This is a genomic window from Streptomyces sp. B93 (genome assembly GCF_018070565.1).
GTDB lineage: Bacteria > Actinomycetota > Actinomycetes > Streptomycetales > Streptomycetaceae > Streptomyces.
In genome coordinates this window covers 397,938-455,347 of sequence record NZ_JAGPXL010000001.1, presented here as the reverse complement: position 1 = coordinate 455,347, position 57,410 = coordinate 397,938, and the positions used below count along the sequence as shown (strand labels likewise).

At 71.7% G+C, this 57,410-nt stretch carries 48 protein-coding genes (2 of these 48 cut by a window edge); 20 read left to right on the top strand and 28 right to left on the bottom strand.

All coding sequences use genetic code 11. The annotated features are described in order from the left end of the window. On the bottom strand, positions 1-121 hold the 5' portion of the coding sequence (locus KBY47_RS02105; RefSeq protein ID WP_210919099.1) for a VOC family protein. It extends 326 nt beyond the left edge of the window; only the first 121 of its 447 coding nucleotides appear in the window; its start codon is at positions 119-121; its stop codon lies off the left edge, out of view. A 29-nt stretch (positions 122-150) separates the two neighbouring features. Next, positions 151-657, bottom strand: a complete 507-nt coding sequence (locus KBY47_RS02100; protein ID WP_210919098.1) for a pyridoxamine 5'-phosphate oxidase family protein — start codon at positions 655-657, stop codon at positions 151-153. Positions 658-847: 190 nt separating this feature from the next. On the opposite strand from KBY47_RS02100, the gene KBY47_RS02095 reads away from it, so the two are divergent. Further along, positions 848-3,844 carry a bifunctional [glutamine synthetase] adenylyltransferase/[glutamine synthetase]-adenylyl-L-tyrosine phosphorylase gene (locus tag KBY47_RS02095; protein WP_210919097.1) on the top strand — a complete coding sequence of 999 codons (2,997 nt, stop codon included), beginning with the start codon at positions 848-850 and terminating at the stop codon, positions 3,842-3,844. Between the two features lie 13 nt (positions 3,845-3,857). On the opposite strand, the gene KBY47_RS02090 is transcribed toward KBY47_RS02095, so the two are convergent. After that, positions 3,858-4,853 (bottom strand): phosphatase PAP2 family protein, encoded by a 996-nt coding sequence (locus KBY47_RS02090; RefSeq protein ID WP_210919096.1) that lies wholly within the window; start codon positions 4,851-4,853, stop codon positions 3,858-3,860. Positions 4,854-4,984: 131 nt separating this feature from the next. Further along, the gene (locus KBY47_RS02085; RefSeq protein WP_210919095.1) at positions 4,985-6,019 is read right to left on the bottom strand and encodes a LacI family DNA-binding transcriptional regulator; all 1,035 of its coding nucleotides are present in this window, start codon (positions 6,017-6,019) and stop codon (positions 4,985-4,987) included. Positions 6,020-6,420: 401 nt separating this feature from the next. Between KBY47_RS02085 and KBY47_RS02080 the strand changes: the two genes are divergently transcribed. From KBY47_RS02080 to KBY47_RS02050, 7 genes are all read left to right on the top strand, one after another. Beyond that, positions 6,421-7,692, top strand: a complete 1,272-nt coding sequence (locus KBY47_RS02080; RefSeq protein ID WP_210919094.1) for an extracellular solute-binding protein — start codon at positions 6,421-6,423, stop codon at positions 7,690-7,692. Between the two features lie 138 nt (positions 7,693-7,830). Further along, on the top strand, positions 7,831-8,835 hold the full coding sequence (locus KBY47_RS02075; RefSeq protein ID WP_210919093.1) for a carbohydrate ABC transporter permease: 1,005 nt from the start codon (positions 7,831-7,833) through the stop codon (positions 8,833-8,835). Positions 8,836-8,848: 13 nt separating this feature from the next. Next, positions 8,849-9,754 (top strand): sugar ABC transporter permease, encoded by a 906-nt coding sequence (locus KBY47_RS02070; protein WP_210919092.1) that lies wholly within the window; start codon positions 8,849-8,851, stop codon positions 9,752-9,754. A gap of 164 nt (positions 9,755-9,918) precedes the next feature. Next, positions 9,919-11,589: a glycoside hydrolase family 13 protein gene (locus tag KBY47_RS02065; RefSeq protein WP_210919091.1), complete on the top strand. Its 1,671-nt coding sequence runs from the start codon at positions 9,919-9,921 to the stop codon at positions 11,587-11,589. A 143-nt stretch (positions 11,590-11,732) separates the two neighbouring features. Further along, a complete protein-coding gene (locus KBY47_RS02060; protein ID WP_210919090.1) occupies positions 11,733-13,112 on the top strand; it encodes an alpha-amylase family protein in 1,380 nt (459 codons plus the stop codon). Positions 13,113-13,289: 177 nt separating this feature from the next. Further along, positions 13,290-18,686, top strand: a complete 5,397-nt coding sequence (gene pulA, locus KBY47_RS02055; RefSeq protein WP_210919089.1) for a pullulanase-type alpha-1,6-glucosidase — start codon at positions 13,290-13,292, stop codon at positions 18,684-18,686. Between the two features lie 67 nt (positions 18,687-18,753). Continuing rightward, positions 18,754-19,113 (top strand): 5-carboxymethyl-2-hydroxymuconate Delta-isomerase, encoded by a 360-nt coding sequence (locus KBY47_RS02050; RefSeq protein WP_210919088.1) that lies wholly within the window; start codon positions 18,754-18,756, stop codon positions 19,111-19,113. Here the strand turns inward: KBY47_RS02050 and KBY47_RS02045 are convergent. The 4 genes from KBY47_RS02045 to KBY47_RS02030 all read right to left on the bottom strand — a co-directional run bounded on the left by KBY47_RS02045 (position 19,110) and on the right by KBY47_RS02030 (position 23,477). Continuing rightward, complete coding sequence (locus tag KBY47_RS02045; RefSeq protein WP_210919087.1) at positions 19,110-19,799, bottom strand: TetR/AcrR family transcriptional regulator; 690 nt, start codon at positions 19,797-19,799, stop codon at positions 19,110-19,112. The genes KBY47_RS02050 and KBY47_RS02045 overlap by 4 nt on opposite strands. A gap of 68 nt (positions 19,800-19,867) precedes the next feature. Then, positions 19,868-20,890 (bottom strand): PDR/VanB family oxidoreductase, encoded by a 1,023-nt coding sequence (locus KBY47_RS02040; protein ID WP_210919086.1) that lies wholly within the window; start codon positions 20,888-20,890, stop codon positions 19,868-19,870. Between the two features lie 118 nt (positions 20,891-21,008). Then, positions 21,009-22,922: a hypothetical protein gene (locus KBY47_RS02035; protein WP_210919085.1), complete on the bottom strand. Its 1,914-nt coding sequence runs from the start codon at positions 22,920-22,922 to the stop codon at positions 21,009-21,011. Positions 22,923-22,952: 30 nt separating this feature from the next. Further along, positions 22,953-23,477, bottom strand: a complete 525-nt coding sequence (locus KBY47_RS02030; RefSeq protein ID WP_210919084.1) for a tetratricopeptide repeat protein — start codon at positions 23,475-23,477, stop codon at positions 22,953-22,955. 105 nt (positions 23,478-23,582) lie between these two features. Here KBY47_RS02030 and KBY47_RS02025 point away from each other — a divergent pair, with 105 nt between their 5' ends. Continuing rightward, positions 23,583-24,056: a hypothetical protein gene (locus KBY47_RS02025; RefSeq protein WP_210919083.1), complete on the top strand. Its 474-nt coding sequence runs from the start codon at positions 23,583-23,585 to the stop codon at positions 24,054-24,056. Positions 24,057-24,126: 70 nt separating this feature from the next. Here KBY47_RS02025 and KBY47_RS02020 read toward each other — a convergent pair whose 3' ends face one another. Further along, a complete protein-coding gene (locus KBY47_RS02020; RefSeq protein ID WP_210919082.1) occupies positions 24,127-25,662 on the bottom strand; it encodes a DUF1996 domain-containing protein in 1,536 nt (511 codons plus the stop codon). 245 nt (positions 25,663-25,907) lie between these two features. On the opposite strand from KBY47_RS02020, the gene KBY47_RS02015 reads away from it, so the two are divergent. The 5 genes from KBY47_RS02015 (at position 25,908) to KBY47_RS01995 (ending at position 30,060) form a co-directional block, all read left to right on the top strand. Next, on the top strand, positions 25,908-26,270 hold the full coding sequence (locus tag KBY47_RS02015; protein WP_210919081.1) for an arsenate reductase family protein: 363 nt from the start codon (positions 25,908-25,910) through the stop codon (positions 26,268-26,270). Positions 26,271-26,368: 98 nt separating this feature from the next. Next, complete coding sequence (locus KBY47_RS02010) at positions 26,369-27,040, top strand: hypothetical protein (protein ID WP_210919080.1); 672 nt, start codon at positions 26,369-26,371, stop codon at positions 27,038-27,040. Positions 27,041-27,429: 389 nt separating this feature from the next. Then, positions 27,430-28,458 (top strand): glutamine synthetase, encoded by a 1,029-nt coding sequence (gene glnII / locus KBY47_RS02005; RefSeq protein ID WP_210919079.1) that lies wholly within the window; start codon positions 27,430-27,432, stop codon positions 28,456-28,458. 121 nt (positions 28,459-28,579) lie between these two features. Beyond that, positions 28,580-29,575, top strand: a complete 996-nt coding sequence (locus KBY47_RS02000) for an NAD-dependent epimerase/dehydratase family protein (protein WP_210919078.1) — start codon at positions 28,580-28,582, stop codon at positions 29,573-29,575. A gap of 170 nt (positions 29,576-29,745) precedes the next feature. Continuing rightward, a complete protein-coding gene (locus KBY47_RS01995; RefSeq protein WP_210919077.1) occupies positions 29,746-30,060 on the top strand; it encodes a hypothetical protein in 315 nt (104 codons plus the stop codon). A gap of 56 nt (positions 30,061-30,116) precedes the next feature. On the opposite strand, the gene KBY47_RS01990 is transcribed toward KBY47_RS01995, so the two are convergent. From KBY47_RS01990 to glnA, 4 genes are all read right to left on the bottom strand, one after another. After that, entirely contained in the window at positions 30,117-30,707 is a 591-nt protein-coding gene (locus tag KBY47_RS01990; RefSeq protein ID WP_210919076.1) for a hypothetical protein, read from the bottom strand. Position 30,708: 1 nt separating this feature from the next. Further along, complete coding sequence (gene htpX, locus KBY47_RS01985; RefSeq protein WP_210919075.1) at positions 30,709-31,617, bottom strand: zinc metalloprotease HtpX; 909 nt, start codon at positions 31,615-31,617, stop codon at positions 30,709-30,711. A gap of 91 nt (positions 31,618-31,708) precedes the next feature. Next, positions 31,709-31,993 carry a hypothetical protein gene (locus KBY47_RS01980; protein WP_210919074.1) on the bottom strand — a complete coding sequence of 95 codons (285 nt, stop codon included), beginning with the start codon at positions 31,991-31,993 and terminating at the stop codon, positions 31,709-31,711. 134 nt (positions 31,994-32,127) lie between these two features. Further along, a complete protein-coding gene (gene glnA, locus KBY47_RS01975; RefSeq protein WP_210919073.1) occupies positions 32,128-33,537 on the bottom strand; it encodes a type I glutamate--ammonia ligase in 1,410 nt (469 codons plus the stop codon). A gap of 207 nt (positions 33,538-33,744) precedes the next feature. Between glnA and KBY47_RS01970 the strand changes: the two genes are divergently transcribed. Next, positions 33,745-34,212 carry an RDD family protein gene (locus KBY47_RS01970; protein ID WP_210919072.1) on the top strand — a complete coding sequence of 156 codons (468 nt, stop codon included), beginning with the start codon at positions 33,745-33,747 and terminating at the stop codon, positions 34,210-34,212. Between the two features lie 104 nt (positions 34,213-34,316). Here the strand turns inward: KBY47_RS01970 and KBY47_RS01965 are convergent, their stop codons facing one another. The 4 genes from KBY47_RS01965 to lipB all read right to left on the bottom strand — a co-directional run bounded on the left by KBY47_RS01965 (position 34,317) and on the right by lipB (position 37,413). Beyond that, positions 34,317-35,018: a DUF4191 domain-containing protein gene (locus tag KBY47_RS01965; RefSeq protein ID WP_210919071.1), complete on the bottom strand. Its 702-nt coding sequence runs from the start codon at positions 35,016-35,018 to the stop codon at positions 34,317-34,319. Between the two features lie 76 nt (positions 35,019-35,094). Next, the gene (locus tag KBY47_RS01960) at positions 35,095-35,298 is read right to left on the bottom strand and encodes a hypothetical protein (protein WP_210919070.1); all 204 of its coding nucleotides are present in this window, start codon (positions 35,296-35,298) and stop codon (positions 35,095-35,097) included. A gap of 274 nt (positions 35,299-35,572) precedes the next feature. Further along, positions 35,573-36,538: a lipoyl synthase gene (gene lipA, locus KBY47_RS01955; protein WP_210919069.1), complete on the bottom strand. Its 966-nt coding sequence runs from the start codon at positions 36,536-36,538 to the stop codon at positions 35,573-35,575. Positions 36,539-36,612: 74 nt separating this feature from the next. Further along, positions 36,613-37,413, bottom strand: coding sequence for a lipoyl(octanoyl) transferase LipB (gene lipB / locus KBY47_RS01950; protein ID WP_210919068.1), 801 nt, complete (start codon positions 37,411-37,413; stop codon positions 36,613-36,615). A gap of 231 nt (positions 37,414-37,644) precedes the next feature. Between lipB and KBY47_RS01945 the strand changes: the two genes are divergently transcribed. Continuing rightward, complete coding sequence (locus tag KBY47_RS01945; protein WP_210919067.1) at positions 37,645-39,171, top strand: regulator; 1,527 nt, start codon at positions 37,645-37,647, stop codon at positions 39,169-39,171. Between the two features lie 33 nt (positions 39,172-39,204). On the opposite strand, the gene KBY47_RS01940 is transcribed toward KBY47_RS01945, so the two are convergent. From KBY47_RS01940 to KBY47_RS01930, 3 genes are all read right to left on the bottom strand, one after another. Further along, a complete protein-coding gene (locus tag KBY47_RS01940; protein WP_210919066.1) occupies positions 39,205-40,686 on the bottom strand; it encodes an NAD(P)/FAD-dependent oxidoreductase in 1,482 nt (493 codons plus the stop codon). A 418-nt stretch (positions 40,687-41,104) separates the two neighbouring features. Continuing rightward, positions 41,105-42,046, bottom strand: a complete 942-nt coding sequence (locus KBY47_RS01935) for a TIGR01777 family oxidoreductase (RefSeq protein WP_282108335.1) — start codon at positions 42,044-42,046, stop codon at positions 41,105-41,107. A gap of 62 nt (positions 42,047-42,108) precedes the next feature. Then, positions 42,109-43,293 carry a MarP family serine protease gene (locus KBY47_RS01930; RefSeq protein WP_210919065.1) on the bottom strand — a complete coding sequence of 395 codons (1,185 nt, stop codon included), beginning with the start codon at positions 43,291-43,293 and terminating at the stop codon, positions 42,109-42,111. A 174-nt stretch (positions 43,294-43,467) separates the two neighbouring features. Here KBY47_RS01930 and KBY47_RS01925 point away from each other — a divergent pair, with 174 nt between their 5' ends. Continuing rightward, positions 43,468-44,361, top strand: coding sequence for a peptidoglycan recognition protein (locus KBY47_RS01925; protein WP_210919064.1), 894 nt, complete (start codon positions 43,468-43,470; stop codon positions 44,359-44,361). Then, positions 44,358-44,564 (top strand): hypothetical protein, encoded by a 207-nt coding sequence (locus KBY47_RS01920; protein ID WP_210919162.1) that lies wholly within the window; start codon positions 44,358-44,360, stop codon positions 44,562-44,564. The genes KBY47_RS01925 and KBY47_RS01920 overlap by 4 nt, the downstream gene beginning before the upstream one ends. Here the strand turns inward: KBY47_RS01920 and KBY47_RS01915 are convergent. Together KBY47_RS01915 and KBY47_RS01910 are read right to left on the bottom strand one after the other, a co-directional pair. Then, positions 44,554-45,072, bottom strand: coding sequence for a DUF4240 domain-containing protein (locus KBY47_RS01915; protein ID WP_210919063.1), 519 nt, complete (start codon positions 45,070-45,072; stop codon positions 44,554-44,556). The two genes, KBY47_RS01920 and KBY47_RS01915, sit on opposite strands and share 11 nt — an antisense overlap. 73 nt (positions 45,073-45,145) lie before the next feature. Further along, complete coding sequence (locus KBY47_RS01910) at positions 45,146-46,141, bottom strand: YafY family protein (protein ID WP_210919062.1); 996 nt, start codon at positions 46,139-46,141, stop codon at positions 45,146-45,148. Positions 46,142-46,252: 111 nt separating this feature from the next. On the opposite strand from KBY47_RS01910, the gene KBY47_RS01905 reads away from it, so the two are divergent. After that, a complete protein-coding gene (locus tag KBY47_RS01905; RefSeq protein WP_210919061.1) occupies positions 46,253-47,830 on the top strand; it encodes a sodium-dependent transporter in 1,578 nt (525 codons plus the stop codon). Continuing rightward, a complete protein-coding gene (locus tag KBY47_RS01900) occupies positions 47,830-47,970 on the top strand; it encodes a methionine/alanine import family NSS transporter small subunit (protein WP_210919060.1) in 141 nt (46 codons plus the stop codon). Before KBY47_RS01905 ends, KBY47_RS01900 begins: the two co-directional genes overlap by 1 nt. Before the next feature lie 47 nt (positions 47,971-48,017). Here KBY47_RS01900 and aceE read toward each other — a convergent pair whose 3' ends face one another. The 6 genes from aceE to KBY47_RS01870 all read right to left on the bottom strand — a co-directional run. Beyond that, entirely contained in the window at positions 48,018-50,720 is a 2,703-nt protein-coding gene (gene aceE, locus KBY47_RS01895) for a pyruvate dehydrogenase (acetyl-transferring), homodimeric type (RefSeq protein WP_210919059.1), read from the bottom strand. A gap of 289 nt (positions 50,721-51,009) precedes the next feature. Further along, a complete protein-coding gene (locus KBY47_RS01890) occupies positions 51,010-52,038 on the bottom strand; it encodes an ABC transporter permease (protein WP_210919058.1) in 1,029 nt (342 codons plus the stop codon). A 48-nt stretch (positions 52,039-52,086) separates the two neighbouring features. Beyond that, positions 52,087-52,716, bottom strand: a complete 630-nt coding sequence (locus tag KBY47_RS01885; protein WP_210919057.1) for a GntR family transcriptional regulator — start codon at positions 52,714-52,716, stop codon at positions 52,087-52,089. A gap of 196 nt (positions 52,717-52,912) precedes the next feature. Then, positions 52,913-54,754 (bottom strand): 2-oxoglutarate dehydrogenase, E2 component, dihydrolipoamide succinyltransferase, encoded by a 1,842-nt coding sequence (gene sucB / locus KBY47_RS01880; protein ID WP_210919056.1) that lies wholly within the window; start codon positions 54,752-54,754, stop codon positions 52,913-52,915. Between the two features lie 61 nt (positions 54,755-54,815). After that, positions 54,816-56,204 (bottom strand): dihydrolipoyl dehydrogenase, encoded by a 1,389-nt coding sequence (gene lpdA / locus KBY47_RS01875; RefSeq protein ID WP_210919055.1) that lies wholly within the window; start codon positions 56,202-56,204, stop codon positions 54,816-54,818. Between the two features lie 311 nt (positions 56,205-56,515). Continuing rightward, a protein-coding gene (locus tag KBY47_RS01870) for a leucyl aminopeptidase (RefSeq protein ID WP_210919054.1) crosses the window boundary here: on the bottom strand, positions 56,516-57,410 show its 3' portion. It continues 629 nt past the right edge of the window; 895 of the gene's 1,524 nt are visible here — the last part of the coding sequence; its start codon lies off the right edge, out of view; the stop codon is at positions 56,516-56,518.

The following is a 57,410-nucleotide window of genomic DNA, read 5'->3' as shown; positions in this document are numbered from 1 at the left end:
GCAGGCCCGGCATGACCTCCTGGTCGATGTCGACGTGGAAGCCGACCCTGTCGCGGTAGAAGTCGCGGGAGCGGTCGATGTCGGTCACCGGCAGCGGGATCACTTCCAGGGTCATGTCCATGGCTGACTCCTTCGTCGGGCGGCGCCGCGTCACTCGAAGCGCCACCTCGTCTGGCTGAACGGCTCCCCCTTACCGAAGCCGAAAACGGTGTCCGGCGCCACCGAGAAGACGAAAGCGTCCCCGGGTCCGTGGTGGAAGCAGCCGTTCCGCACCTCGAAGTGCCAGAAACCGCCGTACTTCGCCTCCCAGGCCGCGGCCAGCTGGCGCAGTCGGCCGTCGTCGGTGACCCGGGCCGCGACGCCCTCCACCACCAGGTCGTACCCCTTGTTCCAGATGTTGGTGCCGGTCGTCAGCGCGACATGGGGGTTGTCGGCCAGGTTGCGCGCCTTGCGTTCCTGGGGGCCGGTGCAGAAGTGCAGCGCGCCGTCCTGCCACACCGCGGGCAGCGGGGTGACGTGCGGGCGGCCGTCCGGACGTACCGTCGAGATCCAGAACAGCTCCGACGCCGCGAGCAGCGCCTCGGTCTCGGCCCAGTCGGGCGGTACGGCGCCCTCGCTGCTGTACCGGGGGTCCAGCTCGGCTCGGGGAGTGCGCATGACGATTTCCTTCCGGTTCGGCGGGATCCCCGTACCTCTGCCGGTCGCTCCGGTTCGGCGGGATGCCCGTACCTCCGGAGTACCGACCTGGTCCACCCCTCGAACTCATCGGTGCCTCCCCAGGACGGTCCGGTTAGGCTCAGGCGCGTACGACCTTGATCCGACGAGGGTCCGACGCGGGAGGCCGACCATGACGGCGCCGGGGCGCAGGAGCAGTACCTTCACTCGGCTGCTGCGGCACGGCTTCACCGACCCGTCGGCCGCCGAGCGCCTGCTCGACAGCGTGGAGCTGGCGGCCGTACGGGATGATCCGGTGCTGCTCGACGCGCTCGGCGCCACCGCCGACCCCGACCTGGCGCTGCACGGGCTGGTGCGGCTGCTGGAGGCGCAGCCCTCGCCCACCGCCCGGCGGGAGCTGCTGGACACGCTGATAGCGGCCAAGCCGCTGCGGGACCGGCTGCTCGGGGTGCTCGGCGCCTCCGCCGCCCTCGCGGACCACCTCGCCCGGCACGCGGGGGACTGGCACGCGCTGGTCATGTACGAGCCACGGGATCTGCACCCGGGGGTCGAGGAGTTCGAACGGGGGCTCCGCGACGCCGCCGATCCGGTGTCGCTGCGCGTCGCCTACCGGCGCTGTCTGCTGTCGATCGCCGCCCGGGACGTGTGCGGGACGACCGATGTCGCCCAGGCGGCGGCCGAGCTGGCCGACCTCGCCACCGCCACGCTGCGCGCCGCGCTCGCCATCGCCCGCGCCGCCGCCCCCGACGACGCCGCGCTGTGCCGTCTCGCGGTGATCGCGATGGGCAAGTGCGGCGGCCACGAGCTGAACTACGTCTCCGACGTCGACGTCGTCTTCGTGGGGGAGGCCGTCGACGGGGCCGACGAGGGTAAGGCGCTGCGTGCCGCCACCCGGCTGGCCTCGCACATGATGCGGATCTGCTCGGAGACCACCGTCGAGGGGACGATCTGGCCCGTCGACGCCAATCTGCGCCCCGAGGGCCGCAACGGGCCACTGGTGCGCACCCTCGCCTCCCACCTCGCCTACTACCAGCGCTGGGCCAAGACCTGGGAGTTCCAGGCGCTGCTGAAGGCCCGCCCGGTCGCCGGCGACCTGGAGCTGGGGGAGGAGTACGTCGCCGCCGTCGAGCCCCTGGTGTGGAAGGCGGCCGAGCGGGAGAACTTCGTCCCCGACGTGCAGAAGATGCGGCGCAGGGTGGTGGAGAACATCCCCGCCGCCGAGGTCGAGCGCGAGCTGAAGCTCGGGCCGGGTGGTCTGCGCGACGTCGAGTTCGCCGTGCAGCTGCTCCAGCTGGTGCACGGGCGCACCGACGCCACCCTGCGCAGCGGCACCACGCTGAGCGCGCTGGAGGCCCTCGCCGCGGGCGGCTACGTCGGGCGGGCGGACGCCGCGCAACTGGAGGAGGCGTACCGCTTCCTGCGGTCCATGGAGCACCGCATCCAGCTGTACCGGCTGCGCCGCACCCACCTGGTGCCCGAGGCGGAGGAGGACCAGCGGCGCCTCGGCCGCTCGCTGGGCCTGCGGACGGAGCCGGTCAGCGCGCTGAACCGGGAGTGGAAGCGGCACGCGGCCGTCGTACGACGGCTGCACGAGAAGCTGTTCTACCGGCCGCTGCTCGACGCCGTCGCCCAGCTCGCCCCGGGCGAGGCCCGGTTGAGCGCGGAGGCGGCGAGGGAGCGGCTGGTCGCGCTCGGGTACGCGGACCCGGCGGCGGCGCTCAGGCACCTGGAGGCGCTGGCCTCCGGGGTCACCCGCAAGGCGGCGATCCAGCGGACCCTGCTGCCGGTGCTGCTGGGCTGGTTCGCGGACTCCGCCGACCCGGACGCGGGACTGCTGAACTTCCGCAAGGTCTCCGACGCGCTCGGCAAGACGCCGTGGTACCTGCGGCTGCTGCGGGACGAGGGCGCGGCGGCGCAGAACCTGGCCCGGGTGCTGTCCGCCGGACGCCTCGCCCCGGACCTGCTGATGCGGGCGCCCGAGGCGGTGGCGCTGCTCGGCGACGGCGACGGCGGCAGGCTCGCGCCCCGTGAGCGCGCCCAGCTGGAGCCGGAGATCCTCGCCGCCGTGGGCCGCGCCCCGGGCGGCGAGCAGGCGGTCACCGCGGTGCGCGGGGTGCGCCGCCGGGAGCTGTTCCGTACGGCGGCCGCCGACATCGTCGGTTCCTACGGCACCGAGGAGCAGCCCGCCGAGGCCGACCAGGGCGCCCTGGTGGACCTGGTCGGCGGCGCGGTGTCCGATCTGACGGCGGCGACGCTGGCGGGGACTTTGCGGGCGGTCGTACGCGACGGCTGGGGGGACACGCTGCCCACCAGGTTCGCGGTGATCGGCATGGGCCGCTTCGGCGGCCATGAGCTGGGCTACGGCTCCGACGCCGACGTCCTCTTCGTGCACGAGCCGCGGGAGGGCGCAGACGAGGGCGAGGCGACGAAGGCCGCGAACCGGGTGGTCGCCGAGATGCGCCGCCTGCTCCAGATCCCCAGCGCCGACCCGCCGCTGCTCATCGACGCCGACCTGCGCCCGGAGGGCAAGTCCGGCCCGCTGGTGCGGACGCTGAAGTCGTACGAGGCGTACTACCGCCGCTGGTCCCTGGGCTGGGAGTCGCAGGCGCTGCTGCGGGCCGAACCGGTCGCCGGGGACGCGGACCTGGGTCGGCGGTTCCTGGAGCTGATCGACCCGCTGCGGTATCCGGCGGGCGGGCTCGGCGAGGACGCGGTGCGTGAGATCCGGCGGCTGAAGGCGCGGATGGAGTCGGAGCGGCTGCCGCGCGGTGTCGACCCCAAGCTGCACGCCAAGCTGGGTCCGGGCGGGCTGTCCGACGTGGAGTGGACCGTGCAGCTGATCCAGATGCGGCACGGGGCCGAGGTGCCGGGACTGCGCACCACCCGCACCCGGCAGGCCCTCGCCGCCGCCCGCGAGGCCGGGCTCCTCGGCGACGCGGACGCCGCGGTCCTCGACGAGGCCTGGGTGCTGGCGACCCGGGTGCGCAACGCGGTGATGCTGGTGCGCGGGCGGGCCGGGGACACGTTCCCGTCCGACGCACGGGAGCTGGCCGCCGTGGGACGGTACCTGGGGTACGGACCCGGCCGGGCGGGCGACATGCTGGACGCCTACCGGCGGACGGCGCGGCTGGCGCGCGGGGTGGTGGAGGAACTGTTCTACGGGGGGTGAGGCCCCCCTGCTTTCACCCCGCGTCGCGGGTGTGCGTGGCGGTGGTGGCCTCCTGAAGGGGGCGGTCGTCGGCTTCCTGCGCCGGCTGGCCGGACGCTTCTCCCGCTGCCCGGTCGGCCTCGTCGTGGTCCCCCCGCGCCGCCGCGGGCAGGCGGCGCCGGAGGTCGAAGGCGCCGCGGCGGCGGGTCCCCGGGACCTCACGGGGCAGGGTGTGCGGCAGGCTGCCGTACCAGAGGCGGGCGACGGTGTAGCCGAAGGCGAGGCAGAGGACGCCGCCGACCGCGTCGAGCCAGAAGTGGTTGGCCGTGGCGACGATGACCACCAGGGTGGCCGCGGGGTAGAGCAGGCCGAGGACGCGGACCCAGTCCACCCTGGCCAGGGCGAAGATCGTCAGCCCGCACCACAGCGACCAGCCGATGTGCATCGACGGCATCGCGGCGTACTGGTTGGACATGTTCTTCAGGTCGCCGGAGGCCATCGAGCCCCAGGTCTGGTGGACCATGACCGTGTCGACGAAGTCGCCGCCGGTCATCAGCCGCGGGGGCGCGAGCGGATACAGGTAGTAACCGACGAGGGCGACGAGGGTCGTCGCGAAGAGCACCAGGCGGGTCGCCGCGTAGCGGCCCGGATGGCTGCGGTAGAGCCAGATGAGGACGCCGAGCGTGACCACGAAGTGCAGTGTGGCGTAGTAGTAGTTCATGCCGACGATCAGCCAAGTCACCGAGTTGACGGCCTGGTTGACGGACTGCTCGAAGGCGAGGCCGAGTTGCCGCTCGACCTCCCAGATCCAGTCGGCGTTGCGCAGCGCCTCGGCCCGCTGCTCGGGCACCGCGTTGCGGATCAGTGAGTACGTCCAGTAACTCACCGCGATCAGCAGGATCTCGAACCACAGTTGGGGGCGGCGCGGGGCGCGCAGACGGTCCAGCAGGGACTGCCCCGATTTGTCCGTGACGGGGTGAGGAACGGCCGTCGCACGGCCTTCCGGTGTCGCCACGGTCCTGTCACCCATGAGCACAGAGTCTGCCAGAAAAGACCTACTGCCCCGATCATCCCTCGGTCGGGTTCCGGACGCACGTTCTACACCAGCCGGAGTCGTACGACTGCTCCCCGTGCACTAGGGGTTGCCCCCCAGTCTCCGCCCTAGGGACGATTACGGTCACCAGGGGCCGAAGCGGTCGAACCCCGCACCACCAGCTCCGGCATGAACACGAACTCGCTGTGCGGCGCGGGCGTCCCGCCGATCTCCTCCAGCAGCGTGCGCACCGCCGCCTGCCCCATCGCGGGGACCGGCTTGCGGACGGTCGTCAGGGGCGGGTCGGTGAAGGCGATCAGCGGGGAGTCGTCGAAGCCGACCACCGAGATGTCCTTGGGGACGTCCAGGCCCCGCTGCCGGGCCGCGCGTATCGCGCCGAGCGCCATCATGTCGCTGGCGCAGACCACCGCCGTGCAGTCGCGGTCCATCAGGGCGTTGGCGGCGGCCTGGCCGCCCTCCAGGGTGTAGAGCGAGTGCTGGACCAGCTCCGTCTCGATCGTCGCGGCGTCCAGGCCGAGCTGGTCCTGCACGGTGCGCACGAAGCCCTCGATCTTGCGCTGCACCGGCACGAACCGCTTCGGACCGAGCGCGAGCCCGATCCGGGTGTGGCCGAGCGAGGCGAGGTGCGTGACCGCCAGGGTCATCGCCGCGCGGTCGTCGGGGGAGATGAACGGCGCCTGCACCTTCGGCGAGAAGCCGTCCACGAGCACGAAGGGCACGCCCTGGGCGCGCAGCTGCTCGTAGCGCTGCATGTCGGCGGTGGTGTCGGCGTGCAGCCCGGAGACGTAGATGATGCCCGCGACCCCGCGGTCCACGAGCATCTCCGTCAGCTCGTCCTCGGTGGAGCCGCCCGGGGTCTGGGTGGCGAGGACGGGGGTGTAGCCCTGACGCGTCAGTGCCTGTCCGATGACCTGCGCCAGGGCCGGGAATATGGGGTTCTCCAGCTCCGGGGTGATCAGGCCGACCAGACCCGCGCTGCGCTGCCGCAGTCGTACCGGGCGTTCGTAGCCCAGGACGTCGAGGGCGGCCAGCACGGACTGGCGGGTGGTGGCGGCGACGCCCGGCTTCCCGTTGAGGACGCGGCTGACGGTCGCTTCGCTCACCCCCGCCTGCGCAGCGATATCGGCAAGCCGTGTGGTCACAGGGTTGGACTGTACCGGGCGAGTCTCCCCTTGCACACCAACCGGACGCCGGGTGCGAGCCGTTGCACGGCCCCCTGCGGGTTGCTGCCTCATCGCGGCCCCTCGGAAATTGGATGGCAAGAGCTTGCAGAGTCTTGCACAAGTCCACTGCGCCCTGCGCACTCCCAGTAAAAACCGGTCTCGGGGCGGGCTCGAAGCGGTCTCGCGATGGTCGAGGAGAGGTCACGGACGGGTAACTTGCGAGATCTCTTGCACTTTTTTTCTGCAAGGTCTTTCGCAAGCATTGCATCGCTGTTACGTTCACGTCGCCCGGCGGCGGCAAAGGCGCAGTCGGCAAGTAGCGGGACAGGCGGGCGGGACCGCCGACCGCACCCCACGGGCTTAACCCTCAAGGAGAACTCATGCGGCGTGGCATAGCGGCCACCGCGCTGGTGGCGTCCTTCGCCCTCGCGGCGACGGCCTGCGGCGGGGACAGCGACAGCGGCGACAAGGCCGACGGTCCGGTCACCATCACCTGGTGGGACACCTCCAACGCCACCAATGAGGCGCCGACGTACCAGGCCTTGGTCAAGGAGTTCGAGGCCGCCAACAAGGACATCAAGGTCAAGTACGTCAACGTGCCCTTCGACCAGGCGCAGAACAAGTTCGACACGGCGGCCGGCTCCAAGGGCGCCCCGGACGTGCTGCGCTCCGAGGTCGGCTGGACCCCGGCGTTCGCCAAGAAGGGCTTCTTCCTTCCGCTGGACGGCACCGAGGCCCTCGCCGAGCAGGACCAGTTCCAGTCCAGCCTGATCGAGCAGGCCCAGTACGAGGGCAAGACGTACGGCGTCCCCTTCACCACGGACACCCTCGCCCTGGTCTACAACAAGGAACTCTTCGAGAAGGCGGGCGTCGAGGCGCCCAAGACCTGGGACGACCTGAAGAAGGCCGCCGCCACCATCAAGGACAAGACCGGCGTCGACGGCTACTGGGGCTCCACCCAGGCCTACTACGCCCAGTCCTTCCTCTACGGCGAGGGCACCGACACCGTCGACGCCGACGCCAAGAAGATCACCGTCGCCTCGCCCGAGGCCAAGAAGGCCTACGAGACCTGGCTCGGCCTCTTCGACGGCAAGGGCCTGCACAAGGCCGACACCACCGCGGACGCCTACGCGCACATCCAGGACGCGTTCGTCAACGGCAAGGTCGCGGCGATCATCCAGGGCCCCTGGGAGATCACCAACTTCTACAAGGGCTCCGCGTTCAAGGACAAGGAGAACCTGGGCATCGCGACCGTCCCGGCCGGTTCCTCCGGCACGGCGGGCGCCCCGACCGGCGGTCACAACCTGTCCGTCTACGCGGGCTCGGACCAGGCGCACCAGGAGGCCGCGCTGAAGTTCGTGAACTTCATGACCTCCGCGAAGGCGCAGGAGACCATCGCGCTGAAGAACAACACGCTGCCCACGCGTGACGACGCCTACACCGACGAGGTCAAGGCCGACCCGGGCATCGCGGGCTACCAGGGTGTCCTGGCCGCCGCCCAGCCGCGCCCGGCGCTGCCCGAGTACAGCTCGCTGTGGGGTCCGCTCGACGACGAGCTGCCGCAGATCGCGTCCGGCAAGGAGTCGCTGGACAAGGGCCTCGGCGACGCGGAGACCGCGATCGCCAAGCTGGTCCCGGACTTCAGCAAGTAAGCCCACGTGGCCGCCGGGTCCCCCGCCCCTGGGGGAGGGGGACCCGGCGGCCACCGGCCTGTGCCCACGGCAAGAGGACCACACCGGCCCCGGACGACGCCCGGCCCCACCCCCCGGACCCTGTAGAAAGTGCGAACCATGACAGTCGCCATCGACCGCGCGACCGGCAAGCGCCGCGGTGACCGCGCGCCGCGGCCCGGGCTGGGCCGGCGCCTGAAGCAGAGCTACCGGAAGTACTGGTACGCCTACGCGATGATCACCCCGGTGATCGTGGTGCTGGGCGTCCTCGTGCTGTACCCGCTGGCGTACGGCTTCTATCTGACCCTCACCGACGCCGACAGCCTCAACACCGCCCGCACCATCGGCGCGAACGAGATCGAGGCCACCTACAAGTTCATCGGCTTCGACAACTACGCCGAGATCCTGTGGGGCGAGACCGCCTACGACCGCTTCTGGTCGCACTTCATCTGGACGATCGTGTGGACGGCGGCCTGCGTCGCCCTGCACTACTCCATCGGTCTCGGGCTCGCCCTGCTGCTCAACCAGAAGCTGCGCGGCCGCACCTTCTACCGGCTGATCCTGGTCCTGCCGTGGGCCGTGCCGACCTTCGTCACCGTCTTCGGCTGGCGGTTCATGCTCGCCGACTCCGGCATCATCAACTCCGCCCTGGAGTTCCTGCACCTGCCGACGCCGCTCTGGCTGGAGGACACCTTCTGGCAGCGGTTCGCCGCGATCATGGTCAACACCTGGTGCGGTGTGCCGTTCATGATGGTCTCCCTGCTGGGCGGCCTCCAGTCCATCGACTCCTCCCTGTACGAGGCCGCCGAGATGGACGGCGCCAGCGCCTGGCAGCGGTTCCGCTACGTCACCCTGCCCGGCCTCAGGTCCGTCAGCTCCACCGTCGTACTCCTCGGGGTGATCTGGACCTTCAACCAGTTCGCCATCATCTTCCTGCTGTTCGGCAACACCGCCCCCGACGCCCAGATCCTGGTCACCTGGGCCTACCAGCTGGGCTTCGGACAGCAGCCGCGCGAGTTCGCCGAGTCCGCGGCCTACGGCATCCTGCTGCTGGCCATCCTGATCGTCTTCACCTCCTTCTACCGCCGCTGGCTGAACCGCAACGACCAGCAGCTCGCGATCTGAGGCAGGAGTCCCCATGAGCACCTCAACCGTCAGTACCCCCGCTCCGGTGGACCAGGACCCCGCGACGCCGCCCCGCGGGGTGCGCCGCCGCGGCGAGACCAGCCTCGGCGGCAAGCTGGCCAGCCACGGCATCCTCACCGTCGCCAGCCTGATCGCGCTGTTCCCGATCGCCTGGCTGGTCTTCCTCTCCCTCGGCCCGGACAAGGACGACTACCTGCACCCCGGGGACATCTGGGGGAAGATGACGTTCGACAACTACGCCTTCGTCCTCCAGGACACGAACTTCTTCCACTGGCTGAAGAGTTCGCTGATCGTCTCGCTGGGCACCACGGTGATCGGCGTGCTGATCGCCGCCACCACCGGCTACGCGGTCTCCCGCATGCGCTTCCCCGGCTACAAGAAGTTCATGTGGGTGCTGCTGGTCACCCAGATGTTCCCGATCGCCGTGCTGATCGTGCCGATGTACCAGATCCTGTCGGAGCTCCAGCTCATCGACACCTACCTCGGTCTGATCCTGGTCTACTGCTCGACGGCCGTGCCGTACTGCGCCTGGCTGATGAAGGGCTACTTCGACACCATCCCCTTCGAGATCGACGAGGCGGGCCGGGTCGACGGACTGTCGCCGTTCGGCACCTTCGTGCGGCTGATCCTGCCGCTCGCCAAGCCGGGCCTGGCGGTCGCCGGTTTCTACAGCTTCATCACCGCCTTCGGTGAGGTCGCCTTCGCCACGACGTTCCTGCTGGACGACACGAAGTACACCTTCGCGGTCGGCCTCCAGAGCTTCATCAGCGAGCACGACGCGCAGCGCAACCTGATGGCCGCCACCGCGGTGCTGGTCGCCATACCCGTCTCCGCGTTCTTCTACCTCGTGCAGAAGAACCTGGTGACCGGCCTCACCGCGGGCGGCACTAAGGGCTGACGCCCGAGCCGGTGAGAAGACTCCCGCGCGCCTGATCCGCGCGGGTGGCGGTCGCGGTGCCACATCCGACCCCGCAGCACCGCGGCCGCCTCGTCCACCACCGGCACCCGCACCCACGCTCACCGAGCCAGATGACCACACCTCCGTTACGTATCAAGGACGACATGAGCCAGCAGCACTCCGCAGCCCCGGCCCCGACCGCAAGTGCCGTCGCCACCGTCGGCCGCCGCCGCGACTGGTGGCGGGACGCGGTGATCTACCAGGTCTATCCGCGCAGCTTCGCCGACAGCAACGGCGACGGCATGGGCGACCTGGAGGGCGTCCGCACCCGCCTCCCGTACCTGCGCGACCTCGGCGTGGACGCCGTGTGGCTCAGCCCCTTCTACGCCTCCCCGCAGGCCGACGCCGGGTACGACGTCGCCGACTACCGGGCCGTCGACCCGATGTTCGGCACCCTCCTGGACGCCGACGCGCTGATCCGCGACGCCCACCAGCTGGGCCTGAGGATCATCGTCGACCTGGTGCCCAACCACTCCTCCGACCAGCACGAGTGGTTCAAGCGCGCCGTCGCCGAGGGCCCCGGCTCGCCGCTGCGGGACCGGTACCACTTCCGCCCCGGCAAGGGCGTCAACGGCGAACTGCCGCCCAACGACTGGGAGTCCATCTTCGGCGGGCCCGCCTGGACCCGCCTCCCGGACGGCGAGTGGTACCTGCACCTGTTCGCCCCCGAGCAGCCCGACTTCAACTGGGAGCACCCGGCCGTCGGCGACGAGTTCCGGTCCATCCTGCGCTTCTGGCTGGACATGGGCGTGGACGGCTTCCGCATCGACGTGGCCCACGGCATGGTGAAGGCGGAAGGGCTGCCCGACCTTGGATCGCACGAGCAGTTGAAGCTGCTGGGCAACGATGTCATGCCGTTCTTCGACCAGGACGGTGTGCACGAGATCTACCGGCAGTGGCGGCTCATCCTCGACGAGTACTCCGGGGAGCGGATCTTTGTCGCCGAGGCGTGGACGCCGACCGTCGAGCGGACCGCGAACTACGTCCGCCCCGACGAACTGCACCAGGCCTTCAACTTCCAGTACCTCTCCGCCGCCTGGGACGCCGACGAGCTGCGCGCCGTCGTGGACCGCACGCTGGAGTCGATGCGCCCGGTCGGCGCCCCGGCCACCTGGGTGCTGTCCAACCACGACGTCACCCGGCACGCCACCCGCTTCGCCAACCCGCCCGGCCTCGGCACCCAGATCCGCCTCGCCGGCGACCGGGAGCTGGGCCTGCGCCGGGCCCGCGCGGCCACCCTGCTGATGCTGGCCCTCCCTGGCTCGGCCTACATCTACCAGGGCGAGGAGCTGGGCCTGCCGGACGTCGTCGACCTGCCCGACGAGGTCCGGCAGGACCCGGCCTACTTCCGCGGCGCGGGCCAGGACGGCTTCCGCGACGGCTGCCGGGTGCCGATCCCGTGGACCCGTACGGGATCGTCGTACGGCTTCGGTGACGGGGGCAGCTGGCTGCCGCAGCCCGAGGGCTGGGGCGAGCTGAGCGTGGCGGCGCAGACCGGTGTGCCCGGCTCCACCCTGGAGCTGTACCGCACCGCGCTCGCCGTCCGCCGGGAGCGGCCCGACCTCGGTCCGGGCGACTCGGTGGAGTGGCTGAAGGCGCCCGAGGGCGTGCTGGCCTTCCGGCGCGGGGAGTTCGTGTGCGTGGCCAACACCACCGGGGAGTCGGTGACGGCCCCGGTGCGCGGCCGGGTACTGCTCGCCAGCGGTGAGGTGTCCGAGGCGGACGGCGAGGTCAAGGTGCCCGCCGACACCACCGTGTGGTGGGCCACCGACTGACGCCCACGAGGTGCGCCGCAAGATTTTCAATTGAATTCGGTACCGCCCGCTGCCCTTTGGGGCGGCGGGCGTTTAACATCTGCGTCACGCAACCCTTGCTGAATGTTTCAGCAAGAACCTTCAACGTCGAAGGAACTCCCCACATGGCACGCAGAATCCTCGCGGGCGCGCTGGCGGCGGCGACCGCCACCACCGCCCTTGTCATGAACTCGCCTAGTGCACAGGCCTCCCCGCCCGGCACCAAGGACGTCACCGCCGTCCTCTTCGAGTGGAAGTACGCCTCGGTCGCCACCGAGTGCACCAACCGCCTGGGCCCCGCCGGATACGGCTACGTCCAGGTCTCCCCGCCCGCCGAGCACATACAGGGCTCGCAGTGGTGGACCTCGTACCAGCCCGTCAGCTACCGGATCGCCGGGCGCCTCGGCGACACCAACGCCTTCCGCGACATGGTCAACACCTGTCACTCGGCGGGGGTGAAGGTCGTCGTCGACGCCGTCATCAACCACATGTCCGCGGGCAGCGGCACCGGAACCGGCGGCTCGTCGTACACCAAGTACGACTACCCCGGCCTGTACTCCTCCTACGACTTCGACAACTGCACCTCGCAGGTCAACAACTACCAGGACCGCTGGAACGTCCAGAACTGCGAACTCGTCGGCCTCGCCGACCTGGACACCGGCGAGGAGTACGTCCGCTCGGCCATCGCCGGGTACCTCAACACCCTCCTGTCCTACGGCGTCGACGGCTTCCGCATCGACGCCGCCAAGCACATGCCCGCCGCCGACCTCGCCAACATCAAGTCCCGGCTGAGCAACCCGAACGCGTACTGGAAGCAGGAGGCCATCTACGGCGCCGGGGAGGCCGTCCAGCCCTCCGAGTACACCGGCACCGGCGACGTCCAGGAGTTCCGCTACGCCTTCGACCTCAAGCGGGTCTTCAACAACGAGAACCTCGCCTACCTGAAGAACTACGGCGAGGGCTGGGGCTACCTGAACAGCTCCGTCGCGGGCGTCTTCGTCGACAACCACGACACCGAGCGCAACGGCTCCACGCTCAGCTACAAGGACAACGCCACCTACACCCTCGCCAACGTCTTCATGCTGGCCTGGCCCTACGGCGCCCCCGACATCAACTCCGGTTACGAGTTCACCGACCACGACGCCGGACCGCCCAACGGCGGCACCGTCAACGCCTGTTGGCAGGACGGCTGGAAGTGCCAGCACGCCTGGCCGGAGATCCAGCGCATGGTCGCCTTCCGCAACGCCACCCGAGGTCAGGCCGTCACCAACTGGTGGGACAACGGGAACGACGCCATCGCCTTCGGCCGCGGCAGCAAGGGCTTCGTCGCCATCAACCACGAGCCGGGCAGCCTGAGCCGCACGTACCAGACCTCACTCCCCGCGGGCACGTACTGCAACGTCCAGAACAACACCACCGTGACCGTGAACGGCTCCGGCCAGCTCACGGCCACCCTCGGCGGCAACACGGCGCTCGCGGTCTACGCGGGCAAGTCCAGCTGCTGACACCGCCGTAGCGGCCGTCTCCGGGCAAGGGTCGTGAAATTCCTTACCGTTGCTTTCACGACCCTTGCTGCAAGTGTTGCGGCGGCGATACGGTCACGCGGGCGCCCGGCGACGCAGCCGTCGGCGTGGCGCAGGGGTCGGACCCGAATGAGCCGTAATCGCAAGGAGTTCACGCCTGTGATACCGAGATGGCCGGTGCCCCCGAGGCGCCGCACCGCGCATGCCGGACGGATCGCGGCCGTCACCGCCGCCGCGCTCGCCGCGGCCCTGGTCCAGCCCCTGGCCGCACAGGCCGCCGCCCCGCCCCCGCCGCCCTCCGACGCCGCGCTGGCGAAGACGGCCGCCCGCAACGACCTCACCCGCGAGCAGTTCTACTTCGTCCTGCCGGACCGCTTCGCCAACGGCGACACCCGCAACGACAGGGGCGGCCTCACCGGCAACCGGCTCACCACCGGCTACGACCCCACCGACAAGGGCTTCTACCAGGGCGGCGACCTCAAGGGCCTCACCCAGCGCCTCGACTACATCAAGGGCCTCGGCACCACCGCCCTCTGGCTCGCCCCCCTCTTCAAGAACCAGCCCGTGCAGGGCACCGGAGCCGACGCCTCGGCGGGCTACCACGGCTACTGGATCACCGACTTCACCCAGGTCGACCCGCACTTCGGCACCAACAAGGACCTTCAGACCCTCATCTCCAAGGCGCACGCCAAGGGCATCAAGGTCTTCTTCGACGTCATCACCAACCACACGGCCGACGTCGTCGACTACGAGGAGAAGTCCTACGACTACCTCTCCAAGGGTGCGTTCCCGTACCTGACCAAGGACGGCAAGCCCTTCGACGACGCCGACTACGCGGACGGCACCCGAAAGTTCCCGGCCGTCGACACCGAGTCCTTCCCGCGCACCCCGGTCGTCCCGGCCGCGAAGAAGAACGCCAAGGTGCCGTCCTGGCTCAACGACCCGACGATGTACCACAACCGGGGCGACTCCACCTGGGCCGGGGAGTCCGCCACCTACGGCGACTTCGTCGGCCTGGACGACCTGTGGACCGAGCGCCCCGAGGTCGTCGAGGGCATGGAGAAGATCTACCAGCGGTGGGTCAGGGACTTCGACATCGACGGCTTCCGGATCGACACCGTGAAGCACGTCAACATGGAGTTCTGGACCCAGTGGGCCACCGCGCTGGACGCCTACGCGGCGAAGAAGGGCCGCGACGACTTCTTCATGTTCGGTGAGGTGTACTCGGCGGACACCTCCGTCACCTCCCCGTACGTCACCGAGGGCCGCCTGGACTCCACCCTCGACTTCCCCTTCCAGGACGCCGCCCGCGCCTACGCCTCCCAGGGCGGCAGCGCCCAGCGCCTCGCGTCCGTGTTCGGCGACGACTACAAGTACACGTCCGGCACGGCCAACGCGTACGAGCAGGTCACCTTCCTCGGCAACCACGACATGGGCCGCATCGGGACCTTCCTCAAGCAGGACGACCCGGACGCCACCGACGCCGAACTGGTCAAGCGCGCGGGGCTCGCCAACGAGCTGATGTTCCTCAACCGGGGCAACCCGGTGATCTACTACGGCGACGAGCAGGGCTTCACCGGCGCGGGCGGCGACAAGGACGCCCGCCAGACCATGTTCGCGTCGAAGACCGCCGACTACCTCGACGACGACCAGCTCGGCACCGACCGCACCCACGCCGAGGACGCGTACGACACGAGCGCACCGCTCTACCGGCAGATCAGCGCCCTCGCGGGGCTCCGCAAGGCGCACCCGGCCCTCGCGGACGGCGTCCAGACCGAGCGCTACGCGGCCGACGGGGCGGGGATCTACGCCGTCTCCCGGACCGACGCGAAGACCGGCACCGAGTACCTCGTCGCCTTCAACAACGCCGACGACGCGAAGACCGCCACCTTCGCCACCGGCTCCGCGAACATGACCTTCCGCGGCCTCTACGGCACCGACGCCACCGTCAGGTCCGGCGCCGACAAGAAGGTCACGGTCACCGTCCCGGCGGGCTCGGCCATCGTGTTGAAGGCGGCGGGCGCCCTCGCCAAGCCCGCCTCCAAGCCGACCATCACCCTGAAGGCCCCGGAAGCGGGCGCCACCGGCACGGTCGAGGTCACCGCCGACGTCGACGGCGGCCGGCTCAACCGGGTCGTCTTCGCCGCGCAGACCGGCAACGGCAGGTGGCAGACCCTCGGCTCCGCCGACCACGCCCCCTACAAGGTCACCCACACCATCGGCAAGGACGTCGCCCCCGGCACCGCCCTGCGCTACAAGGCCGTCGTGATCGACTCGGCGGGCCGCACCGCCGGCGCCACGGCCGCCTCCACCACCGGCACACCGCCCGCCCCCGAGGTCCCCACCGCGTCCTCCCGCGACCACGCGATCGTCCACTACAAGCGCGCCGACGGGGACTACGACGACTGGGGCCTGTACGCGTGGGGCGACCTCGCCGACGGCGAGGCCACGGACTGGCCGAACAGCCACCCCTTCACCGGCCGGGACGCCTACGGCGCCTTCGCCTACGTCAAGCTGAAGCCCGGCGCCTCCGACGTCGGCTTCCTGGTCATCGACAAGGACGGTGACAAGGACGTCGCCGCCGACCGCTCCATCGACGTCACGAAGACCGGTGAGGTCTGGATCGAGCAGGGCAAGGAGACGGTGCTCACCGAGCGCCCCGACTACCCGGCGCAGGACACCGGCAAGGCCGTACTGCACTACCACCGCGCCGACGGCAACTACGACGGCTGGGGCCTGCACGTCTGGTCCGGCGCCGCGAACCCCACCGACTGGTCGAAGCCGCTGATGCCGGTGGAGACCGACGCGTACGGCGCGGTCTTCGAGGTGCCGCTCACCGACGGCGCCACCAGCCTCAGCTACATCATCCACAAGGGCGACGAGAAGGACCTCCCCTCCGACCAGGCCCTGGACCTCAAGGCCAACGGGCACGAGGTGTGGCTGCTGGGCGGCGAGGAGAAGTACCTGCTGCCGCAGCCCGCGGGCTCCGCCGCCGCTCTCGACCTGACCACGTCCAAGGCCGTCTGGCTGGACCGGAACACCCTCGCCTGGAACGGTTCGGAGGCCGCCGCCTCCACCCAGCTGCGGTACTCCCGCACCGGCTCCATCAAGGCCGAGGACGGCCGCCTGACCAGCTCCGACGAGCGCTGGCTGCGGCTGACGAAGACCACGCTGACCGAGGCGCAGAAGGCGAGGTTCCCGCACCTGGAGGACGCCACCGCCTGGTCCGTCGACCCGCGCGACCGCGACCGGGTCCGCGCGGCCCTGCGCGGGCAGGTCGTCGTCTCCCAGGTCGCCGCCAACGGCGCGGTGCTCGCGGCGACGGGCGTGCAGATCGGTGGCGTGCTCGACGACCTGTACGACGCCACCGGGGCCGACCTCGGGCCGACGTTCCCCAAGGGCCGCCCGACGCTGGCGGTCTGGGCGCCGACGGCGCAGGACGTCGCCCTGGAGATCGGCGGGAAGACCGTCGCGATGAAGCGGAACGACACCACCGGCGTCTGGTCCGTCACCGGCCCGCGGACCTGGAAGAACCAGCCGTACCGGTACGTCGTCAAGGTGTGGGCGCCCAGCGTCCGCGAGGTCGTCACCAACAAGGTCACCGACCCCTACTCGGTCGCCCTCACCACCGACTCCGAGCGCAGCCTCGTCGTCGACCTCGGCGACAAGGCGCTGGCCCCCAAGGGCTGGTCGGGCCTGGCCAAGCCGAAGGCGGTGCCGCTGAAGGACGCGCAGATCCAGGAACTGCACATCCGGGACTTCTCCGTGGCGGACACCACCGCCGACCACCGCGGCACCTACCTCGCCTTCACCGACAAGGACAGCGACGGCAGCAGGCACCTGCGCGAACTCGCCGAGGCGGGCACCTCGTACGTGCACCTGCTCCCGGCGTTCGACATCGCCACCATCCCCGAGGACAAGCGCGACCAGACCACCGTCGACTGCGACCTCGCCGCCCTGCCCGCCGACTCCGAGCGGCAGCAGGAGTGCGTGGCCGGGGCCGCCGCGAAGGACGCCTACAACTGGGGCTACGACCCCTACCACTACACGGTCCCCGAGGGCTCCTACGCCACCGACCCGGACGGCACGGCCCGCACGCTTGAGTTCCGCAAGATGGTCAAGGCCCTCAACGACGACGGCCTGAGGGTCGTCATGGACGTCGTCTACAACCACACCGCGGCCAGCGGGCAGGCGAAGACCTCCGTCCTGGACCGGATCGTGCCCGGCTACTACCAGCGGCTGCTCGCCGACGGTTCGGTGGCCAACAGCACCTGCTGCGCGAACACCGCCACCGAGAACGCCATGATGGGCAAGCTCGTCGTGGACTCGATCGTCACCTGGGCCAAGGAGTACAAGGTCGACGGCTTCCGCTTCGACCTGATGGGCCACCACCCGAAGGCCAACATCCTCGCCGTCCGCGAGGCCCTCGACGCGCTGACCGTCGAGAAGGACGGCGTCGACGGGAAGAAGATCATCCTCTACGGCGAGGGCTGGAACTTCGGCGAGGTCGCCGACGACGCCCGCTTCGAGCAGGCCACCCAGCGGAACATGGCCGGAACCGGCATCGCCACCTTCTCCGACCGCGCCCGTGACGCCGTGCGCGGCGGCGGCCCCTTCGACGAGGACCCCGGTGTCCAGGGCTTCGCCTCCGGCCTCTACACCGAGCCCAACCCGGCCGCGGACAACGGCACCGAGGCCCAGCAGAGGGCCCGCCTCCTGCACTACCAGGACCTGATCAAGGTCGGCCTGTCCGGCAACCTCGCCGACTACACCTTCACCGACACCAGCGGAGAGGAGGTCAAGGGCTCCCAGGTCGACTACAACGGCTCGCCCGCCGGATACGCGGCGGCGCCCGGCGACGCCCTCGCCTACGCCGACGCGCACGACAACGAGACCCTGTTCGACGCCCTCGCCTTCAAGCTGCCCGCCTCGGTGAGCGCCGCCGACCGGGCCAGGATGCAGGTCCTCGCCATGGCCACGGCCACCCTCTCGCAGGGCCCGGCCCTGTCCCAGGCGGGCACCGACCTGCTGCGCTCTAAGTCCCTGGACCGCAACTCCTACGACAGCGGCGACTGGTTCAACGCCATCCACTGGAACTGCGCCGACGGCAACGGCTTCGGCCGGGGCCTGCCGATGGCCGCCGACAACCGGTCCAAGTGGCCGTACGCCAAGCCGCTGCTGACAACCGTCGGCGTCGGCTGTCCGCAGATCGACGGCGCCTCGGCCGCCTACCGGGACCTGCTCAAGATCCGTACGACGGAGAAGGACTTCTCCCTCGACACGGCCGCGCAGGTGCAGTCCCGGCTGTCGTTCCCGCTGTCCGGCACCGAGGAGACACCCGGCGTGATCACCATGCGCCTCGGTGACCTGGTCGTCGTCTTCAACGCCACCCCGGACACCCAGGAGCAGCGGGCCGGCTCCCTGGCCGACGCGGGCTACCGCCTGCACCCGGTCCAGGCCTCCGGCACGGACGCCCTGGTCAAGGAGGCGGTGTACGAGGCCGGGACCGGCACGTTCACCGTGCCGGGCCGGACGGTGGCGGTGTTCACGCGCTGAGGAGGGGGCGGTGATCCGCGGTTAGGCTGAGCCTGCCCGCACAGGTGTCGGAACAGGAGTTCACCCCATGCCGCAGATCACCGTCGAACGCTCACCGCGCCTCGACCACGTCGACTGGGAGCAGTTCGCGCTCGCGCTGCACCCGGTCGTCGTGGAGGTCGCGGCGGCGCGGACCGAGGCGTGCAAGACGCGGGTCCTGCGCACCGAGGACGAGGCGGTCGGGGCCGGGGCGGAGGGGCACGCGATCGTGAACGTCTCGCTCGCGCTGCTGCCCGGCCGCACGGAGGAGACCAAGGCCAGGCTCACCGAGGCCGTGGTCGACCTGCTCCGCAAGCACATCGAGCCCGTCGACGGGCTCACCCTGCACCTCTCCGCCGAGGTGCGCGAGCTGGACGCGTCCTACCAGAAGGCGGTCGTAGCCGGTTAGGACGCCAGCGCGATCAGCCGGGCGGCGAGGTCACCGAACGGGCCCTCGCCCGGCTCGTCCTTCAGGACGCGGCGCAGGATCGCCGTCATCTCCTCGTCGTGCGCGGCGCTCACGGCGGCCAGCGCGGCGAAGTCGTGCACCAGCTGGGTCTCCAGCTCGGCGCGCGGGATGCGGCGGCCGTCCAGCCAGATCAGCGCCGTCGACTCGGCGAGGGAGATCCAGGAGCGGATCACGAGTTCGAGTCGCGCGGGCGGTTCCTCGACCCCGAGGTGGGCGAGGATCTGCTCGTAGGCGGCCTGCCGTACGGAGTCGATGAGCGCGTTGGTGGTGGAGGAGCCGACCGCGGGGCCGCCGCGCATCAGCGCCGAGAAGCCCGGCCCGTGGTCGTCGACGAAGTCGAAGTAGCGGCGCATCACCCGCAGCAGCCGCGCCCCCAGCGGTCCTTCGTGCGGCTCCCTGAAGCGGCTGGCCAGGTCGTCCGAGGCGCGCTGCAAAGCGGCCTCGTACAGGCTGAGTTTGCCGGGGAAGTAGTGGTAGACCAGCGGGCGCGAGATGCCCGCGGCGGAGGCTATCTCGTCGATGGAGACCTCGTCGGGGGAGCGGCGGCTGAACAGTTCGAGGGCGACGCCGATCAACTGCTGCCGCCGCTCCTCGACTGCCAATCTGCGGCGAACCCCGGTAGTCATGGACACACCTTACCGATCGGATCCGGCCGCGAACGGACCGGTCCGACCGTAGATGCCGACCGGTTTCCTCACATGTCCAACACAAGACGATCACTTCTGGCGCGGGAGACGCAGATCAGCATCGAGTCCGCCCGCTCCCCGTCCGTCAGCAGTTCGTCGCGGTGGTCCACCTCGCCCTCCAGCACCCGCTGTTGGCAGGTGCCGCACCAGCCCTGCTCACAGGAGGAGGCGGTATCCGGCAGCTCGGTACGCACGGCGGTCAGCACACTGGTGTCGGGGGGCACGGTCACCGTCCGGCCGCTGCGCCGCAGTTCCACCTCGAACGCGCCGCCGCCCACGGCCCGTGGCGTGAAACGCTCGGTCCGCACCGACGGCACCCGTTCCTCGACGGCCGCCATCAGCCCCTCCGGACCGCAGCAGTAGACGGCGGCACCCTCGGGAAGACGGGCGAGGAAGGCGTCCAGATCCGGCCGCCCGTCCTCGTCCTCGGCGACGACGGTGACCCGGCCGCCGCCGTCGGAGGAGCCGAGCTTCTCGATCTCCTCCAGGAACGGCATCGAGGCGCGGCTCCGGCCCCCGTACAGCAGCCGCCAGTCGGTCCCCTCGGGCAGCGCCCGCAGCATCGGCAGGACCGGCGTGATCCCGATGCCCCCGGCGACGAAGACATACGAGGCGGCCTCGGTCAGCGGGAAGCGGTTGCGCGGTCCGCGCACCTCGATCTCCATGCCCTCGCGCACCTGCTCGTGCACCTCGCGCGAGCCGCCCCGCCCGTCCGGCACCAGCCGGGTGGCGACGGTGTACGACGAGGTGTCCTCGGGGTCACCGCACAGGGAGTACTGCCGCACCAGGCCCGACGGCAGGACGAGTTCGAGATGGGCGCCGGGCTCCCAGCGGGGCAGGTCATGGCCTTCCAGACGGAGCTGGACGACGCCTTCGGCGATCTCCTCGTGCGCGGTCACCAGCAACCGCGACGGGCGCGGCCGGGGCGCGGGGGCGGTCGCGCCCCGTGGGCGCCGGGCCCGCGCCGCCCGGCGCACGAGCAGTACGGCGGCCGTGACGGCCACGGCGGTCCCCAGCTTCGGTATCCGCATCAGACGCTCCCCTGGTCACCCGAGCGTGCCACTCTCGGCAGCCTTGTTAGACGAAACGTCAATATACTGACGAGTAGGCCCCTGGGGAACCCTCGTACCGCGACCGCGCGCCGTGTGCTCAGCCCAGCCCGGACACCGTCCGCCCGTCCGACAGCGACCCCTCCAGCTCGGCCCGCGCGCCCTCCTTCGCCCGCACGGTCAGCTGACTGCCCCGCGCGGACGCCTCCAGGCCGCCCGTCGTCCGCACCGACACGGTCTCACGGTCACCGGCCGCCAGCAGGTACCACTCACCCGCCGTCGACTTCCACAGCACCCCGGCCAGCACATGCGGGTCGCGCACCCCGCACGCCGGGCTCTCCGACGCCTTCGCCGCCACCGCCCCGTACGGCCCGCCCGGCGTCCGGAACTGCGCCAGCACCCGCGTCCCGTCACCGCGCCAGGTGTCCGCACGCGTGCACACCCACGCCCCCGAACCGCTCCCGTCGGGCAGCGGCTGCTCGGCGAACTGCCAGGCGTTCACCGACCGCACCCCCAGCCCCCGCACCGCCCCCAGCGAGCAGGCGTACGGCGCCCAGGTGCGCAACTCCTCCGAGCCCGCCGCGTCATGCGTACCGCCCGGGTGCCCGGTCGTCAGCCGCGCGGGCACCAGCTCACCGAGGTCGGTGGCGACCCGGGTGGTGGAGCCGTCGGACAGCTCCAGCACGTTCCACGAGGTGCACGCGCCGGTCCGGGCCGCCGGGCTGGCCAGCGGCGAGGTGACACCGCCGGCCAGCGTCAGGCCCATCGGGTCGGAACCCGGCTTCAGCAGGTCGCGCTCGGCCGCCCCGGTCACCCAGGGCGCCGTCAGATAACGGACGTTGCCGTCGGTGCGCTGGAGGACCACCGCGCCCGCCTCGGCCCGCCCCGCGCCGTCCACCCGGGCGAGGTCCAGGGCGGCACCGGCCGTGCCGTCCTTCGGCTCGGCGTAGCGCACCACCCGCAGACCGTCGTAGAGGATCACCACCCGGGCGGCGTCGACCTCGCCCGCGTACAGCAGGTGGGGCGGTCCGGAGGGGCCGCCGGACGGGGTGCCGGGGGTGGCGGAGACCTGGACCGTCTCACCGGGCCGGGCCCAGACGGCGAGCGCGCGGCGCAGCAGGGCCCGGTCGCCGGTGAGCGCGCCGCGGGCGGGCCACACGGAGAAGTCGTTGCGGGCGGAGGTGCGCCACGCGGTGGGCGCGATCCGGGTCAGCCGGGCGGGGTCGAGGGCGGCCTGCGCGGCCGGGTTGCGGGCGTACGGCGGGGCGGCGGCGCCGTCCGGGGCCCAGCCGTCACCGGGCAGCCCGAGCAGTGCCCCGCACACGGCGACGGCCGCCGCCGCGGCGAGCGCCGCCTTCAGGTGCTGGCGGCGCCGCATCAGATCGGTGGGCCGGGCCTGGAGCGAACAGGCGTCGAACTCGGGGGACTCCAGCAGCGCGTACCGCGCGGGAACCTCGTCGGCCTCGCCCAGCGCGGCCTCGACGTCGTCGACGCCCGCCTCGGCCAGCACCTCGCGTACGTCGCCGTCCGGCAGCTTCTCCAGACCGCGCAGGACGTACGCGGCCCGGGCGGGGGAGGACAGCCCCGACAACTGCTGGTCCAGAGCGAGTTCGTCGGCGCCGCCGGAACGCGGGAAGAGGCGCAGCCCCCACACCTGGGGGAGCGGCATCGGCAGCTGCGCCCGCCTGGGCCACGCCCGGAACGTCAGCGGCACCCCCGCCTCCAGCGCCGTACGCAGCACCCGCTGCCGCACGAAGGCGTACCCGGGGTCGCCGTCCCGGCCGCTGGACTGGGCCGGGATCACGGGGGCGGAGGTCCGGCCGCGGGGCAGGGCGCGCTGGACCAGCGCGTGCGCGGTGAGCACCCGCCGGTTGCGGCCCAGCCGGGGCGGCAGGACGAGGTAGGCCAGCCGGACCAGCCGCGGATAGTGCTCGACGAGCGCGGCCTCGGCCTGCTCGACGTCGACGACCGGGTCGGCGGGGGCGGTGCGCGGGGCGACATCCTGTGACTGCACGCCCAGCGCAACGAACGAGGGCGCGGTTGGTCACACGGGCGGCTGCTCGGGCTCGATCAGCAGCCGGGCGTAGTTCGCCATCGACCGCCGGTAGCGCGGCAGGTGCGGCGCCAGCGCCCCCAGCACCAGGGCCAGGCCCTCCCGGTCCCGGCCCAAGCTTGACAGGCACAGTGCCAGGGTGGCGCGTACGGCGTCGTCCAACTCGTCGGAGGGGGCGTCCAGTTCGGGGGTGAGTAGCTCGACGCCCGCCTCGGGGTGCCCGGTGTTCCGCAGCGAGCTGGACAGCTGGATCTTCGCCCGGCGGCCCCGGTAGCCGTCCAGGCCGCGCGCCAGCGCCTCCCGGTAGAGCGGCACGGCCCGGTCGGAGTGCCCGGTCGAGTCCCAGGCGCAGGCCTGTTCGAAGGGGCCGAGCGGACTGCCGGCGGGCAGTTCGGCGACGAGCGCGTCGATCACGGCGCGGAACCCGGCGGGGTCCCACGCCCCGGGATCGTCGTCGAAGGCGGTCCACGCGGCGCTCACGCGGTCTTCCCACGGCTGGGACGAGTCGGCATGCATCGGGCCACCCTCGCACACCCGTGCCCGGCATTGAGCAGGCGGCGTACGGCGTCCGTATCGAAGTGCGGCACACGTGTGCGCTCCCGCAGTGACCTGGAGGAACAGATGAGGCTGACCCGACCGATGCTCGCCGTGGGCGGGGCCGCGCTGGCGCTGGCGCTGACGGGCTGCGGCGCCGACGGCGACCGGGACGCCGTGCCGGAGACGGCGACCGGCAGCCTGGAGCGTCTGGCCGCCGAGGTGAAGTGCGAGCCGGACATCCAGATCGACGCCGACGAGCTGCGCCAGGCGCTGTGCGAGCAGGCCGGGGGCGAGGCGAAGGGCGCGAAGGCCGAGAAGTCCGCGAAGGCCGAGGAGGCCGAGAAGTACGTGCTGCTCACCTTCGCCACCGACCGCGGCCAGCGGGAGTGGATCAACGAGGCCAAGGACTACGGCGGCTACTACCTCGTCGGCCGCAAGTGGCTCGCCGTCGGCCACGAGGACGTGGTGACCTCGCTGCGCTCCACGCTGGGCGGGGAGATCGAGGTCGGCGCCGACCACTCCGGCGGCGGGAGCCACCACACGGGTCACGACGGCTGAGCCGCCGGGCGCACGGGAAGGGGGCGGCGGGATCTCCCGCCGCCCCCTTCCCCTGTTCACTGGCGGGGCGTCACTGGCAGTCCTGCCCGGTGTTGATGCACTCGACCACCTGGTTCATCAGCTCGTCGTCCATGACGTTGATGAAGTCGTTGTGGTCGGTGATCGGCTTGTGCAGCTGCTCCGGGAAGCCGTCCACCGCGAACGGGGCCTGGATCTGCCCGTTCTCGATGACCGGGGCCGGGACGTCGTACACCAGCCGGACCTGGAGCTGCGGGATCGCCACGAAGCCGTTGGCGCAGGTGCCGTCCTCCTGGACGAACGCCACATGGTCGCGGTGGTTGGCGCTGTCGATGTTCTGGCCGTCCCAGCAGCTCTGGAAGTTGGCCGTGCGCACCACCTGGCTGCCCTGCGGGCAGATCGGGTACTTGTCGCGCAGCTGGCGGTCCTCGAAGCCGGTGCAGCTCCATGCGGCGTTGGCGTTCGCGTCGCCGTTGGTGAACGCGTTGGCGGCGCCGGTGATGATGCGCAGGAACTTCGGCATCGCGACGACGTCGCCCTGCTTGTTGCCGACGAAGCGGATCTCGGCCTGGCTGGCCTTCACCACCCGGCCGACGTTGCCTTCGAGGCCACCGCCGAGTTCATTGGCGTCGAACTCCTGGGTGCCGTCCTGGACGCGGATCACCGGCCAGTAGTACGTGGACTTGTCTGCCTGGTTCTGGCAGGAGGTGTCGGCGTTGGCCAGGTCCTCGTCGCTGGCGAAGGCGTCGTTGCCCTGGTTGCCCACGTAGTCGTGGAGGTGGTGGGCGCCGTTGTCGACACCGGGGGCGACGATCAGGTTGTCGGTGTTGAACTTGTTGTTCTCGTTCACACCGCAGACCGTGGTGAACGAGCCCTGCGACCCGCTGTCGCCGTTGGCCGCGAAGCCGTTGCCGTTCGACGGCGGGGTGTTGGGCTCGACGGTGGTGATGTCCACGAAGTCGTCGGCGAACGGTCCGGCGGCACCGTTGCCGTTGTCGCCGACCTGGCCGCCGTCGCCGCCGCCGTTGCCGGCGTCACCGCCGCCGTCGCCCTGGCCGGGATCCACGCTCGGTTCCTGGCTCGCGGGCGGCGTGCCGCCGTCGCCGTTGTTGACCTCGTCGCCGCCCATGCCCTTGCACTCGGCGAGCTTGCCCAGCCACCTCGGCGTGGTGCCGCCCGCGCGCCGGACGTTGATGCCGATCCGGTCGATGGTGGCGACGCGCTTGGACTTCAGCGGGTTGAGGATGGCGTTCTGGACGAAGGCCGGGTCCCCTTCCTGGGCCTGACGTGTCGACGCGAGCCGGGCGTACGCCTCGGTGATCTGCTTGTCGAGGTTCGCCAGCTCCCTGGCGACCCCGTTGCGTGCCCGGCGGGGCACCTTCCGCAGCTTTTCACCGACGTCCGGACAGGAGATCGTGGCGATCTGCGCGCCCGTCGTCTTGACCCGGTTCTCCGCCTTGTTCGACTCGTGCGCCGAGGCGTAGAAGTTCGCCCAGACCAGCCCGCCCCCACCGAGCGCTAGGGCCGCCGATGCGGCTATGGCCTTGGTGGCCAGCGGCGTACGGCGTTTTCTTGTGTTGCGTCCCATGGAACTCCTCTGACTTCCTTGCGGGGCATCCCTTGCGGGGCAGCGAGGCGCCCGACAGGAGTGAAGCGGCGCCCTGACATACGGAGGCGGTTCCACCGGTGTTCAGCCGTCGCGGAAATTGACCGGAGATTCTTGTGTCCCGTGCGTTTCAACTGCCTTTCGGGCACCGGGAGTTGTTGATCCGCTGCGGTCGGTGGCCGCGCCCCCCGCGGGTCGGCGGGCGCGCGGGACGTACCGTGAGGGGCATGGAGATCTGGATCAACCCTGCCTGTTCCAAGTGCCGTGCCGCCGTCGGTCTGCTGGACGCGGAGGGGGCCGAGTACACCGTCCGCCGCTATCTGGAGGACGTGCCGGGCGAGGACGAGATCAGGGACGTGCTCGCCCGCCTCGGCCTCGAACCCTGGGACATCACCCGCACCCAGGAGGCCGTCGCCAGGGAGCTGGGCGTCAAGGAGTGGCCGCGGGACGCGGGCGCGCGGGACCGGTGGATCTCCGCGCTCGCGGAGCACCCGAAGCTGATCCAGCGGCCGATCATCACGGCCGGCGACGGCACGGCGGTGGTGGCCAGGACCGACGAGGCCGTACGGGACGCGCTCTCCCGGGGGTGACGCAGGTCACTCGGATCTCCTCCCGTGACCACTGAGTAACCTCGTTCGAGATCTCGTACATAGCGGCGTACGCTCCCCGACCTCTTCAGGAGGCGCGCATGTCGCGTAGGAGAAAGCTCAGTACGAAGAAGAAGATCGCGCTGCTGGTGAGCGCCGCGTCGGTGGCGGGAGGCGGTGCGTTCGTCATGGCCAGCACCTCCAACGCCGCCCAGACCGCCGCCGACTCCACCGTCTGTCAGGGGCTGGCCACCGCCCTCGGCAACAACCAGCGGTTCATCGAGGGCCAGCGGGCCGCTCCCGACGCGCAGTCGGAGGCCCGGATCGCCAACCGTGAGGCGGTCATCGCCCAGATCCGCCTCCAGCAGGAGGCGTCCGGGTGCGAGGTCGGCGAGGCGATCGGGGGGTCGGCTCAGGACCCCCAGGCGCAGCCGTCCCAGCCCGCGGCGGGTCAGGGCGGTGACGCGGGGGCCGGTGACGCGGGCGCGGGTGCCGGTGGCGGTGGCGGGGGTGCCGTGGCCGCCGGGGAGCAGGTGTGCAACGGCTCCACCGTCACGCTCTCCGGCGAGGGCGGCGCCCCGGCCGCGTCCAGCAACCAGTTCCCGGCCGGGACGAAGCTGAAGGTGACCAACCTGGACAACAACAAGTCCACGACCGTGGAGGTCACCTCCGTCTCCGGCAGCTGTGTGCTGCTGAACGACGCCGCCTTCGAACAGGTCCGCGAACCCGGCAAGTTCCTGATCCGCCGGGCGGTCATCGAGAAGGTGGGCTGAGGAACCCTGCGAGGCGGCGTCGGGGGGCGTCACCTCGCAGGTCAGGGGGGTGCCCCGCCGTTCCCGGCCGGGAGCGGCGGGGCCGCGTCGTCGTCCGCCCCCCGCCCTGACCGCCGTATTCCCATCGCATACGAGCCGGTACGGGCCGTCGTACGGCCATGGCCGTACGGGGCGGGCACCGGCGGCCGTCGGCCGGGGGCGGCGCACTCCGCCCCGCCTCACGGCGTGAGCCCGGCCACACCACCACCAGGTAACACGGGGTTCACAAACGGGCAATGGCCGGGAAACCGCCTGTTGACAGGCTGCGGGACACATGAGCGCGGCGCACCGGTGCCGCAGCGCCGCAGCACCCGCAAGCGCGCCCAGACCCACCCCGAAGGAAGTGGCCCGTGACCTTCAAGGCTGAGTACATCTGGATCGACGGCACCGAGCCGACCGCCAAGCTTCGTTCCAAGACGAAGATCATTGCCGGTGACGCCGAGGGTGCCGAGCTGCCGATCTGGGGCTTCGACGGGTCCTCCACCAACCAGGCCGAGGGCCACGCCTCGGACTGTGTGCTCAAGCCGGTCTTCTCCTGCCCGGACCCGATCCGCGGCGGCGACGACATCCTGGTGCTGTGCGAGGTCCTCAACACGGACATGACCCCGCACTCCTCCAACACGCGCGCCGCGCTCACCGAGGTCGCGGAGAAGTTCGCCGCCCAGGAGCCGATCTTCGGCATCGAGCAGGAGTACACCTTCTTCGACGGCTCCCGCCCGCTGGGCTTCCCCGAGGGCGGCTTCCCCGCCCCGCAGGGCGGCTACTACTGCGGTGTCGGCGCCGACGAGATCTTCGGCCGTGACGTCGTCGAGGCCCACCTGGACAACTGCCTGAAGGCGGGCCTGGGCATCTCCGGCATCAACGCCGAGGTCATGCCCGGCCAGTGGGAGTTCCAGGTCGGCCCGCTGTCCCCGCTGGAGGTCTCCGACCAGCTGTGGGTGGCCCGCTGGCTGCTCTACCGCACCGCCGAGGACTTCGGCGTCTCCGCCACCCTCGACCCCAAGCCGGTCAAGGGCGACTGGAACGGCGCGGGCGCGCACACCAACTTCTCCACCAAGGCGATGCGTGAGGGCTACGACGCGATCATCACCGCCTGCGAGTCGCTCGGTGAGGGCTCCAAGCCGCTCGACCACGTCAAGAACTACGGCGCGGGCATCGACGACCGCCTCACCGGCCTGCACGAGACCGCCCCGTGGAACGAGTACTCCTACGGCGTCTCCAACCGCGGTGCCTCGGTGCGCATCCCGTGGCAGGTCGAGAAGGACGGCAAGGGCTACATCGAGGACCGCCGCCCCAACGCCAACGTCGACCCGTACGTGGTGACCCGCCTCCTCGTCGACACCTGCTGCTCGGCGCTGGAGAAGGCCGGTCAGGTCTGATCCGTCGGCTTTCCGAGGGGCGCCCGCCGAACCGGTGGGCGCCCCTTCGCGTGCCCGCCGTCTCTGCTGACGGCAGACGGGGCTTCCGCGCCGCCCCGCCCTCCTGGCAGAGTTCACCGGCATGAGGCTGCTGACGCTGGGCGGTACGGAGTTCGTGGGACGGGCCGTCGTCGAGGCGGCGCTGGCGCGCGGCTGGGACGTGACCGTCTTCCACCGTGGGCGACACGCCCCGCCCGCCGGGGCGCGCTCCCTGCACGGCGACCGCACCGACCCCGACGGTCTCGCCGCGCTCACGGCGGAAGGCCCCTGGGACGCCGTCGTGGACACCTGGTCGGCGGCGCCCCCTGCGGTCCGGGACGCGGCACGGCTGCTGCGCGACCGTGCCGGCCGGTACGCGTACGTGTCGAGCTGCTCGGTGTACGCCTGGCCGCCCGCCGCCGGGTACACCGAGGACGCGCCCCTGGTCGACGGCGCCTCGCCCCACGCCGACGCCACCGACTACGCGCGGGACAAGCGGGGCGGTGAACTGGCCGCCGAGGAGGCCTTCGGCGCCGACCGGACACTGCTCGTGCGGTGCGGGCTGATCCTGGGGCCCTACGAGAACATCGGCCGCCTGCCGTGGTGGCTGAACCGCACCGCCCGCGGCGGCCCCGTCCTCGCTCCCGGCCCACGCGAGCTGCCGCTCCAGTACGTCGACGTCCGGGACCTCGCCGCATGGACCCTGGACGCGCTGGCGGCCGGGCTGAGCGGGCCCTGCAACCTCATCAGCCCCTCGGGGCACGCCACCACCGCCGAGCTGCTGGAGGCCTGCGCCGCGGTGACGGGCGGGGCGGCCGAACTGCGCTGGACCGACCCCGCCGCCGTACTGGCGGCGGGCATCCAGCCCTGGACGCAGCTGCCGGTGTGGGTGCCGCCGGACAGCGAGCTGCACGCCGCCCTGCACCGCGCGGACGTCTCCCGGGCCCTCGCCACGGGCCTGCGCTGCCGTCCCGTGAGGGAGACCGTCGCCGACACCTGGCACTGGCTGCGCGGCATCGGCGGCACCGCGCCACAGCGCCCGGACCGGCCGCCCGTGGGCCTTGACCCGGAGCTGGAGGCGAAGGCGCTGGCCGGTTGAGGGAAGGCTCTGTTCGAATTTGCGAGGGCCTCCCACGGGCCTCATGAGCCCGCCCTGAAACACTCCCAATCACCCAGCTCACCAGCGGATTTGAGGGCGGCTCAGCCACCCCCGATTGTCAGTGGCGGGCAGTAGACTGGTAGCAGTGTTCGAGAGCCAGGAGGTTACCTGTGCCCGCTGCCGCACTGAAGGCGAAGCCGCTGCCCACCCAGTCCACCGCGTCCCGTCCCGTCCTGCTCGACCTGCCGTACGCACCCGTGGAGAAGCGCCCCCTGCCGCCGGGCCGCCCCCGCGAGTGGTACATCACGCACAACCGCCGCCTCAAGGCCCTGCGCCTGGCGATCGCCCTGCTCGACTCGGGCGTCTACGTGCCCAACCAGGCGCGCAACGAGACGATCAGGAGCACCGCCGAACTGATCGGAGTGCACCCGCCGTCGGACACGACCTGCCACATGGTCCGGGCGCTGATCCGCTACCACCGCTGAGGGGGAACCACCGGGGGCCGTCCCACCCGGGACGGCCCCCGGAGGTGGCCGGTCAGTCACAGGCCCGGGGCGCCCCAGAGGGGGAACCAGCGGCTCAGGTCCTGCTCGACGCGCAGGTCGTTGACGAGGACGGCCTTGATCTGAAGTTCCAGTGCGCTGTCGCGCCGCTGTCCGGGGCCGCCGGGCAGCGGCGCGAACGGGTAGAAGGTGCCCCGCTTGTAGAGGTAGACCAGCGCCAGGGGCCGCCCGTCCGCGTCCCGGAAGCCGACCAGTGAGCAGAGCAGCTGCGGGCCGAAGCCGTTGATCTCCATGGAGCTGTTCACGGCGTGCAGGTCGTTGACGAGCTGGGGCAGCTCGTCGGGAGCCCGCCGCGAGACCAGCCAGGTGTACCCGTAGTCGTCCCGCTCCAGACTCACCGGCGAGCCCCGCCGGTCCGCGTCCGCGTCCAGCAGGGCCCGCACCTCGCGGTGGATCTGCTCGAAGGCGGCGCCCTCCACCGTGGCGAAGCAGACCGCGCCCCGCCCGGTCGGTGTGAAGGAGGCCGCGGCCTCCAGGGTCACGGCGGCCGACGGCAGCGCGAAGAGCTGGTCGAGATCGGGTGCGACCGGCTTGCTGCGGCCCAGCAGGATGTCCATCAGCCGCCCCATGTCACCGCCCCGTCCCCTCGCCCAGCTCCGCCGACATCCGTCCCAGCTGCTCCAGCCGCTGCTCCAGGGTCGGATGCGTGGAGAACAGCCGGGCCAGGCTCGGCTCCCGGCCCAGCGCCGGGGTGAAGTAGAACGCGTTGAAGGCCTGCGCGGTGCGCAGGTCCCGGGTCGGGATTCTGGCGATGTCCCCGGTGACCTTGGTCAGGGCGGCGGCCAGCGCCGAGGGACGGCCGGTGAGCTGCGCTGCGGCCCGGTCCGCCGCCAGCTCCCGGTACCGGGACAGCGCCCGGATGAGCAGGAAACTGATCGCGTACACGGCCGCGGAGACCGCCATCACGGCCATGAACACGACGGCGGTGTTCTGGTCCCGCCGCCCGCCGCCGAACAGCTGCGAGTAGAACGCGAACCGGACGATCAGCCCCGCGATCACCCCGAGGAAGGAGGCGACCGTGATCACGGCGACGTCCCGGTGCGCCACGTGCGACAGCTCGTGCGCGAGCACGCCCTCCAGCTCCGCGGGCTCCAGCCGCCGCAGCAGCCCGTCGGTCACACAGACCACCGCGTGATCGGCGTTCCGCCCGGTGGCGAACGCGTTCGGCAGGTCCATCGCGGAGACGGCGACCACCGGCTTCGGCATGTCCGCCATCGCGGTCAGCCGGTCCACCACCGCGTGCAGCTCGGGATACTCCTGCCGCTCCACGACCCGCCCGCGCATCGCGTACAACGCGATCCGGTCGGAGAACCAGTACTGCGCCCCCAGCAGCCCGGCCGCGATCACCACCACCAGCACCCACGACTTCAGCAGCACGATCAGCGCGGCGATGAACGCCACGTACAACAACCCGAGCAGGAACAGCGTGACCCCCATCCGGGCGGTCAACCGCCGATCACTCCGGAAGCGGCTGTGCATGTGCTCACCCCGCAGTTCCCTGGAACGCGCCTGCGTCACTGCCAGTGTGCACCAGCCCCACCCAAAGGGCGCAAAGCGCCCGCTACGGCAATCAACCCCGGAAGCCGGTGTACCCCAGCAGCAGGATCACCGTCGCCATGATCCCGAAGACCAGCGCCACCGACATCCACGGCGACCTCTCCCGCCGTATGCGCCCCCGCCTGCGGACTCGGCCGCGCCCCCGCCCCTCCGGCTCCGGGCGGAACGGGACGGGTCCCGGCGGCTCGTGCTTCCAGCGCTCGGCGAGCATGCGGGCCCGCGCCGAGGGCTCCTTGTGCTCGGCCTCGTCGGCCCACTTGATGTCGAACTCCCGCTCGGAGTCGCCCTGGTCCGTCATCCCCGTTCGCCTCTCTCGACGATTCATCGTTCACCTACCAGGATCCCTCGCCCGCGCGGTTTCCGGGAGGCGCCGTCCGAAAACGCCCGAGGGGCGCCACCCGGACTCCGGGTGGCGCCCCTCGGGGTGGCCGGTCACACGTCGAAGTACAGCTCGAACTCGTGCGGGTGCGGACGCAGCTGGAGCGGCGCGATCTCGTTGGTGCGCTTGTAGTCGATCCAGGTCTCGATCAGGTCCGGGGTGAAGACGTCGCCCTGGAGGAGGAACTCGTGGTCGGCCTCGAGGGAGTCGAGGACGGCCGGGAGGGAGGTCGGGACCTGCGGGACGCCCGCGTGCTCCTCGGGGGCCAGCTCGTAGAGGTCCTTGTCGATCGGCTCGGCGGGCTCGATCTTGTTCTTGATGCCGTCCAGGCCCGCCAGGAGGAGGGCCGAGAAGGCCAGGTACGGGTTGCCGGAGGAGTCCGGCGCGCGGAACTCGACGCGCTTGGCCTTCGGGTTGGAGCCCGTGATCGGGATGCGCATCGCGGCGGAGCGGTTGCGCTGCGAGTAGACCAGGTTCACCGGGGCCTCGAAGCCCGGCACCAGGCGGTGGTAGGAGTTCACCGTCGGGTTGGTGAAGGCCAGCAGCGACGGGGCGTGCTTGAGGATGCCGCCGATGTAGAAGCGGGCGGTGTCCGAGAGCCCGGCGTAGCCCTGCTCGTCGTAGAACAGCGGGTCGCCGTTGCTCCACAGCGACTGGTGGACGTGCATGCCCGAGCCGTTGTCGCCGAAGATCGGCTTCGGCATGAAGGTCGCGGTCTTGCCGTTGCGCCAGGCGACGTTCTTCACGATGTACTTGAAGAGCTGGAGGTCGTCGGCGGCGGCGAGCAGCGTGTTGAACTTGTAGTTGATCTCGGCCTGGCCGGCGGTGCCCACCTCGTGGTGCTGGCGCTCGACCTTCAGACCGGCGCGGTCCAGCTCCAGGGAGATCTCGGCGCGCAGGTCGGCGAAGTGGTCGACCGGCGGGACCGGGAAGTAGCCGCCCTTGTAGCGGACCTTGTAGCCGCGGTTGTCCTCCAGCGCGCCGGTGTTCCAGGCGCCCGCCTCGGAGTCGATGTGGTAGAAGGACTCGTTCGACGAGGTGGCGAAGCGGACGCTGTCGAAGACGTAGAACTCCGCCTCCGGGCCGAAGTACGCCGTGTCGGCGATGCCCGTCGACGCCAGGTACGCCTCGGCCTTCTTCGCCACGTTGCGCGGGTCACGGCTGTACTGCTCGCCGGTGATCGGGTCGTGGATGAAGAAGTTCACGTTCAGCGTCTTGTCCCGGCGGAACGGGTCGACGCGGGCGGTGGACAGATCGGCGCGCAGCGCCATGTCGGACTCGTGAATGGCCTGGAAGCCCCGGATCGAGGAGCCGTCGAAGGCCAGTTCCTCGGTGGGGTCGAACGCCTCAGCGGGCACCGTGAAGTGCTGCATGACGCCCGGGAGGTCGCAGAAGCGGACGTCGATGAACTTGACGTCCTCGTCCGCGATGAACTTCTTGGCCTCGTCGGCGTTCTGGAACATCCAGCTCCTCCTACTCCCGACCGTCCCGCCGGGGTGGTAGTTCGTTGTGCGGCCAGTGCGGTGGCACACGCTGACCTCGACCCTAGGGACGCGTGATTTCTCGGGCGTGACCCATTTGTTTCGCACAAGTTAACCGGGCTGCTTCCACCGTAGCTCCGGAACACCCCGCCGTGGTCCTCTCGAATGCGCGGTCGGTACCTTGTACGGGTGGACAAGAGGCGAGCAATCGGATCGTGGCTCTCCGGGCCCCGCGCGGCCCTGGAACAAGAGGGAGCGGACTTCGGATACCGGGGGCAGCAGCTGGGACTCCCGGAGTCCGGACCGGGGTCGCTGGCGGGACCCGGGCGCCGCCTGGCGGCCCTCGCGATCGACTGGGGCCTCTGCCTCTTGATCGCATACGGCCTGATCACGGACGGCTATCGGCAGGCCACGGGCAACTGGGCCCTGCTCATCTTCTTCGTGCTGAGCGTCCTGACGGTCGGCACCATCGGCTGCACCCCGGGCAAGCGGCTGCTCGGCCTGCGCGTGGTCGTCCTGGAGACGGGCACGGTCAGCCCGACGCGCGCCCTGGTGCGCTCGGCCCTGCTGTGCCTGGCCATCCCCGCCCTCGTCTGGGACCGCGACGGCCGCGGCTTCCACGACCGGCTGGCCCGCACGGTCGAGGTGCGGATCTAGGGGCCCGGTTCACTGTTTCACCCCTTCACCGTCTCACCGTTACGACGATGGGGGCGCCCGGTGTCACACCGGGCGCCCCCATCGTTGTAACGGTCGGGCGGGGCTCAGCGGGGCTTGGGGCCGCCCCTCGGCATGCGCATGCCCTTCGGCATCGGGCCCTTGGGCAGCGGCATGTTGCTCATCAGGTCACCGAGGGCGCGCAGCCGGTCGTTGGTGACGGTGATCTGCGGGCCGCTGAGGACGCGGGGGAGCTTCAGCATGGTGGTGCGCAGCTTCTTCAGCTCGACCATGCCCTCGCCGTTGCCGACGATCAGGTCGTGCACCGGGACGTCCGCGACGATGCGGTTCATCTTCTTCTTCTCGGCGGCGAGCAGGCTCTTCACCCGGTTCGGGTTGCCCTCGGCGACCAGCACGATGCCCGGCTTGCCGACGGCCCGGTGCACCACGTCCTGGCTGCGGTTCATCGCCACCGCGGGGGTCGTGGTCCAGCCCCGGCCGATGTTGTCGAGCACGGCCGCCGCCGCGCCCGGCTGGCCTTCCATCTGCCCGAAGGCGGCTCGCTCGGCCCGGCGCCCGAAGACGATCGCCGTCGCGAGGAAGGCGAGCAGCAGGCCCAGGATGCCTAGGTAGATGGGGTGCCCGATCAAGAAACCGATCGCGAGGAAGACACCGAAGGTGACGATTCCGACAGCCGCGAGTACAAGACCGATCTTCTTGTCGGCCTTGCGGGTCATCTTGTAGGTCAGGGCGATCTGCTTCAGTCGCCCGGGGTTCGCAGCGTCCGCTGCGGTTTCCTTCCTCGCCATGTCACGAAGTCTACGTGGCCCTGGCAGTGCCGACGACGGCGGTGTCCCGGCGGGACGGGCGAGGACGGGGACGGGGTCAGGAGGAGCGGGCGGCCAGGGCCTGTTCGAGGAGCCGCTCGGCCTCGACGCGGTCCTTGGCCCGGCGGCGGTCCTCCAGGACGGAGGTCCAGGCGTTGCGGCGGGCGGTGCGCTGCCCGCCGCTCATGAGCAGTGACTCGACGGCACGCAGCGCTTCGGTGATCGACGGGATCGCTGTGGCTCGGACGGGCGCGGCCTGCATGATGGGGGTCCCCCTCGGTACGGGCTCTGGGTACGGGTGCACGTGGCGTGAGGCCAGGGTCACTGTTCGGTGTTACCAGGGCGTGACCGACCGGTCAAACGCCCATGAAGGCCTGATGGGGCGGGTCGGAACGCCGACGCGGCCCCGACCGGGGCCCTCATCTGCGAGGACGGTCGGGACCGCGTCGTATCGGCCGCTACTGGCAGGTAGCTTCTTGTGCGGGAATTCACACGTGCGTCGTATGCCGGTGGTACGTACGCCGGGTGACGGGCTGTCAGACGGCCTGGGTGGCGACGTAGGCGCCACGCTTCTCGACGGCCATCTGGTACAGGCGTCCGGCGCGGTAGGAGGACCGGACCAGCGGGCCGGACATCACACCGGAGAAGCCGATCTGCTCGGCCTCCTCCTTCAGCTCCACGAACTCCTGCGGCTTGACCCAGCGCTCCACCGGGTGGTGGCGCACCGAGGGACGCAGGTACTGGGTGATGGTGATCAGCTCGCACCCGGCCTCGTGCAGCTGGCGCAGCGCCTCGCTGATCTCCTCACGGGTCTCGCCCATGCCGAGGATCAGGTTGGACTTGGTGACCAGGCCGAAGTCGCGGGCGTCGGTGATGACCCTCAGGGAGCGGTCGTAGCGGAAGCCCGGGCGGATGCGCTTGAAGATCCTCGGGACCGTCTCGACGTTGTGCGCGAAGACCTCGGGGCGGGACTCGAAGACCTCGCGCAGCAGCTCGGGCACGGCGTTGAAGTCGGGGGCCAGCAGCTCGACCTTGGTGCGGCCGCCCTCGCGCTCCGCGGTCTGCTGGTGGATCTGGCGGACCGTCTCGGCGTACAGCCAGGCGCCGCCGTCCTCCAGGTCGTCGCGGGCGACGCCGGTGATCGTGGCGTAGTTCAGGTCCATGGTGACCACGGACTCGCCGACGCGGCGGGGCTCGTCACGGTCGAGGGCCTCGGGCTTGCCGGTGTCGATCTGGCAGAAGTCGCAGCGCCGGGTGCACTGGTCACCGCCGATGAGGAACGTGGCCTCCCGGTCCTCCCAGCACTCGTAGATGTTGGGGCAGCCGGCTTCCTGGCAGACCGTGTGCAGGCCCTCGCTCTTCACGAGGTTCTGCATCTTCGTGTACTCGGGGCCCATTTTCGCCCGGGTCTTGATCCACTCGGGCTTGCGCTCGATGGGGGTCTGGCTGTTGCGGACCTCCAGGCGCAGCATCTTGCGTCCGTCGGGGGTGACTGCGGACACGACCGGCTCCCTAGCGATTGATTCTTCGGCGTTCTTCAGGGTACGCCCGTGGAATTGAATGCCGACGGGCAGTCTCAGGCCGCCGGTGCCTTCTCGATCTCGCGCGGCCTGAGGTCCGCGTTCTCCAGTACGTCCCTCAGGTGCCGCTCGACGACCGGCAGGACCTCGTCGATGGTCACGTCCCGGCCCAGCTCGTTGGCCAGGGACGTCACGCCCGCGTCGCGGATGCCGCACGGGATGATGCGGTCGAACCAGGCGTTGTCGGGGTTCACGTTCAGGGCGAAGCCGTGCATCGTCACGCCCTTGGCGACCCGGATGCCGATGGCCGCGATCTTGCGGTCCTCGCGGCGCTGGCCCGCGTTGGAGGGGGCGTACTCGGGGCCGTTGAGGCGGGGGTCGAACTCGTCGTCGGTCAGCCGGGGGTCGAAGTCCAGGGAGAGTCCGCCGAGCGCCGGGCGGGTCTCCACCGGGTCGCCGAGGACCCAGACGCCGCTGCGGCCCTCGACGCGGGAGGTCTCCAGGCCGAACTCGGCGCAGGCGAGGATCAGGGCCTCCTCCAGGCGCCGTACGTGCGCGACCACGTCGACCGGGCGGGGGAGCTTCTGGATGGGGTAGCCCACCAGCTGGCCGGGGCCGTGCCAGGTGATCTTGCCGCCGCGGTCCACGTCGATCACGGGGGTGCCGTCGATGGGACGCTCGCTGTCCGCCGTACGGCGGCCCGCGGTGTAGACCGGGGGGTGTTCCAGGAGGAGCACCGTGTCGGGGATCTCGTCGGCGAACCGGGCCGCGTGCACCCGGCGCTGCTCGTCCCACGCCTCCTGGTACTCGACGGCATCCGCACCGAAACCCATGCGGACGAACCGCAGTTCACTCACGGCAAGTGCCTCCCTAGGTCGTAAGGCGTGAAACGCGCCAACGCCACTGTACGACTCCCTCTCGGGCGTCAGCCCCGCGGTCAATCCTCACACGATCGGATGAATGAACGTCGAAGTGTGCGATCAGCCGCTTACTCTCCGCTACATTCGCGCCGTTCATGAGGCCATAAGGGCTGCTCACAGGCAATCCGGGCACCACTGTTGCCTGGAAGGCAGGAGACCGCACCGCAGATGACGGAACGACCCGCGCAGCGCACCCCCAACCGCCAGCTCGCCGCGCTCATCGCAGAAGCGGGGTTCTCCAACGCAGGTCTCGCCCGTCGCGTGGACCAGCTCGGCCTCGAACACGGACTCGATCTCAGATACGACAAGACATCGGTCACACGATGGCTGCGCGGACAGCAGCCGCGCGGCACCACCCCCGCGCTGATCGCCGAGGTGTTCACCCGGCGCCTCGGACGGCGGCTCACCGCCCAGGACCTGGGCCTGGACGCCTGCGCCCCCGTCTACGCCGGTCTGGAGTTCGCCGCCACCCCCGAGGAGGCCATCGACATCGTCAGCGGCCTGTGGCGCAAGGACTCCGGCAGCCACGCCGAACTCCGCAAGATCGCCTTCACCGCGGCCGGGCTCGTGGTGCCCAGCCGCGACTGGCTGATCGGCCGCCCCGACGAGAAGGTCGCCCGCGGCGAAGCCGGCGCCCACCCCGCGCCGTCCGCCCACCCCGCGCACTCCGCGCGCCCCGTGCCCGCCACGCCCGCCCGCGTCCCCGTCCAGCCCCGCACCGGCAAGCCCCTGCCGCCCGGACTGCCCCCGGTGCCCCGGCAGCGCGGCAGCCAGGCCGAGCGCAGCCCCGGCCAGCGGGTCACCGGCGGCGACATCGCCGCGCTGCGCTCGGTGGGGGAGCTGTTCCGCGCCCTCGACGACGCCTACGGCGGCGGCCACGCCCGGCAGGCCCTGGTGCGCTACCTGGAGCACGAGTGCGAGCCGATGCTGCGCGGCAGCTACGGCGAGCAGACCGGCCGCCGCCTGTTCGCCGCCGCCGCCGACCTCACCCGGCTCGCGGGCTGGACCTCGTACGACATCGCCGCGCACGGGCTCGCGCAGCGGTACTTCGTGCAGGCGCTCCGGCTGGCGCAGGCCGCCGGGGACCGGGCCTACGGCTCCTACGTCCTGGTCACCATGAGCAGGCAGGCCGTCTACCTCGGGCACGGGCGGGAGGCCGTACAGCTCGCGCGGGTCGCCCAGCAGGGCATCGGGACCTCCGCGCCGCCGGTGGTGCAGGCGCTGCTCCAGGCCGCCGAGGCGCGCGGTCACGGTGTGCTCGGCGAGGTGCGGGCGTGCACGGCCTCGCTGGTGCGCGCCGAGCGTGCGCTGGAGGGCGCGCGGCCCGGTGACGAGGTGCCGCACTGGGCCCGGTTCTTCGACGAGGCACAGCTCGCCGACGAGTTCGGCCACTGCCACCGCGACCTCCAGCAGTTCCGCGCCGCCGCGCAGCACGCCGAGCGCTCGTTGCAGCTGCGCGCCCCGTCCTACGCGCGCAGCCGGCTGTTCTGCCGGGTCGTGCTCGCCACCGCCCGGCTCGGCCTCGGCGAGCTGGACCAGGCCTGCCAGCTGGCCGCCGAGGCGGCCGGAGCTGCGGCGGAGATGCGGTCGGTACGGGCCATGGAGTACGTCAGGGACTTCGAGCGGAGGCTGGAGCCGTACAAGGACGCCGCCCCGGTACGGGGATACCGGGACCGGGTGGCCGCGCTGGGGTGAGCCGCCGCCCGGCCGGGCGGGGTGCGGTCGTCGTCAGGCGGCCGCGGGTTCCGCCGGGGCCGCGGGGGCCGGTTCCGCCGGGGGCGGCGCGGTGCGGGACGTAGGTGCCGGGTCCGCCTGGTGCATCGAACCGGCGGCGCCCAGGTCGGCCAGGATCGCCGCCGAGGCCCGCTGGCCGGAGTGCAGGGCGCCCTGGACGGTGCTGACGTCGCGGTGGTCGCCGCACACGTACAGGCCCGCCAGCAGCCGTACCGGACGCCGTAGGTCGTGCGGCGGCGGCATCGCCGGTACGGCCTCGGCGGTGTGGTGCACGGCGAGGGTCTCCCAGCGGGTGGTGGAGGTGCCGTAGAGGCGCGCGAGGTGTGCGCGTACGGCGGTGTCCAGGTCCGGCGGGGGCGGGCCGAGGACCGTCGAGGTGATCAGCGCGCGGCCCGCCGGGGCCCGGCCCGGGTCGACCGCGCTGATCACCGCGGTGTGCGCGACGGGGCCGCGGCGGTCGGCGTCCAGGAGCAGGGCGGCGCCGGTGCCGGGCGGCTCGTCCGTGGTGTGGTGGACCACCGTCACCGGGTGGAAGCCGGGCACCCGCAGGCCCGGCAGCAGCTCGGCGGCGGACCGGGCGTCGGTGGCCAGCAGGACGGCCCGGCAGCGGAACTCGCCGTGCTCGGCGGTGGTCACCGAGGTCGTCGAGACGGAGGTGACCCGGACCCCGGTGCGGACGGTGCCGGGGGGCAGCGCGCCCGCCAGCAGCTCCGGCAGCGTCTCGGCGCCGCCCTCCGGCACGCAGAGCCGTCCGCCGGCGAACGCCCGCAGCGCGAGGTCGGCGCACCGGCTGGAGGTGGTCAGCTCCGGGTCGCACAGCAGGGCGACGAGCAGCGGGCGCAGGAAGCCGTCGACGGTCCGGGCGGGCAGTCCGCGGGCGGCGAGGGCCTGGGCGGCGGGCAGGTCGGGGCGCGACAGCAGCCGATCGACGGGGGTGGCGGCGATCCGGGCGAGGGCGGCGTTCAGCCGGGCCTGGTCCACGGGGCCGCCGAGCGGGGCGCGGGAGCGGGGCCTGGGGACGCCCGTGCGGGTTCCGGGGGCGTGGGAGCGGCTCCGGGGCACTCCGGGGAGTCCGGGTAGCGAAGGGCGTCGGGGGGCGCTCGTGAGGGCGCGCACGGCGTTGAGTGCGCCCATCGCGCTCCCTCCGCCCGGCGGCGCACCGGCGTGCCGCAGCCGTCCCTCGCCGTGCAGGAGGACACCGGGGGCGAAGGCGCGCAGGGCGAGCGCGCCGAGCCCGGGGATCAGCCGTAGGTCGGGGTGGGCCGCGGAAGGGGCCGCGGGCATGGTCAGCAGCTGCCCGATCCGGTCGAGCCGGAAGCCGTCGATCTTCTCGGTGGACATACGGCCGCCGACCCAGGGGGCGGCCTCCAGGACTGCGGTCCTCACTCCTGCGCGGGTCAGCCGATGGGCCGCGGAAAGACCGGCGACCCCGGCCCCCACGACGACGACGTCCGCCTCAAACGCGGGCTCAAGCACGTGCCCCTCCTCGAGGTTGCGCGGCCGCTGGAGACGTCATGCCCCCAACAGGCTCCAGGGATACCCGAGTTCGGCTCGAGGTTAAGGCGGTGATCGGTCCAGAACAGTCGCGCATGCCCAGGGCACGGTCGCACACCGGTCGCATACGGTCACACCCGCCCGCCGCGGCACCGAGAGACGTCAGCCCGCCGCGACCTCGACCGGCGTCAGCCGGCCCCCGTACGGGCAGTCGTCGGCCCGCCGTGGTGTGGGTGGGCGGCGCCGGTCGTCGTACCGAGAGACATCGGCCCGCCGCGGCACCGGCAGCCGTCAGCCCGCCGCCGTACGGGCACGGACGTCAGCCCGCCGCACCGGCGGAGGTCCCTCCCACCGACGGAGTCCCGCCCCACCGACGGAGTCCCCCGCCCCACCGACGGAGTCACCCCGCCGCGCGGATCGCGTCCTCGATCTCCGGGAACGCGAAGGCGAAGCCCGACTCCGACAGGCGGCGGGGGAGGACTCGCTGGCTGCCCAGGACCTCCGAGGCCATCTCGCCCAGGACGGCCCGAAGAACCGGCGCGGGTACCGGGAACGGGGTCGGCCGGCCGAGGACCCGGCCCATCGCCGCGGTGATCTCACGGTTCGTCGGGGGGTGAGGGGCCGTCAGGTTGAACGGCCCCGACAGGTCCTGGCGGTCCAGCAGATGCCGTAGCGCCGCCACCTCGTCGTGCAGGGCGATGAACGACCAGTACTGCCGACCGTCCCCCAGACGCCCGCCGAGGCCGGCCCTGAACAGCGGGAACAGCCGTCCCCACGCCCCGCCCTCCCGCGCCACCACCAGACCGGTCCGCGCGAACACCGTCCGCACGCCCGCCTCCCGCGCCGGTGTCGCCGCCGCCTCCCACGCCACGCACAGCTCGGGCAGGAAACCCTCCCCGGCGGGCGCGTCCTCGTCGACCGCGCGGTCACCGGTGTCGCCGTAGTAGCCGATCGCGCTGCCGTTCACCAGCACCCGCGGGCCGTCGTCGAGGCTCGCCAGCGCCTCCGCGAGGGCCCGGGTGCCGTTCACCCTGCCGTCCCGCAGCCGCGCCTTGTACGCCTCCGACCAGCGGCGGTCGCCGACCCCGGCCCCCGCCAGGTTCACCACGGCGTCGCAGCCAGCGAGCCCCGCCGCGTCGACGTACCCCTGTTCCGGGTCCCAGCGGACCTCGTCCCCGGCCCGGGGCGCGCGGCGTACCAGGCGCACCACCTCGTGCCCGTCGGCGGTCAACGACCGCACGAGGGCGCTGCCGATGAGCCCGGACGCCCCGGCCACCGCGATCCTGGAACCCGCCACACCGCCACCCACTTCACCGTCCGTCCAGCCTGCCGCTGCCATCATGCCGTCGCCGCGGCGCGAATCCCCGTTGGGCGGGCGCGCGGCGGACACGGGGGCGGCGCCCCTCAGGACGTGACGAGGTCGCCGGTGTCCACCGCCGCCGTCGCCCGCGCCCCGCGTCCGGCCTCGTCGGCGACCTCCGCCGCCGTCAGCACGTAGCCCGTTTCGGTGTCGGAGGTGGAGCGGGCGAAGACCACCCCGAACACCTTGCCGTCGGTGGTCAGCAGCGGCCCGCCGGAGTTGCCCGGGCGGACGGTGGAGCGGATGGCGTAGATCTCGCGGGTGACGGTGTCGTCGTTGTAGATGTTCTGCCCGTTCGCCCGGACGCGGTGGGCGACCGTCGCCGCCTGGAGGTCGAGCCCGCCGTCCTGCGGATAGCCCGCGACCACCGCCGCGTCCCCCCGTGCGGCGTCGTCGACGAACGTCAGCGTCGGGGCGTCCAGTCCGGGCACGTACAGCACCGCCACGTCCTTGTCCGGGTCGAAGAGCACCACCCGCGCGTCGTACGCCCGCCCCACACCGCCGACCCGGACGGTCGGCTCGTCGATGCCCGCCACCACATGGGCGTTGGTCATCACCCGCTCCGCCGCGTACACGAAACCGCTGCCCTCCCGGCCCTGCGTGCCCGCGACGCCCTCCACCTTGACCGTGCTGGTGCGGGCGGCGTCCGTCGCCGCGGCGGTGACGCTGTCGCCGGAGGGGCGGGCCACCTCGGCCGTCGACTCGTTCTCGAACGGGTTGAAGACCTGCGGGAAGCCCGCCTCGGTGAGCGCGGACGTGGCCCGCGAGAACCACGCCGGGGTGGTGTCCGGCATCGCCTGCTGCACCGCGCCCAGCACCCTGGAGTCCCGGATCGCGGAGGTCAGCAGCGACGACGAGGACGCCGCCAGGACACTCGCCGCCACCCACGCCACGATCAGCACCGCGGCCGAACCGGCCACCGCCCCGCCGACGCCGTCCGCCACCCGCAGCGGCCCCCGGTCCAGCTCGCGCCGCAGCCGCAGCGCCAGCCGCCCCGCCAGCTCGTGCGCGAGCACCGCCGGGACCAGCACCGTCAGCACCGCGGTCACCGTCGCCGCGGTGGTCCCCGGCGTCACCAGGTCCAGCACCCACGGCAGCAGCCACACGCCTATGACCGCGCCGCCCACGAAACCGGCGAGCGAGACACAGCCCGCCACCAGCCCGCGCCGGTACCCGGACGCGGCATAGGCCAGGGCCACCAGCAGCAACAGGATGTCGACCAGGTCCACGGAGCCGCCTTCCTCTCGGATCCCTCCACGCCTTCCATACGCATGGCAGGGGCCCAGTGATCAGCCACCGGTCAGCGTGTGTACCCCGGAAAACGTCGCGGACCGGGACGATGGTTCCACCGGGTGGCACAGCACACATCGCGGGCACGGCGGAACACCCCGACAGTGGGAACCATGCGTGTCCCGCGAAGAACGCAAGCGATCCGCGCGGTCCAGCGGATCCGGAGAGCCCGGGGAAGACGACGGCGTGCCACCCACCGCCGCCGGGCGCTCCACCGCCCGGTCCACATACCCGGACCGGCCCGGGTGGCCCTCGGCTGTCTGCCGGGGATCGCCGCCGTGGCCGCGCTGTTCCTGTGCGCGAACGGCGTCGAGAACGCCGTCGGCGTCGCGGCCGAACGGCCCGCCGCCCGCGCCGCCCCGCACGGCGCCCCCCGGCCGCACATCCTGCCCCGCTCCGTGTGGGCGACGGCGGAGGGCACCCGCGACCAGCCGCCGCCCCGCTACGACGACGAGGTCGTCGCCGTCTTCGTCCACCACACCGACTCGCCCAACGCCTACGACTGCGCGCAGACGCCCCGCATCATCCGCGGCCTGTACGCGGGACAGACCGGCGCCCGCGACTGGGACGACATCGGCTACAACTTCCTCGTCGACCGGTGCGGCACCATCTACGAGGGCCGCGCGGGCGGCGTCGAACGCGCCGTCACCGGCGCCCACACCCAGGGCTTCAACCACCGCACCGCGGGCATCGCCGCCATCGGCACCTTCACCGCGGGCGCCGACGTGCCCCGTGCGATGACCGACGCGATCGCCGCGGTCGCCGCCTGGAAACTGGGCCTGTCGGACACCGACCCGCGCAGCCGGGTCCGGCTCGTCTCCAGCAACAGCGGCAGCCGCTACGCCGCCGGGACCCGGGCCATCCTGCCCGCCCTCGCCGGACACAACGACGGCTACATGACCAGCTGCCCAGGCGCCGCCCTCAGCGCCGCACTCCCGGAGATCCGTGAACTCGCCGCCCGCCTCCAGGGACGTATCGCCAGTGCCACCGGAGGTGGACGCGCATGAACGACCTCAGTGACGATCCCCGTGACCCCGCGGCGGCCCCCGGCCGGCCCGGCCCGCTGACGGTGGTCCTGCGCAACCCCTGGAAGGCGGTCTGCGCCGCCGCGACCGTCGTCCTCGGCCCGGCCGCCGTCACCGCGTCGGCCCTCGACCAGGCCAACGCCGCGCCCCTGCACGAGACGTACGAGACCTGGCTCAGTCCCTGAACCGCTCCCACAGCCGGGGGTAGCGCGCCGCCAGCGCCCGCTCGTCCTCGAAGTCCACCGGTGTCCCCTCCGGCTCCGCGGTGGCGGGCGGGATGCCCAGGTCCGGGGCGACGGTGCCGGTGAGCTGCTCGTAGGCCTCGTCGGCGGCGTACCCCAGCTCCTCGCCGTCGCCGTCGACCTCCTCGTCGAAGTCGTCCAGCAGCTCGGCGAGGGAGTCCGGGTCGTGCAGGGCGCCCTCGAAGACCTCCCGGCCCTGCCCGATCAGCCAGCACCGGAAGAAGTCGAAGGCGTCGTCGCTGGCGCCGTCCAGCAGCACCCAGGCGGCACCCCACAGGTCCCAGCGGTAGGCGCGGTTGTAGCGCGCCTCGAAATGACGGGCGAAGTCGAGCACCGCCTCCGGGTCCAGCAGGGCGAGCCGCTCCACCAGCAGGTCCGCCTGCTCCTCCGGATCGCCCTCGGCCGCCGCACGGCTGGTGTCCACCAGCTCCCAGAACTCCGTCTCGTCCATCACGGCTCCAGCATCGTCCCTGCACGGGGGCGACGCACGCGGAGTGCGACGGATCGTCGTGCCCCAGCCAGGGTCAGCCCGGTACAGCGCCAGGGTCAGCCCGGTACAGCGCCGCCAGCCGCTCCGCGTCCGCCACGAAGCGGGCCCGCAGCCCTTCGGGGGCCAGCACCTCGACCTGGGGGCCCAGCGAGGCGAGTTGGCCGTGGGCGACCTCCTCGGACTCCACCGGGAGCGTCACGGTGACCCAGCCGTCGTCGTCCGGGGCGGGCGCGGCGGCCAGCGACTCACGGGCGGCCAGCGGGTCGACGATGTGCGGCAGCCGTCGCGCGCCCGCGGGGGAGAGGCGTACGACGACCTCCGCGCGCAGCAGGGAACGGGCGAACTGCTCGGCACGCTCGGCCCAGAACGCGGGCAGGTCGAAGGACGGGTCGCGGTCGAAGCGGTCCGGGCCGGGCCGTACGACGGTGAAGCGGTCGATCCGGTAGACGCGGTAGGAGGCGTCCCCCGCGACGCGGGCGCACAGGTACCAGACGCCCGCCTTCAGCACGAGCCCGTACGGCTCCAGCTCCCGGGCGACCTCGCGCTCGCCGCGCCGGTAACGGGCCGTCACCGGCCGGTCGTCCCACACGGCCTCGGCGACGTCCGGCAACAGCTCGGGCGTCCTCGGCTCGTGGAACCAGTTCGGCGCGTCCAGGTGGAACCGCTGCGCCGCCGTGCGGGAGGCGTCCCGCAGCGACGGCAGCAGCGCCGCCGACACCTTCAGCCTCGCCGCCGACGCCGCGTCCTCCAGGCCCATCTCCCGCAGCGCCCCCGGCACCCCCGACAGGAACAGCGCCTCGGCCTCGCCGCGGTGCAGCCCGGTGAGCCGGGTGCGGTAGCCGCCGATCAGCCGGTAGCCGCCGGCCCGCCCCCGGTCGGCGTAGACCGGGACGCCCGCCTCCGACAGGGCCTGCGCGTCCCGGGTGACGGTCCGCTCGGACACCTCCAGCTCCCGGGCGAGTTCGGCAGCGGTCATGGACGGGCGGGACTGGAGCAGCAGCACCATCTTGATCAGCCGGGCGGCACGCATGCCCGCCATTGTGCCCGCCCCCGTCACCTGCCCGGGCGTACAGAACCCTGGGGTGCGGACAAAACCCCTGTTAACGTCGAGTCGTCTCAGTCCCTGACCTAGGACGGACACATGGCCAACCAGCCCCGCGAACAATGGTCCACGCGCACGGGTTTCCTGCTGGCGGCGATCGGTTCCGCCGTCGGTCTCGGCAACATCTGGCGCTTCCCGGCCGTCGCCTACGAGAACGGCGGCGGCGCCTTCCTGTTCCCGTATCTGATCGCCCTGCTCACCGCCGGCATCCCCTTGCTGATCATGGAGTACGCGATCGGCCGGAGATACCGCACCTCGCCCCCCGCCGCGCTGCGGCAGATGTCCCGCCCGGCCGAGGTGCTCGGCTGGTGGCAGGTGGCGATCTCCTTCGTGATCGCCACCTACTACGCGGTCATCATCGCCTGGGCCATCCGTTTCGTCGGCTTCTCGGTGGACGAGGCCTGGGGCGACGACCCGGAGGGCTTCCTCTTCGGCAGCTTCCTGAAAGCGGCGGACGAGCCGGGCTTCGTGTCGGGCTACGTGCCCGGGGTGCTGTGGCCGCTGATCGCCGTCTGGGTGGTGGTGCTGGTCATCCTGGCCTTCGGCATCCGGCGCGGCATCGAGGCGGCCAACAAGATCTTCATCCCGCTGCTGGTGGTGTTCTTCGTCATCCTCGTCATCCGGGCGCTCACCCTGGACGGAGCCGCCGAGGGACTGGACGCGTTCTTCCGGCCCGACTGGTCCGAACTCGGCAACGGCAGCGTGTGGGTGGCGGCCTACGGCCAGATCTTCTTCTCGCTCTCCATCGGCTTCGGCATCATGGTCACCTACGCCTCCTACCTGCGGCGGCGCGCCGACCTCACCGGCTCCGCGATGGTCGCCGGGTTCGCCAACAGCTCCTTCGAGATTCTCGCCGGCATCGGCGTGTTCTCGGCGCTGGGCTTCATGGCGCAGGCCGCGGGCGTGCCCGTCCAGGAGGTCGCCGCCGCGGGGCTCGGGCTCGCCTTCGTGGCCTTCCCGACGGTCATCTCCGAGATGTGGCTGGGCGAGGCGTTCGGCGTCCTGTTCTTCGTGTCGCTGGTGATCGCCGGACTCTCCTCGCTGATCTCCATCGTGCAGGTGGTGGTCTCCGCCGTGCAGGACCGCACCGGCATGCACCGCATCCCGGCCGTGCTCAGCGTCGGCGGCGCGGTGGCGATCGTGTCCATCCTGCTGTTCCCGACCGACGAGGGCGTCTACCTGCTCGACGCCTCCGACCACTTCATCAACCAGTACGGCATCGCCCTCGCCGGACTCGTCGGCGTCGTCTGGGTGGCCTGGATCATGCGCAAGCTGCCCGAGCTGCAACGCAACGCCGACGCCACCTCCGCCATCCAGCTCGGCCACTGGTGGCGGATCTGCCTCGGCGTCATCACCCCGGTCGTGCTGGGCTGGATGATGGTCGACAGCCTCCGCGACGAGTTCGACGAGAACTACGAGGGCTACTCCACCGACTTCCTGCTGGGTGCGGGCTGGAGCGTGGCGATCGGCGCGCTGCTGGTCGCCGTACTGCTCTCGCTGATCCCGTGGAAGGCGGCCAAGGGCGGCCTGATCGACCTGGACCTGGAGACCGCCGAGGAACAGGCGGCCCACGAACGCAAGCGCAGGCACGGCGAACACGGAGAGGAGGGCCGCTGATGTCCGGTGGCGCCATCGCGATGATGATCATCGCGATCCTCATCGTCTGGGGCGGTCTGGCCATGGCCATCATCCGGCTCCGCGGCCACCCCGACCCCGGGCCCGAGCCCGACGAACTGGGCATCCCCACCGCGGAATGACGAACGGCACCGGCTCCCCCCCGGGGAAGCCGGTGCCGTTCACCGCCTCACAGGCCGTAGCGCTCGCGCGCCTCCTTCACGGCCGTCGCCTTCACCTCGCCGCGCCGCGCCAGCTGCGCCAGCGCCGCCACGACGATGGACTGCGCGTCGACACCGAAGTACCGCCGGGCCGCGTCCCGGGTGTCCGACAGACCGAAGCCGTCGGCGCCCAGCGAGCTGTAGTCCTGCTCGACCCACTGCGCGATCTGGTCCGGCACCTGACGCATGTAGTCGGAGACCGCCAGCACCGGGCCCTCGGCGCCCTGGAGCGCCCGCCGGACGTACGGCACCCGCTCCTCGCCGCGCAGCAGCGCCGCGTCGGCCTCCAGCGCGTCCCGGCGCAGCTCTCCCCAGGACGTCGCCGACCACACGTCGGCGGCAACGCCCCACTCCTCGGCGAGCAGCTGCTGCGCCTTCAGCGCCCAGTGGATCGCCGTACCGGAGCCGAGGAGCTGGATCCGCGGGGCGTTCGCCGCCGGGCTCAGGCCCGCCGACTCGGCGGTGTTGAAGCGGTACAGGCCCTTGACGATGCCCTCGTCGATGCCGGGGGCGGCGGGCTTGGCGGGCTGCGGCAGCGGCTCGTTGTAGACGGTCAGGTAGTAGAAGACGTCCGGGTCCTCACCCGGGGCCGCCTGGCCGTACATCCGGCGCAGACCGTCCTTGACGATCGCCGCGACCTCGTAGGCGAAGGCCGGGTCGTACGTCAGCGCCGCCGGGTTGGTCGCCGCGATCACCGGCGAGTGACCGTCCGCGTGCTGGAGGCCCTCGCCCGTCAGCGTCGTACGGCCCGCCGTCGCGCCGACCAGGAAGCCGCGGCCGAGCTGGTCGCCGAGCTGCCACATCTGGTCGGCCGTGCGCTGCCAGCCGAACATCGAGTAGAAGATGTAGAACGGGATCATCGCCTCGCCGTGCGTCGCGTACGACGTCGAAGCGGCGATGAAGTCGGCCATCGAACCGGCCTCGGTGATCCCCTCGTTGAGGATCTGGCCGTTCTTGGCCTCCTTGTAGTACATCAGCTGGTCGCGGTCGACCGGCTCGTACGTCTGGCCCTTGGGCGAGTAGATACCGAGGGACGGGAAGAGGCTCTCCATGCCGAAGGTGCGCGCCTCGTCGGGGACGATCGGCACCCAGCGCCTGCCGGTCTCCTTGTCGCGGACCAGGTCCTTGACCAGGCGGACGAACGCCATGGTGGTGGCCACGTTCTGGGAGCCGGAGCCCTTGTCGAAGGCGGTGAAGGCCTTGTCGGCGGGGGCGGGCAGCGGCGCCACCGGGTGCACCCGGCGGGCCGGGGCCGGACCGCCGAGGGCGGCGCGGCGCTCCTGGAGGTAGCGGACCTCGGGGGAGTCGGCGCCCGGGTGGGCGTAGGGCACCTGGCCGTCGGTGAACGCGCTGTCGGCGATCGGCAGGCCGAGCAGGTCGCGCATCGTCTTGAACTCGTCCACCGACAGTTTCTTCATCTGGTGGTTGGCGTTCTTCGACGCGAAGCCCGCACCGAGGGTGTGGCCCTTGACGGTCTGCGCCAGGATCACGGTCGGCGCGCCCTTGTGGGCGAGGGCGGCCCGGTAGGCGGCGTAGACCTTGCGGGACTCGTGGCCGCCGCGGGAGAAGTGGAAGCAGTCGAGGATCTTGTCGTCGCTGAGCAGCTTCGCCATCTCCACCAGCGCCGGGTCGGCGCCGAAGAAGTCCTGGCGGATGTAGGCGGCATCGCGGGTCTGGTACGTCTGCACCTGCGCGTCGGGTACCTCGCGCAGCCGTCGTACCAGCGCGCCGGTGGTGTCCAGCTGGAACAGGTCGTCCCAGGCCGAGCCCCACAGCGTCTTGACGACGTTCCAGCCCGCGCCGCGGAACTGGGCCTCCAGCTCCTGCACGATCTTGAAGTTGGCGCGGACGGGGCCGTCGAGGCGCTGGAGGTTGCAGTTGATGACGAAGGTGAGGTTGTCCAGCTCCTCACGCGCGGCCAGCGCGAGCGCCGCCGTCGACTCCGGCTCGTCCATCTCGCCGTCGCCGAGGAAGGCCCACACGTGGGAGGCGGAGACGTCCTTGATGCCGCGGTTGGTGAGGTAGCGGTTGAAGCGCGCCTGGTAGATCGCCGACAGCGGGCCGAGGCCCATGGAGACGGTGGGGAACTCCCACAGCCAGGGCAGCCGGCGCGGGTGCGGGTACGACGGCAGGCCGTCGCCGCCCGCCTCACGGCGGAAGTTGTCCAGGTGCGTCTCGTTCAGACGGCCGTCGAGGAAGGCGCGGGCGTAGATGCCGGGGGAGGCGTGGCCCTGGATGTAGAGCTGGTCGCCGGAGCCGTCGGCTTCCTTGCCCTTGAAGAAGTGGTTGAACCCGGTCTCGTAGAGCCAGGCCGCGGAGGCGAAGGTGGCGATGTGGCCGCCGACGCCGTACTTGGAGCCGCGGGTCACCATGGCCGCCGCGTTCCAGCGGTTCCAGGCGGTGATCCGGGCCTCCATCTCCTCGTCACCGGGCACGGCGGGCTCGGCGGCGGTGGGGATGGTGTTGACGTAGTCGGTCTCGAGGAGCTTCGGCAGGGCGACGCCGGTGCCCTCGGCGCGCTCCAGCGTGCGGCGCATCAGGTACGCGGCACGGTGCGGCCCGGCCGCCTTGGCGACGGCGTCCAGCGAGGCCCGCCACTCGGCGGTCTCCTCGGGGTCGCGGTCCGGGAGCTGGTCCAGCTCGCTCGGCTGGATGGCGTTGGGGTCGGTCATGTCGCCGCCTTCCTCAGTCGAAGGGGGTTCCCTCATCGGTAAGGGTCAGGGGTGCCCTAGGTCTTTGGCAGGACAGGGCTGAGGCTTCGGTGGAAGCCCGTCGGCGACTGTAACTCGCTGATCGATGATCGATCAAAGGGTTCAGGTGGAAAATCTCTTGATAACGAGAAAGTCGGCACCGGGTGCCTTTGCGCAGGGCACCCGGTGCCTTGCTTTCGAAGGGTTTACGCAGGTCGGGCAGCGTCTGAGTGGAGTCGCGCTCGAATGACGCGGGCCTCCGCGGGTCACCCTACGGCCTGCCGCCCGGGTGCCGGTGCGACCAGTTCAGGAACACCCCGCAGGACACCAGGGCCCATCCCGCCAGCACCAGGAACGGCAACGCGTGCTGATGGCCCGCGAAGTACACCGCCGTGTGCTGCGCGTTGACCGAGGCCCCCGGTGGCAGCCAGCGGCCGATCGTCGCCAGCGGCGAGGGCAGCAGCGCCCAGGAGACCGCGCCGCCCGACGACGGATTGCCGAGCAATACCATCAGGCCCCAGGTCGGCAGCATCGCCCAGCGGCCGATCAACGTGTTGAACAGGGTGAACACCATGCCGCTGGCGAACATCGTGAGCGCCAGGATCAGCCAGGACTCCGGGAACGGCAGCTCCAGCGCCCCCAGCAGCCAGTCCGCCGCCGCCACGATCGCCAGCCCGCCGAGCAGCGCGTACGCCGCCGTGAACGCGATCCGCTCCAGCGGATTGAGCGCCCGCGCGTGCACGCTCAGCTGGATCGCCCCGACGAAGCCGATGATCACGGCCGCCAGCGAGATGTAGAAGACGGCCAGCCCGCGCGGATCGCCCTTCTGGAGCGGCTTGAGGTCCCGCAGGACCACCTCGACCCCGGTCTCGCGGCCGACCTCCGGCGCCGCCTCGGCGAGCACCTCCGCGACCGACGCGCCCGAGGCGCTGGAGAGCTGGAGTTCGACGCTCCGGCCGTCGTCCCGGACGTCGAAGATGCCGAAGACGTCCTGCTCCTCCACCGCCGTCCGGGCCGCGGCCGTGGTGGCGTACGGGTGCACCTTCACGGACGCGTTCAACGCCCGCTCCATGCCGTCGAGGAAGGCCGTGCCCCGCTGCTGCTCGTACCGGCCCACCACCGCCATCGGGATGGAGCGCGGGGTCGGGTCGGCCATGGCGTACGTGTAGGACCAGGCGAACAGGCCCGCCGCCGCGGAGACGATCAGCGCCAGCACCGTCGCGGGCAGGAACGGCGACTCCCTGAACCGGTCCCAGCGCCGCTGGGGGGCGGGGGGTGTGCCGTGCGGCATGTCCGACATGCCGGTCACCCTAGGGCAAGCCGGGAGTGCTTCCGGGAAGCGGCTCGCTCAGCGCTCGTGCCGGGGCGCGCAGCCCAGCACATGCGCCTTCACCAGGTCCGCGATCCGCGGGTCCCGGCGGCGGAACGCGGCCACCAGCTCCTCGTGCTCCTCCGCGTACGACTGCTGCACCGTGCCCAGCCAGCGGATCGACAGCGCGGTGAACACCTCGATGCCGAGCCCCTCCCAGGTGTGCAGCAGCACCGAGTTCCCGGCCGCGCGGACCAGCTCCCGGTGGAAGGCGACCGTGTGGCGGACCTGGGCCGTGCCGTCCGAGTTGCGGTCGGCCTCGTAGAGCGCGGTGACATGCGGTTCGAGCGCCGAGCAGTCCTCGGCCAGCCGCACCGCCGCCAGCTCCGCCGCGATCGCCTCCAGACCGGCCCGGACCGGATAGCTCTCCTCCAGGTCGGCGGCGGTCAGGTTCCGCACCCGTACGCCCTTGTTGGGCGCGGACTCGATCAGCCGCAGCGACTCCAGCTCGCGCAGCGCCTCCCGGACGGGTGTCTGGCTGACCTCCAGCTCCGTCGCGATCCGCCGCTCCACGATCCGCTCGCCCGGCTGCCAGCGCCCGCTGATGATCCCCTCGAGGATGTGCTCGCGGATCTGTTCGCGCAGCGAGTGGATGACGGGCGCGGTCATGAGGGCTCCTTCGGGTGGGGCGCACCGGCCCCCGGGGCGTTCGACGTTGAGCAACAATACGGCGGCCCGGCCTTCGGGGAAGGGCGCACGGGGGCGCTTTCGCGCAGGTGAGACGAGACTTACACGGCCGGGTAACGTACGGCGCCCCCGCCCGGAGGTCTCCGGACGGGGGCGCCGCAGGGCTTCGGCGAGGCTGTTACAGCCCCAGCTCGACCTCGAACTCGCCCGCCTCCAGGATCGCCTTGACCGCCGTCAGGTAGCGGGCGGCGTCGGCGCCGTCCACCAGACGGTGGTCGTAGGAGAGGGTCAGGTAGGTCATGTCGCGGACGGCGATGACCGTACCCTCCTCCGTCTCGATGACGGCCGGACGCTTCACCGTGGCACCGAGGCCGAGGATCGCGACCTGCCCCGGCGGCACGATGATCGTGTCGAAGAGCGCGCCGCGCGAACCGGTGTTGGAGATGGTGAAGGTGGCACCAGCCAGCTCGTCCGGGGTGATCTTGTTGCCGCGGACCTTGCCCGCCAGTTCGGCCGTGGCCTTGGCGATACCGGCGATGTTGAGGTCACCGGCGTTCTTGATGACCGGGGTCATCAGGCCCTTCTCGGAGTCCACCGCGATACCGACGTGCTCGGTGTCGAAGTAGGTGATGGTCCCCTCGGCCTCGTTGATCTTGGCGTTGATGGCCGGGTGGGCCTTCAGCGCCTGCGCGGCGGCCTTGACGAAGAACGGCATCGGGGAGAGCTTGACGCCCTCGCGCGCCGCGAACGCGTCCTTGGCCTGGGCGCGCAGCCGCATCAGCCGGGTCACGTCGACCTCGACCACCGTGGAGAGCTGGGCCTGCTCGTGCAGGGCCTTGACCATGTTGTCGCCGATGAGCTTGCGGATCCGCGGCATCTTCACGGTCTGGCCACGCAGCGGGGAGGCCTCCAGGACCGGCGCCTTCCTGGCGGGAGCGGCCGGAGCGGCGGCGGCCGGAGCCGGGGCAGCGGCGGCGGCCTTCGCGGCCTCGGCGGCGGCGAGGACGTCCTGCTTGCGGATGCGGCCGCCGACGCCGGTGCCCTTGACGGTGGACAGGTCGACACCGTTCTCGGCGGCGAGCTTGCGCACCAGCGGGGTGACGTAGGCGCCCTCGTCGGTCGGCTGCGCGGCGGCCGGGGCGGCCGGGGCCGGGGTGACCGGAGCCGGAGCCGGGGTCGGCGCGGGGGCCGGGGCGGCGGGCTGGGCCGGAGCGGCCGGAGCGGCAGCGGCGGGGGCCGGGGCCGCGGGGGCCTCGGGGGCCGGAGCGGCGGGCGCGGGGGCGGGAGCCGCGGGGGCGGCCGGGGCAGCGGCGGCGGGCGCCGGAGCCGGGGCGGCCGGGGCGGGGGCGGCGGCCGGAGCCGCGCCCGGGGCGCCGATGACGGCCAGCTTGGCGCCGACCTCGGCCGTCTCGTCCTCGCCGACCACGATCTCCAGCAGCACACCGGAGGTGGGCGCCGGGATCTCGGTGTCGACCTTGTCCGTCGACACCTCCAGCAGCGGCTCGTCGGCCTCGACGCTGTCACCGACCGACTTCAGCCAGCGGGTGACGGTGCCCTCGGTGACCGACTCGCCCAGCGCGGGCAGCACCACGTCGGTGCCCTCGGCGGAACCGCCACCGGCCGCGGCCTCTGCGGTCGGGGCCGGAGCGGGGGCGGCCTGCTCGGTGGAGGGGGCGGCCGGGGCCTGCGCGGCCGGGGCGGCCGTCGGGGTCGGCGCGGGCTCGGGGGCCGGGGCCGGAGCGGCCTCGGCGGCGGGCGCCGGGGCGGCGGCGGGGGCGCCGCTGCCGTCGTCGATCACGGCCAGCTCGGCGCCGACCTCGACCGTCTCGTCCTCGGCGACCTTGATGGAGGAGAGGACACCGGCGGCGGGCGAGGGGATCTCGGTGTCGACCTTGTCGGTCGAGACCTCGAGCAGCGGCTCGTCGGCCTCGACGCGCTCACCCTCGGCCTTCAGCCAGCGGGTGACAGTGCCCTCGGTGACGCTCTCGCCGAGCGCCGGAAGGGTTACGGAAACCGCCATGGTTTCGGTTGCTCCTAACGAATTGCGGAAGTCTGTGTCGTCGCGTCCGTGGACCGAAGGCTCAGTCGTGGGCGTGGAGGGGCTTGCCCGCGAGGGCCAGGTGGGCCTCGCCGAGCGCCTCGTTCTGCGTCGGGTGGGCGTGGATCAGCTGGGCGACCTCGGAGGGCAGCGCCTCCCAGTTGTAGACCAGCTGGGCCTCGCCGACCTGCTCGCCCATACGGTCGCCGACCATGTGCACGCCGACCACCGCGCCGTCCTTGACCTGGACGAGCTTGATCTCGCCCGCGGTCTTCAGGATCTTGCTCTTGCCGTTGCCCGCCAGGTTGTACTTCAGAGCGACGACCTTGTCCGCGCCGTAGATCTCCTTGGCCTTGGCCTCGGTGATGCCGACGGAGGCGACCTCGGGGTGGCAGTACGTCACCCGCGGCACACCGTCGTAGTCGATCGGGACGACCTTCAGACCGGCGAGCCGCTCCGCGACCAGGATGCCCTCGGCGAAGCCGACGTGCGCGAGCTGGAGCGTCGGGACCAGGTCGCCGACCGCGGAGATGGTGGGGACGTTCGTCCGCATGTACTCGTCGACGAGGACGTAGCCGCGGTCCATGGCGACCCCGGCCTCCTCGTAGCCCAGGCCCTGGGAGACCGGCCCGCGGCCGACCGCCACCAGCAGGATCTCGGCCTCGAACTCCTTGCCGTCGGCCAGGGTGACCTTGACGCCGTCGGCGGTGTACTCGGCCTTCTGGAAGAAGGTGCCCAGGTTGAACTTGATGCCGCGCTTGCGGAAGGCGCGCTCGAGGAGCTTGGAGCTGTTCTCGTCCTCGACCGGGACGAGGTGCTTCAGGCCCTCGATGACGGTGACCTCGGTGCCGAAGGACTTCCACGCCGAGGCGAACTCGACGCCGATGACGCCGCCGCCGAGGACGATCGCGGACTTCGGCACGCGGTCCAGGACGAGGGCGTGGTCCGAGGAGATGATCCGGTTGCCGTCGATCTCCAGGCCCGGGAGCGACTTCGGTACGGAACCGGTCGCCAGGAGCACGTGGCGGCCCTGGATCCGCTGGCCGTTCACATCCACGGAGGTGGGGGAGGACAGCCGGCCCTCACCTTCGATGTAGGTGACCTTCCGGGAGGCGACGAGCCCCTGGAGGCCCTTGTACAGGCCGGAGATCACGTCGTCCTTGTACTTGTGGACCCCGGCGATGTCGATGCCCTCGAACGTGGCCTTGACACCGAACTGGGCGCTCTCGCGCGCCTGGTCGGCGATCTCACCCGCGTGGAGCAGGGCCTTGGTGGGGATGCAACCCTTGTGCAGGCAGGTGCCGCCGACCTTGTCCTTCTCGATCAGGGCGACGTCCAGGCCCAGCTGAGCCCCGCGCAGGGCCGCGGCGTAACCACCGCTGCCACCGCCGAGGATCACTAGGTCGAAAACGGTGCTGGCGTCGTTCGCCACGTCACGTCCTCCATGCATGTGCGCCACGCCGGTCTGCGGTGACCGGTCGGCGGCTGGTGTCCGGCCGCTCTATTGTTCTCGGCCCTTCGGTGGGGCCCTGTCCTGCCGTGCCCCATCTTCGCACCTGTCGCCCCCCGACGAGACGCGGGGCCGGGGTGTGAGACGTCCCACGTCCCGCGACCGACCTCGGGGGAGCGCACCTCGGGGGCGCGGGACCGTGTCGATATGCGGCTGCCGCCGCGTGTGCGCGACCAGCCCCCACGCCCCCGCAGTCGCGCGACGGCCGGAACCGTCGGCTCAGTGGGCGGCGGTCACGCCAGATCCCCCGAGGCCGCCAGCTCGGCAACCCGCACCAGCGTCCGCACCGCGGACCCCGTCCCGCCCTTGGGCGTGTACCCGAACGGCCCGCCCTCGTTGAACGCGGGCCCCGCGATGTCCAGGTGCGCCCAGGTGATCCCCTCGCCCACGAACTCCCGCAGGAACAGCCCGGCGACCAGCCCGCCGCCCATCCGCTCACCCATGTTGGCGATGTCCGCGACCGGCGAGTCCATCCCCTTGCGCAGGTGCTCCGGCAGCGGCATCGGCCAGGACGCCTCCCCGACCTCCGCCGACGCCCCCACGACCGCGGAGCGGAACGTGTCGTCGTTGGCCATGACCCCGAACGTACGGCTGCCCAGCGCCAGCATCATCGCCCCGGTCAGCGTCGCCACGTCCACGATCGCGTCCGGCTTCTCCGCGGACGCCGCCCACAGCGCGTCCGCGAGGACGAGCCGCCCCTCGGCGTCGGTGTTGAGCACCTCCACCGTCTTGCCGCTGTACATCCGCAGCACGTCACCGGGCCGGGTCGCGGAGCCGGACGGCATGTTCTCGGCGAGCGCCAGCCACCCGGTGACGTTGACGTCGAGACCCAGCCGCGCCGCGGCGACCACGGCCGCGAAGACCGCCGCCGCGCCGCTCATGTCGCACTTCATCGTCTCGTTGTGGCCCGCGGGCTTCAGCGAGATGCCGCCGGAGTCGTAGGTGATGCCCTTGCCGACGAAGGCGAGGTGCTTCTTCGCCTTGGAGGAGGTGTACGACAGCTTCACCAGCCGCGGCGCGGAAGCCGAGCCGGCGCCGACGCCGAGGATGCCGCCGTAGCCGCCCTTGGCGAGCGCCTTCTCGTCGAGCACCTGCACCTTGATGCCGTGCTCCTTGGCCGCGGCCTGG

Excerpts from the sequence above, each read along its gene's own strand:
- KBY47_RS02100 (WP_210919098.1), bottom strand. The coding sequence starts at position 657 with ATGCGCACTCCCCGAGCCGAGCTGGACCCCCGGTACAGCAGCGAGGGC.
- KBY47_RS02095 (WP_210919097.1), top strand. The coding sequence starts at position 848 with ATGACGGCGCCGGGGCGCAGGAGCAGTACCTTCACTCGGCTGCTGCGG.
- KBY47_RS02090 (WP_210919096.1), bottom strand. The coding sequence starts at position 4,853 with ATGGGTGACAGGACCGTGGCGACACCGGAAGGCCGTGCGACGGCCGTT.
- KBY47_RS02080 (WP_210919094.1), top strand. The coding sequence starts at position 6,421 with ATGCGGCGTGGCATAGCGGCCACCGCGCTGGTGGCGTCCTTCGCCCTC.
- KBY47_RS02075 (WP_210919093.1), top strand. The coding sequence starts at position 7,831 with ATGACAGTCGCCATCGACCGCGCGACCGGCAAGCGCCGCGGTGACCGC.
- KBY47_RS02070 (WP_210919092.1), top strand. The coding sequence starts at position 8,849 with ATGAGCACCTCAACCGTCAGTACCCCCGCTCCGGTGGACCAGGACCCC.
- KBY47_RS02065 (WP_210919091.1), top strand. The coding sequence starts at position 9,919 with ATGAGCCAGCAGCACTCCGCAGCCCCGGCCCCGACCGCAAGTGCCGTC.
- KBY47_RS02060 (WP_210919090.1), top strand. The coding sequence starts at position 11,733 with ATGGCACGCAGAATCCTCGCGGGCGCGCTGGCGGCGGCGACCGCCACC.
- KBY47_RS02050 (WP_210919088.1), top strand. The coding sequence starts at position 18,754 with ATGCCGCAGATCACCGTCGAACGCTCACCGCGCCTCGACCACGTCGAC.
- KBY47_RS02045 (WP_210919087.1), bottom strand. The coding sequence starts at position 19,799 with ATGACTACCGGGGTTCGCCGCAGATTGGCAGTCGAGGAGCGGCGGCAG.
- KBY47_RS02040 (WP_210919086.1), bottom strand. The coding sequence starts at position 20,890 with ATGCGGATACCGAAGCTGGGGACCGCCGTGGCCGTCACGGCCGCCGTA.
- KBY47_RS02030 (WP_210919084.1), bottom strand. The coding sequence starts at position 23,477 with ATGCATGCCGACTCGTCCCAGCCGTGGGAAGACCGCGTGAGCGCCGCG.
- KBY47_RS02025 (WP_210919083.1), top strand. The coding sequence starts at position 23,583 with ATGAGGCTGACCCGACCGATGCTCGCCGTGGGCGGGGCCGCGCTGGCG.
- KBY47_RS02020 (WP_210919082.1), bottom strand. The coding sequence starts at position 25,662 with ATGGGACGCAACACAAGAAAACGCCGTACGCCGCTGGCCACCAAGGCC.
- KBY47_RS02015 (WP_210919081.1), top strand. The coding sequence starts at position 25,908 with ATGGAGATCTGGATCAACCCTGCCTGTTCCAAGTGCCGTGCCGCCGTC.
- KBY47_RS02010 (WP_210919080.1), top strand. The coding sequence starts at position 26,369 with ATGTCGCGTAGGAGAAAGCTCAGTACGAAGAAGAAGATCGCGCTGCTG.
- KBY47_RS02000 (WP_210919078.1), top strand. The coding sequence starts at position 28,580 with ATGAGGCTGCTGACGCTGGGCGGTACGGAGTTCGTGGGACGGGCCGTC.
- KBY47_RS01990 (WP_210919076.1), bottom strand. The coding sequence starts at position 30,707 with ATGGGGCGGCTGATGGACATCCTGCTGGGCCGCAGCAAGCCGGTCGCA.
- htpX (WP_210919075.1), bottom strand. The coding sequence starts at position 31,617 with ATGCACAGCCGCTTCCGGAGTGATCGGCGGTTGACCGCCCGGATGGGG.
- KBY47_RS01980 (WP_210919074.1), bottom strand. The coding sequence starts at position 31,993 with ATGACGGACCAGGGCGACTCCGAGCGGGAGTTCGACATCAAGTGGGCC.
- glnA (WP_210919073.1), bottom strand. The coding sequence starts at position 33,537 with ATGTTCCAGAACGCCGACGAGGCCAAGAAGTTCATCGCGGACGAGGAC.
- KBY47_RS01965 (WP_210919071.1), bottom strand. The coding sequence starts at position 35,018 with ATGGCGAGGAAGGAAACCGCAGCGGACGCTGCGAACCCCGGGCGACTG.
- KBY47_RS01960 (WP_210919070.1), bottom strand. The coding sequence starts at position 35,298 with ATGCAGGCCGCGCCCGTCCGAGCCACAGCGATCCCGTCGATCACCGAA.
- KBY47_RS01945 (WP_210919067.1), top strand. The coding sequence starts at position 37,645 with ATGACGGAACGACCCGCGCAGCGCACCCCCAACCGCCAGCTCGCCGCG.
- KBY47_RS01935 (WP_282108335.1), bottom strand. The coding sequence starts at position 42,046 with ATGATGGCAGCGGCAGGCTGGACGGACGGTGAAGTGGGTGGCGGTGTG.
- KBY47_RS01925 (WP_210919064.1), top strand. The coding sequence starts at position 43,468 with ATGCGTGTCCCGCGAAGAACGCAAGCGATCCGCGCGGTCCAGCGGATC.
- KBY47_RS01920 (WP_210919162.1), top strand. The coding sequence starts at position 44,358 with ATGAACGACCTCAGTGACGATCCCCGTGACCCCGCGGCGGCCCCCGGC.
- KBY47_RS01915 (WP_210919063.1), bottom strand. The coding sequence starts at position 45,072 with ATGGACGAGACGGAGTTCTGGGAGCTGGTGGACACCAGCCGTGCGGCG.
- KBY47_RS01910 (WP_210919062.1), bottom strand. The coding sequence starts at position 46,141 with ATGCGTGCCGCCCGGCTGATCAAGATGGTGCTGCTGCTCCAGTCCCGC.
- KBY47_RS01905 (WP_210919061.1), top strand. The coding sequence starts at position 46,253 with ATGGCCAACCAGCCCCGCGAACAATGGTCCACGCGCACGGGTTTCCTG.
- KBY47_RS01900 (WP_210919060.1), top strand. The coding sequence starts at position 47,830 with ATGTCCGGTGGCGCCATCGCGATGATGATCATCGCGATCCTCATCGTC.
- aceE (WP_210919059.1), bottom strand. The coding sequence starts at position 50,720 with ATGACCGACCCCAACGCCATCCAGCCGAGCGAGCTGGACCAGCTCCCG.
- KBY47_RS01890 (WP_210919058.1), bottom strand. The coding sequence starts at position 52,038 with ATGTCGGACATGCCGCACGGCACACCCCCCGCCCCCCAGCGGCGCTGG.
- KBY47_RS01885 (WP_210919057.1), bottom strand. The coding sequence starts at position 52,716 with ATGACCGCGCCCGTCATCCACTCGCTGCGCGAACAGATCCGCGAGCAC.
- sucB (WP_210919056.1), bottom strand. The coding sequence starts at position 54,754 with ATGGCGGTTTCCGTAACCCTTCCGGCGCTCGGCGAGAGCGTCACCGAG.